This is a genomic window from Micromonospora sp. RV43, from assembly GCF_001029515.1.
GTDB lineage: Bacteria > Actinomycetota > Actinomycetes > Mycobacteriales > Micromonosporaceae > Micromonospora > Micromonospora aurantiaca.
In genome coordinates this window covers 1-41,861 of record NZ_LEKG01000047.1, presented here as the reverse complement: position 1 = coordinate 41,861, position 41,861 = coordinate 1, and the positions used below count along the sequence as shown (strand labels likewise).

The window sequence follows — 41,861 nt, the reverse complement described above, 5'->3', positions numbered from 1 at the left end:
GGCCTGACCCCCACCCCCCCCTTTTTTGCCGGTCGATCATGAAGTTGACGGCGATCTGGATCTCCAGAAGTGCCGTCAACTTCATGATCGACCGGCAAAAAAGGGGGGGGTGGGGGTCAGGCCAGCTCCACCAGCTCCAGCAGGTCGTCGGACCAGGCGTCCTCGTCGCCGTCGGGCAGCAGGATGGCGCGGTCCGGCTTGAGCGCGGTGACCGCGCCCGGGTCGTGCGTGACCAGCACGATCGCACCCGGGTAGCGGGCGATCGCGTCGAGCACCTGCTCGCGGCTGACCGGGTCGAGGTTGTTCGTCGGCTCGTCCAGCAGCAGCACGTTGGCACCGGAGCAGACCAGCGTGGCCAGCGCCAGCCGGGTCTTCTCGCCGCCGGAGAGCACACCGGCCGGCTTGTCCACGTCCTCGCCGGAGAACAGGAACGCGCCGAGGATCTTGCGCAGGTCGGTGTCGGTCTGGTCGGACGCGGCGCTGCGCATGTGCTCCAGGATCGTCCGGTCCACGTCGAGCGTCTCGTGCTCCTGGGCGTAGTAGCCCAGCCGCAGCCCGTGCCCGGGGCGTACCTCGCCGGTGTCCGGCTCCAGCAGCCCGCCGAGCATCCGCAGCAGCGTGGTCTTGCCGGCGCCGTTGAGGCCGAGGATGGCCACCCGGGAACCCCGGTCCACAGCCACGTTCACGTCGGTGAAGATCTCCAGCGACCCGTACGACTTGGACAGGCCGGTCGCGGTCAGCGGCGTCTTGCCGCACGGCGCGGGGCTCGGGAACCGTACCTTCGCGACCTTGTCCGCGACGCGGACCTCGTCCAGGCCGGAGAGCAGGCGCTCGGCGCGCCGGGCCATGTTCTGCGCGGCGACGGTCTTGGTGGCCTTGGCCCGCATCTTGTCCGCCTGCGCCATCAGCGCGCCGGCCTTCTTCTCGGCGTTGGCCCGCTCCCGGCGGCGGCGCCGCTCGTCGGTCTCCCGCGCCTCCAGGTACGCCTTCCAGCCCAGGTTGTACGTGTCGACCACGGACCGGGTGGCGTCCAGGAACCAGACCTTGTTGACCACCGCCTCCAGCAGCGAGGCGTCGTGGGAGATCACGATCAGGCCGCCCTTGTGGTTGGCGAGGAAGCCGCGCAGCCAGGTGATCGAGTCGGCGTCGAGGTGGTTCGTGGGCTCGTCGAGCAGCAGGATGCCGCCGCCGTTCTCGCCGGCGTCGCGGAACAGGATCCGGGCCAGCTCGATGCGGCGGCGCTGACCGCCGGAGAGCGTGCCGATGGTCTGCGCCAGGGCGCGGTCGGGCAGGCCGAGGTTGGCGCAGATCCGGGCCGCCTCGGCCTCGGCCGCGTAGCCGCCGAGCGAGGCGAACTGGTCCTCCAGCGCGCCGTAGCGGCGGACGAGCCGCTCGTCGTCGGCGCCCTCGGCGAGCTTGTCCTCCAGCTCCTTCATCTGCGCCATGAGCACGTCCAGGCCACGGGCGGAGAGCACCCGGTCCCGGCCGGTGACGTCCAGGTCACCGGTACGCGGGTCCTGCGGCAGATAGCCGATGGCGCTGCGCCGGTCGATCTGGCCGCCGTACGGCTGTCCCTCCCCGGCGAGCACCTTGAGCGTGGTGGTCTTGCCGGCGCCGTTGCGGCCGACCAGGCCGATCCGGTCCCCCGGCTGCACCCGCAGGGTGGTGTCGGACAGCAGGATCCGGGAACCGGCGCGCAGTTCCAGGCCGGTGGCAGTGATCATCTCGGAGTACTCGCTCTCGGGTCCGGAAGGGCTGACTCAGGGCACGCGAAAGCGCCGGCGGGTGGTGATTTCCCGTCGGCGCGGGGCCGTTCAGCCTTCGCAGCGCAGCACGGGGGCAAGTGTACCGGGCTCCCCGGGGCCACTCCCCCGGATTACCGTGCAAGATCATCGGGTACGGAAACCGCCGTCCGGACCCGGTCCGGTACCGCAACCACCACATACGGACACATCGGTGATCGGGGTCAACATGGAGCTGAACGAGAACGCGCGGGTCGACACCAGCCAGGTGGACGACCGGCGAGGGTCCGGCGGAGGCGGCGGGATGGGCATTCCGATCCCGATCGGCGGCGGCCGGGGCGGGATCGTGGGCATCATCATCGCCGTGCTCGTCGCCCTGGTGGGCGGCGGGTTCGGCCTCAACGCCGCCACCAACGGCGGCGGTTCCGAGCAGGGCGACAACACCTCGCTGGAGCAGAAGTGCTCGGCGCAGGACGCGCTGAAGCAGCTCGACTGCCGCAACACCCTCTACGTCAACTCGATCCAGGCGTACTGGCGTACCGCCATGCCGGAGGCGTTCGGCGAGCAGTACCGGCCGTCGAAGACGGTGTTCTTCAGCCAGAACGTGAGCACCGCCTGCGGCGCTGCCGACTCGGGCGTGGGCCCGTTCTACTGCCCGGCCGACGACCTGGTCTACATCGACCTCAGCTTCTACAAGCTGCTCGCCGATCATCTCGGCGCGGAGGGCGAGTTCGCCCAGCCGTACGTGCTGGCCCACGAGTACGGCCACCACGTGCAGGACCTGCTCGGCACCGAGGCGCAGATGCGCCGCCAGCAGCAGCGCGACCCGCAGAGCGCGAACGCGCTCTCGGTCAAGCTGGAACTCCAGGCCGACTGCTACGCCGGGGCCTGGGCGAAGAACGCCACCGGCACCGCCGACGACAAGGGGCAGAAGATCTTCACAAGCATCACCGAGCAGGACATCTCGCAGGCCATCGACACCGCCGAGAAGATCGGCGACGACGCGATCCAGCAGCGGTCCGGCCGGCCGGTGAACCCGGACGAGTTCACCCACGGCAGCTCGGAGCAGCGCAAGCAGTGGTTCACCAAGGGCTTCACCACCGGCGACCCGAAGTCCTGCGACACCTTCGGTTCGGGGGCCTGAGCCGCTCCGCGCACCGGACCGCACCGCTGACCCAGGTCAGCGGTGCGGTCCGGTGCCGTTGACCGGGCCGGTCAGGCGGGCAGGGTCACCTGACCCGGGGTGGACCGGTTGACAGTCGTCCCGTCGCCCAGCTGGCCACCGCTGTTGTCGCCCCAGCACCACAGGCCGCCGTCGGTGCGGATCCCGCAGCCGTGGTCGGTGACCGCGAGGCCGCCGGTCCAGGTGGTGGCCGTGCCGACCTGGGCGGGCGCGGACCGGTGCGTGGTGCCGCCGTCGCCCACCTGTCCGGCCGAGTTCTTGCCCCAGCACCACACGCTGCCGTCCGTACGCGACGCGCAGGACGTGTCGCTGCTGGCGGCGATCCGGCTCCACGTGGTGACGGTGCCGATCTGCACCGGCGCGGTACGGTACGTGCCGCTCACGCCGAGCTGCCCGTATCCGTTCTCACCCCAGCACCACAGCGCGCCGGAACGGACCCCGCACGTGTGCGCGTACCCGGCCGCGACGCCGGTCCAGCCGGTCGTGGTGCCGACCTGCGCGGGCGCCGTCTGGGGCGCCAGGTTGCCCAGGCCGAGCTGGCCGTCCGAGCTGGACCCCCAGCACCAGAGCGTGCCGCCGGTCCGGATACCGCAGGTGTGCCCGAAGCCGGCCGAGACGCTCACCCAGTCGGTCGCCGTGCCGACCCGCAACGGGGTGTTGGCGACGTACGGCGAGGCGCCGACGCCCAGCTGCGTGGTCCGGTTGAATCCCCAGCACCAGAGCGTGCCGTCGGTGCGGATCCCGCAGGTGTGCGAGGGGCCGGCGTCGACTCTGGCCCAGGTGGTCGCGGTGCCGACCTGCACCGGGGCGCTGCGGCTGGTGGTGGTGCCGTCGCCGAGCTGGCCCCGGAAGTTCGAGCCCCAGCACCACAGCGTCCCGTCCGTGCGGACCGCGCAGGTGTGCCCGGAGCCGGCGTCGACATTCGTCCAGGTGGCGGTGCCGACCCGCGCCGGGGCGCTGCGGTTCGTGGTGGTCCCGTCGCCGAGCTGGCCGCCGTAGTTCGAGCCCCAGCACCACAGCCCCCCGTCGGTGCTGATCGCGCACGTGTGCGCGCCGCCCGCGGTGACGCTGGTGACTGCGGGCGCGGCGAGCGCGGCGCGCTCGACCGGGCCGGCGGCCGCGTTCGCCGTGCCGGCCGTCAGTGTCGCGGTGAGCACGAGGCTTCCGGCGCTCATCGCCGCCGCCGCGACGAGGAGCCTCGTCGCACGGCGCCACCGGGTCCGCAGCCGGCCGTCCTGATATCCGCTCATGAAGTTGTTCTCTCCCAACGATGTCGGCGTGATGGCGGAGGCGAAGCTGGCCCTGCGGGTCGCCCGGAGACCCGCCGCTTCATGCCACCGACCTTATGCATCGAGTCGATTCGATGCATCATCGACGAGCGGGATTGCGCCGTCTTGAGGCGATCTTTCCTGTTCAGCGGACCAGGATGTGGACCGCCCGGGCGGCAGCGACTGCCGCCACCAGCACCGCGTGCCGGGGCTCCGGCACGTCGAGCAGGCGCGGCGCGCGCAGTGCCGCGAGCGGGGCCAGCCGCCGGTCGGCCAGCACCGTGTCCACCGCGCGCCGGTCGCCGCCGCACACCAGCGCCGCCAGCGTGCCCGCCTCCGGCAACAGCAGGCGTACGGCCAGCTCGGCCGCGTCGCCCAGGGCGGCCTTCGCCTGGTTGTCGCGCCGCCTGGCGAACCGCTGCTGGGACCAGCCGCCCGCCGCGGTACGCCCCTGCACGTACCGGGTGTCAACCTTGGAGACCACCAGGTCGGTGCCGTCGGCGGCGCCGACCGCGACAGCGCCCTTGCGGGCCAGCAACAGGCCGAGCCGGCGGGCCGCCGTGGCGGAGGCGACGAACCCGGGTACGTCCGCCGACGCGCTCGCGCCGGGCGGGGTGTGCAGCTCGGCGGTGGCGCCGTCCGGGGCGGTGAGCAGGAGCCCGTACTCCTGCGCGGTCGTCGTCGGCGGGCCGTGCCGGCCGGTGAAACCCTCGACCCAGCGGGCGACGCGGCCGGGGTCGACCTCGACCCACCGGCCACCCCCGGCGGCGGGTCGGCTGCTCATGGCCCGACGGTACGCCATCCACGGACCCGGGAACGCAACGCGGGAGGACACCGCTGCCGGTGCCCTCCCGCGTCTACCGCGTGGATCAGTGGACGGTGAGGTTGCCGCCCTTCAGCTTGACCTCGGCGGTCGCGCCGCCCGTCCAGTCGGACGACAGGAGCAGGGAGCCGCCCTTCCACAGCGTGACCCCGACGGTGTCGTTCCTACCGGGGGCGCCCCGGTCGGTCACCGTCACGGCCAGGGTCAGGCCGGAGGCCACCAGCTTGCCCTTGTTGTCGTACAGGGCGGCCTGGTAGCGCACCTGGGCGGTCCGGCCCGCCGAGGTGACGCCGAGCGCGTCGACGGTGCCGGCCTTGATCGTGTACGACTTCCCGCCGGAGCGGAACTCGACCTCGGCCCTGCCCGTGGCGGGCTTGTTCGCCTTGCCCGGCTTCGCGTTCAGCTCCACCTCGACTGTGGAGTTCACGTCGGCCGGGTAGGTCCCCGCCGAGCGGGTGGCGGTGAACTCGCCGCCGCCGGTGAGGAACCCGCCGTCGGAGACGGCGACCGTGACCTGGGCGATGGTGCTGCCCGTGTAGTTGCCGCCCACCGTCGCGGTGACGGTGTGCGTGCCCTTCGGCAGGGTGGCCGTGCACGCCGCGGACGCGGTGGTGGTGGCCGTGCCGAGCAGGGCCGGCACGGCGGTGCACAGCGTCACGCCGTCCCTGGTGAAGGTGACTGTGGCGGTACGGATGTCACCGGCTGTGGTGTCCGTGGCGCCGGGCAGCACCGAGCCGTCCCGGAGCACGGCCCGCAGCAGCGCCTGGCCGGACACGCCGCCGGTCGCGGTGTTCACGAGCGTGTCACCGGCCCAGCTGACCGCCGCGTCCTCGGCGGCGACGGTGACGGTGAACGAGGTGCCGCCGGTCAGCCCGGAGCCGTCGGACACGGTCACGGTGACCGGGTAGTCACCCGGGGCCGCCGTGGTGGTGCCGGCGACCGTCCAGGTACGCGTACCCGGGCGGGCGTCGGTCGCCGAGGTGCTCGTGACGGCCAGGGACAGGCCGGCGGGCAGCCCGGTGGCGGCGGCGGTCAGGTCCGCGCCGGTGGTGTCGCCGTCGGTCGCGGTGACGGTGACGGCCGGCGAGAGCGCGTCGCTGTACTGCACGCTCACGCCACCGCCGGGGGCGGTGCTGGTGACGACCGGGGCGGACCGGATGGTGAAGTCGGCGTCGTTGACGTCGAAGAAGACGTTTCCGACCGCCTCGATCTTGATCCGGGCCTTCTCGGTCGCCACGTTCGGCAGCGTCACAGTCGCGGTGCCGGTGTTGGCGGTCTGCTCGGCCAGCACATACGGGAAGGTCTGCCCGCCGTCGGCGGACAGCGAGATCTTCACCTGCGCGGCGTTCACCGGCGCCACGTCGGTGCCGGCGACGTCCCACGTCACGGTCCGGGTCGAGCCGCCGTCCAGGACCGCGGCGGTGTCCTGGGAGGTCACCAGGAACGGACCCGCGTCCGGTGCCAGCACCACGGCGACGTCGGCGCTGCCGATGCCGCCGCCACCCAGCCGCCCGTCCCGGGCGGTGAGCTTGAAGTGCAGGGTCCGGTCACCGGCGATGCCGACCCAGTCGCGGGTGGGCAGGAACTCCGAGTAGCAGTCGACCAGCTCGGCCGGCACGTTCGAGGCGCCACCGGTGGCCGGCGGTGCCGGGGCCGCCGGGCAGGTGCCGGTGGCGGCGTTGGTGTTGCCGGCCAGGATCTGCCTCATGTCGGGGAAGACCCGGGTCGAGTCGGTGGTGACCGAGTTCAGACCCGGCGAGTAGTACTTCAGCGTGTCGGTCGGCGACACGATCGCCGCCTCGCCGAACACCCGGAACAGCGGACCGTTGACCTTCGTGTTGTTCGTCAGCGCGGTGCCGGTCGTGGCGCCCCTGTCGTTCTGCTCCCACAGGTACGTGACAGTGTCCCCGTCGGCGTCGGTGGCGCTGCCGGTCAGCGCGAACGGCGTCCGCACCGGGATGGTGACGGTGTCCGGGACGGTGACCACCGGGGCGTGGTTGGAGGTCTCCTCGACCAGCCAGCCGCCGTTGTCGACGGCGCCGCCCTTGGCCGTCTCGCCGACGAACCCGGAGGCGCCGGAGGCGTTCGTCAGCTCCAGCGACGCCACGTTCGTGGTCGCCAGCGTGCCACCGAAGGTCACCTGGAAGCCGTTGTCGTTGAGCGTGCCGCTGCCACCGAACGCGGCCACCGTGACCGTCGCGCCGGCCGGCCAGCCGGCGATGCCCTCGACGGTGGCCTTGATGCCGGCGGTGGTGTAGTTGACGCCCCGCACGATCGGCGCCGAGTCGGCGCCCGCGTAGCGGACGGTGAACGAGTCACCGTCGGCGTCGAACCCGTACAGCGAGACGTTCTGCACCTCGTTGATCGCCGGGCGGTTCGAGGTGACGTAGTTGGTGATCTCGGTGTAGCTGCGGTGCGACCAGTACGGGTCGCTGTGCGGCTGGAGGTTGTCCTGCTGGCAGATGCCCGCGTACGCCATGATCGACGAACCGCTGCCCGGCTCGTACGAGTTGGCCGCGCTGCGGTTGCCGCCCGAGCAGTTGTACTGCGTGCCGTTGAAGGTGTGGTTGCCGGCGAACTGGTGACCCATCTCGTGCGAGACGTAGTCGACCGCGTAGAAGTCGCCGACCGGCGTCGGCAGGCCGGTGCAGCCCTGAGCCTTGCCGTTGCCGCCGATCACGCCGAGGCTGGCCACACCGCCGCCGTTGACGCCCAGGCCGACGTGGCCCACGTCGTAGTTGCTCGCGCCGACGAGCTGGCCGAGCACGATCCGGTTACGGCTGAGCGTGCCGCCGCCGCAGGAGGTGAGCTGCGCCGGCGTGAAGCAGGCAGCCGCGCCGCACGGGCCGTTCGGCTCGGTGGCCAGCGCCGGGGTGTTCAGGTTGGTCTTGTCGGTGTCGTTGATCAGGACGAGCCGGATCGCGGTCTCGTCCTCGTAGATCTGGGTGACCCGGTTCATCAGCGTCACCTTCGCGGCGGTGACGTTCTCCGCGCCGAAGTAGGTGGCGTAGGACGGGTCGGTCACCAGCGCCACCCGGTAGGTGCGCAGCTTCACCAGCGGCCCGGCCGGCACCTCCGCCTCGGCGATCTCCTCGGCCAGCGCGTGCGCCTCCTGCGTGACGTCACCGGCCTGCGGGATCCGCGCTTCGCAAGGGCGAACCGGCCGGCCTGACGGCCGAGGACACCTGCGGTCGTACGCCGGGCCGGGAATGGATCTTTCCGTCGCCCGGGACTGCCGGTTCGGCCGATCCCCCGGTAACGGATCGCGAACGGCCCCGTCATCGGCCCGACATGTCGGGCCGTCCCCGTCGGTCAGACGCCGAGCACAGTGGCGACCGCGAGAGCCGCGATGATGACGCTGGACAGCAGCGCCGTGACCCGCCGCCCACGGGGACCGGTGAGGGCCCGGCCGATCAGCGTGCCGCCCCCGGCGATCAGCAACTGCCAGCTCGCCGACGCGAGGAAGACCCCGGCGGTGAAGGCGGCAGTGCCCGCCGGGCCGGAGCCGAGCACGTCACCCCGGCCGAGGACGAGCGCCACGAAGTAGACCACAGTGGCCGGGTTGAGCAGGGTCAGCGCGAGAACCGCGGCGAACGCGCGCACCGGCGTGTCCAGCCCACCCCGCGCGCCCGGCTCCTGCGTCGTGCCCGACGGATGCGTGGTGGCCGACGGGCTCGGCGGATGCGTTGTGGCCGGTGGACGCAGCGCGCGCCGGGCGGTGAGGCCGGCGAGAGCCAGCAGCACCCCCGCGGCGACCAGCCGCAGCGGACCCGCGAACGGCGCGAGCCCGCTCGCCACCGCGGCCCCGCCGAGCGCCGCCAGCGCCGCGTAGAGACCGTCGGCGCCGGCCACGCCGAGTGCCGCCGCCGCACCGACCCGGAACGAGGTACGCGCGCTGAGTCCGAGAATGAGGATCGCGATCGCGCCGACCGGAATGGCGACGCCGTAGCCGGCGACCAGGCCGGCCAGGAACGCCCCGGTCACGACGACGGGTGATGGGTCGAGGCGGCCGAGGGCAGGGTGCGCTGTCGACGCGCGGCGGTGGCCGCACGGACAGGAGCCTGCTTCGGGTACGCCTCGATCACCCGCTCATCCTGCACCCGGCTCCCTCACTCCGCGACCGCTTTTCCCGCGCGCCCGCACGCGCACCCCGCGGCTGGGCTGGGCTGGGCTGGGCTGGAGATCTTGGTACGAATCTGCCTCCTCGGGGGCGATCTCATACCAAGATCTCGCCGTTCCCGGCCCGACGCCGGCGGCAGTGCCGTCAGCCCACCTTGATCGACACCACTACGCCGAGGTGGCGGCATCAAAGCGACTCCGACCACACCACTTCGGCGAAACGGTGTCGATCAAGCCGAAAAGGCGGACGTTTCCCACAACGAGGGGGCCGGATCCCGGCATGAGGGAGGCGAGGAGGTCTCGGAAGGAAACGGCCACCCAAGGGGCGATTTCGTACCAAGATCTCGCCGTTCCTCGCCCCGCCGCCGGCGGCGGCAGTGCCGTCAGCCCAGCTTGATCGACACCACTACGCCGAGGTGGCGGCATCAGAGCGACTCCGACCACACCACTTCGGCGAAACGGTGTCGATCAAGCCCGCAGACACTACGGGCGCGGCAACCCCTTGGCAGGGGTGCCGCGCCCGTTGCGGTGACCGGGAGAACGGTCAGACGTTGAAGCCGAGCGAGCGGAGCTGGTCGCGCCCCTCGTCGGTGATCTTGTCGGGGCCCCACGGCGGCAGCCAGACCCAGTTGATCCGGATGTCGTTGACCAGGCCGCCGCCGGGACCGGTGGTCAGCGCCTGCCGCGCCTGGTCCTCGATCACGTCGGTCAGCGGGCAGGCCGCCGAGGTCAGCGTCATGTCCAGGGTGGCGACGTTCTCGTCGTCGACGTGGACGCCGTACACCAGGCCGAGGTCGACCACGTTGATGCCCAGCTCGGGGTCGACGACGTCCTTCATCGCCTCCTCGATGTCACCGATCGCGGCCTTGCCGCCGGTCGGCGCCGCCGCACCCGCGGCCGCGCCGTCAGCGACAGCTCCGTTGACGGCCGCGCCACCGGCAACCGTGCCGTCGGTCGCCACCGCGCCGGTCTCCGAGGTCATGTTCTCGTCGCTCATGCCTTCACCTCCGGGCTCACGCCCACCCCGGCGCGTGCCGCGGCGTCCTTGAACGCCATCCACGACAACAGCGCGCACTTCACCCGGGCCGGGTAGCGCGCGACACCCGCGAACGCCACCCCGTCTCCGAGCACGTCCTCGTCCGGCGTGACCTGGCCCCGCCCGGACATCAACTCCACGAACGCCTCGTGCACCACAGCGGCGTCGCTCGCGGCCTTGCCGCGCAGCAGCTCGTGCAGGATGCTCGCCGACGCCTGGCTGATCGAGCAGCCCATCCCGTCGTACGAGATGTCGGTGAACACGCTGCCGTCTGTCGCCACCCGCACGGTGATCTCGTCGCCGCAGGTCGGGTTGACGTGGTGCGCCTCGCCGACCCGGGCGGCCGGATCCGCCGCCTCCCGCAGGCCACGGCCGTGCGGGTGCTTGTAGTGGTCCAGGATGATCTCCTGGTAGAGGGATTCGAGCTGCATCACTGGAACACCTTCCGCACCCGCTCCAGACCCGCCACCAGGGCGTCGATCTCCGCGGTGGTGGTGTAGAGGTAGAACGACGCCCGCGTCGTGGCCGGCACCCCGAAGCGGGTGCACACCGGCTTGGCGCAGTGGTGGCCCACCCGCACCTGCACACCGAGCGAGTCGAGCACCTGCCCGACGTCGTGCGGGTGCACGTCACCGAGCGCGAACGAGATCGTCCCGCCCCGGCCCACAGGCACCGTCGGGCCGAAGATCCGCAGGTCCGGCACTGTGGCGAGGGCGTCGAGCGCGTACGCCGTCAGTTCCTTCTCGTGCCACTGAACAGCCGGCATGCCGATCGCGGTGAGGTAGTCCACCGCCGCGCCGAGCGCCACCGCCTCGGCGATCGGCGGGGTGCCCGCCTCGAACCGGGCCGGCGGCGCGGCGAACGTCGAGCCCGCCATCGTCACCGTCTCGATCATCGAGCCGCCACCCATCACCGGGGGCATCGCGGCGAGCAGCTCGCCCCGGCCCCAGAGCACGCCGATGCCGGTCGGCCCGCACATCTTGTGCCCGGTGAAGACGATGAAGTCGGCGTCGTAGCCGACCACGTCCATCGGCAGGTGCGGCACCGACTGCGAGCAGTCGAGCAGCAGCAGCGCGCCGACCTCGCGGACCCGCGCGGTGATCCGCGAGGTGGCGTTGACGGTGCCCAGGATGTTCGACATGTGCACCAGCGAGACGATCTTCGTCCGCTCGGTGACCAGGTCGTCCAGGCCGGACTCGTCGAGCCGGCCCTGGTCGGTGACGGGGAACCAGCGCAGCGTCGCGCCGGTACGCTCCGCCAGCAACTGCCACGGGACGATGTTCGAGTGGTGCTCCATCTCGGAGATCACGATCTCGTCGCCGGGGCCGAGCCGGAACCGCGGGTCACCGTCCGCGCGCAGCGAGGCGTTGGAGAACGCGTACGCCACGAGGTTGATCGCCTCGGTGGAGTTCTTGGTGAACACCACCTCGTCAACGCTCGGCGCGTTGATGAACGCGGCGATCTTCGCCCGCGCGCCCTCGTACGCCTCGGTCGCCTCGGTGCCCAGCGTGTGCACCGAGCGCGACACGTTGGCGTTGTGCAGCGCGTAGTGCTCGGCGAGCACGTCGAGCACCTGCCGCGGCTTGTGCGAGGTGTTCGCGCTGTCCAGGTAGACGAGCGGGTGACCGTTGACCTCCCGGTCGAGGATCGGGAAGTCGGCCCGCACCTTCGCCACGTCGAAGCGCGGCACGTCGTCGTACTGCGGCATGCCCGCCGGGATGGCCATCGAGGTCATGTCGAGTCTCAGGCCCGCGCCGCGCCGGCCCCGGCGACGTACCGCTCGTAGCCCTCTTCCTCGAGCTTGTCGGCCAGCTCCCGGCCGCCCTGCTCGACGATCCGGCCGGCCACGAAGACGTGCACGAAGTCCGGCTTGATGTAGCGCAGGATGCGCGTGTAGTGGGTGATCAGCAGCAGGCCGGTGTCGCCGGTGTCGCGCACCCGGTTCACGCCCTCGCTGACCACGCGCAGCGCGTCCACGTCCAGGCCGGAGTCGGTCTCGTCGAGGATCGCCATCTTCGGCTTGAGCAGCTCCAGCTGCACGATCTCGTGCCGCTTCTTCTCACCGCCGGAGAAGCCCTCGTTGACGTTGCGCTGGGCGAACGCCGGGTCCATCTGGAGCTTCTCCATGGCGCCGCGCAGCTCGCCGGCCCAGGTGCGCAGCTTCGGCGCCTCGCCGTCGATGGCGGTCTTGGCGGTACGCAGGAAGTTGGCCACCGACACGCCGGGGACCTCGACCGGGTACTGCATGGCCAGGAAGAGGCCGGCGCGGGCCCGCTCGTCGACGGACATGGACAGCACGTCCTCGCCGTCGAGGGTCACCTCGCCGCCGGTGATCTCGTACTTCGGGTGACCGGCGATCGAGTACGCCAGCGTGGACTTGCCGGAGCCGTTCGGGCCCATGATGGCGTGCGTCTCGCCGGAGCGCACGGTCAGGTCGACCCCGTGCAGGATCGGCTTGAGCTCACCCTCGGGCAGCTTGACCGACACCTTCAGGTCGCGGATCTCCAGGGTGCTCATCAGCGGGTCACTCCATTGCTCGGCAGCGGACGGCCGTCGCCGTCCACGGAAAGGTAGATGTCGCCGTCGCGGACTTCGACGGGATAGACGGGTACGGGTTCGGTCGCGGGCAGCCCGGTGGGCTCACCGGTACGCAGGTCGAAACGGGAGCCGTGCAGCCAGCATTCCAGCGTGCAGCCCTCGACCTCGCCCTCGGACAGCGCCACGGCGGCGTGCGAGCACTCGTCGTGCACCGCGTAGAACACGTCGTCCTCGCCGTGCACGATCGCGACCTGCACGCCGTCCACGTCGGCGCTGATCACGGTGCCCTTCGGCACGTCCTCGGTGGAGCAGATCTTGAGCATCAGGCGCCGGCCTTCGCCAGCCGCGCCTCGATGGCGTCGCCGAGGCGCTCGCGCAGGTCCTCGACCGGGATCTTGTTGATCAGCTCGGCGAAGAAGCCGCGCACCACCAGGCGCCGCGCCTCGGCCTCCGGAATGCCCCGGGCCATCAGGTAGAACAGCTGCTCGTCGTCGAACCGGCCGGTCGCGCTGGCGTGCCCGGCGCCGGCGATCTCGCCGGTCTCGATCTCCAGGTTGGGTACGGAGTCGGCCCGCGCGCCGTCGGTGAGCAGCAGGTTCCGGTTGATCTCGTACGTGTCGGTACCAGTCGCCTCGGCGCGGATCAGCACGTCGCCGACCCAGACCGTGTGCGCGTCGTCGCCCTGCAGCGCACCCCGGTAGCCGACGTTGCTGCGGCAGTCCGGCACGGTGTGGTCGACCAGCTGCCGGTGCTCCAGGTGCTGGCCGGAGTCGGCGAAGTAGACGCCGTACAGCTCGGCCTCGCCGCCGCGCTGGGTGTACTCCACCGACGTGTACTGCCGGACCAGGTCGCCGCCGAGGCTGACCTGCACGTGCAGGATCCGGGCGTCGCGGCCCAGCCGCACCTTGAGGTGCTGCGCCTGCACCGCGTCGTCGGCCCAGTCGGCGACGGTGACCAGGGTCAGCTTCGCCCCGTCGCCCACAGTCACCTCGACGTTGTCGGCCAGCGTGGCCGAGCCGACGTGCTCGATCACCACTGTGGCCTCGGCGAACCGGTCCACCTCGACGAACGTGTGACCGAAGGCGAGCGCCTCGGCGTTCTCGCCGACCACCCGCAGGCGCACCGGCTGCTCCACCACCGCGTCGCGGTCGACGCGCACCAGCAGCGCGCCGTCGGCCCCGCCGTACGCGAGCGCGCTGACCCGGTCGAACGGGGTGAGCACGCTGCCCACCCGGGGGTCGTCCCGGCCGATCCGGTCGACGGTGACGCCCTCGGGCAGGTCACCGTACTCGTGCCGGACCGCGCCGGTCGCGCCCTGCGCCGACGGGGTCAGGCCGCGCAGGCGCTTGAGCGGGGTGAAGCGCCACTCCTCCTCCAGGCCGGTCAGGGCCGGGAAGTCGGCGACGTCGTACGAGCGGAGCGCCTGCGACTTGGTCGTGGGCGGCGCGGAAGCCTGGGTAGTCATCTCTTCCTTGGTCTGTTCTGCGACGAGGTGTCAGTGAGTCGGAGGGCGGGCGGCCGGCGTCAGCCGACCGCGCCCTCCATCTGCAGCTCGATCAGGCGGTTGAGCTCCAGCGCGTACTCCATCGGAAGCTCCTTGGCGATCGGCTCGATGAAGCCGCGCACGATCATCGCCATCGCCTCGTCCTCGCTCAGGCCCCGGCTCATCAGGTAGAAGAGCTGGTCCTCGCTGACCTTGGAGACGGTCGCCTCGTGCCCCATCGACACGTCGTCCTCGCGGATGTCGACGTACGGGTAGGTGTCGGAGCGGGAGATCGTGTCGACCAGGAGCGCGTCGCACTTGACCGTGCTCTTGCTGCTGGTCGAGCCCTCCAGCACCTGCACCAGACCGCGGTACGAGGTGCGGCCGCCGCCCCGGGCGATCGACTTCGACACGATGGTCGAGGAGGTGTGCGGCGCGGCGTGCACCATCTTGGCGCCGGCGTCCTGGTGCTGGCCCTCGCCGGCCATGGCCACCGAGAGCACCTCGCCCTTGGCGTGCTCGCCGGTCATGTAGACCGCCGGGTACTTCATGGTGACCTTGGAGCCGATGTTGCCGTCGACCCACTCCATGGTCGCGCCCTCGTGGCACACGGCGCGCTTGGTGACCAGGTTGTAGACGTTGTTCGACCAGTTCTGGATGGTCGTGTACCGGCACCGGGCGTTCTTCTTGACGATGATCTCCACGACGGCGCTGTGCAGCGAGTCGGAGGAGTAGATGGGCGCGGTGCAACCCTCGACGTAGTGCACGTACGCGCCCTCGTCGACGATGATCAGCGTCCGCTCGAACTGGCCCATGTTCTCCGTGTTGATCCGGAAGTAGGCCTGCAGCGGGATGTCCACGTGCACGCCCTTCGGCACGTAGATGAACGAGCCACCGGACCAGACGGAGGTGTTCAGCGCGGCGAACTTGTTGTCGCCGACCGGGATCACCGTGCCGAAGTACTCCTTGAACAGGTCCTCGTGCTCCTTGAGCGCGGTGTCCGTGTCCAGGAAGACGACACCCTGCTCCTCCAGGTCCTCACGGATCTGGTGGTAGACCACCTCGGACTCGTACTGCGCCGCGACACCGGCGACCAGGCGCTGCTTCTCCGCCTCCGGGATGCCGAGCTTGTCGTAGGTGTTCTTGATGTCCTCGGGCAGGTCCTCCCAGGAGGTGGCCTGCTTCTCGGTGGACCGCACGAAGTACTTGATGTTGTCGAAGTCGATCCCGGTGAGGTCGGCGCCCCAGTTCGGCATCGGCTTGCGGCCGAACAGCCGCAGGCCCTTGAGCCGCAGGTCGAGCATCCAGGCCGGCTCGTTCTTCTTGGCCGAGATGTCCCGCACCACCGCCTCGCTGAGGCCGCGCTGGGCGGACGCCCCGGCGACGTCGGGGTCGGCCCAGCCGTACTCGTAACGGCCGAGGGCCGCGAGCTGCTCCTCCTGGGTCAGGGGCTGGACGATCTGCTCGGTCATCTATCTGTCCTCACAGTGGTGACGGTGGAACCGGACTGGGCGGGAATGTGCGTGGTGCACACGCCGTCGCCGTGCGCGATGGTGGCCAGGCGCTGTACGTGAGTGCCGACCAGACGGGAGATCACTTCGGTCTCGGCCTCGCACAGCTGAGGGAACTCGGCGGCCACGTGCGCCACCGGGCAGTGGTGCTGGCAGAGCTGGCCGCCGGAGGCGATCGTGGACGCGTTGGCAGCGTAACCCTCGGCGGTCAGCGCGCCGGCGAGCGCCTCCGCCCGCGCGAGCGGGGCGTCTCCGGCGTCCTCCATGGCCGACCGGCAGCGGGCCTCCAGCGCGGAGACCTGCTCGGCCGCGAACGCCGCGACCGCCTCGGTGCCGCCGGTGCGGGCGATCCACCGCAGCGCGGCGGTGGCCATGTTGTCGTAGTGGTGGGTGCCGCAGCGACCGCGGCCCGCCTCGGTGAGCGCGAAGACCTTGGCCGGGCGGCCGCGCCCGCGGCTGCCGCGGACGGTCTGGTCGCGGGCGACCACGTCACCGTCGGCGAGCATCGCGTCGAGGTGGCGGCGGATCGCGGCCGGGCTCAGGCCGAGCGCCGAGCCGAGCTGCGCGGCGGTGGTGGGGCCACGCTCCAGCAGCAGCTGGGTGACCCGGTCGCGGGTCGACAGGTCGGCCGGAGCGGTCTCCCGCTCGCCGGGCCGTACGCCGCGACGTGCGCGCGCGCCACCGGCGACCGGACCGGTCACCGGCGTTCGGGAGAGCGCCGCCGCGTTTTTCACAACGGCAACGTTACGTAATTCGCCGAGGGCCTGCAAACCCGGGGTCCGGTGATTCCGACCACCGGGGTGCCGGAGTCACCCGATCGGGATCAACTACGGTGCGTAGGATTCGCTTCGTGAAGCGATCCGTCCGGTTTCCGGTCTCCGCCACGCTGCTGCGCCGCCTCGCGCTCGCCTCGATCATCGCGAACGTCGCGATCGTGGTCACCGGCGGGGCCGTCCGGCTCACCGCCTCCGGCCTCGGCTGCCCCACCTGGCCCCGGTGCACCGAGGACTCCTACACCACGACACCCGAGATGGGCGTGTACGGGGTGATCGAGTTCGGCAACCGGCTGCTCACCTTCGCGGTCGGGATCATCGCGCTCGCCGTGGTGCTGGCCGTGCTGGCGCACCGCCCCCGCCGCCGCGGGACGCTGCCGCTGGCCGTGGGCGTGCTGTTCGGCATCCCGGCCCAGGCGATCATCGGTGGCATCACAGTGCTCACCAACCTCAACCCGTGGGTGGTCGGGCTGCACTTCCTCGCCTCGATGGCGGTGATCGCGGTCGCGTACGCGCTCTGGCGGCGCATCAAGGATCCGGACGGGCCGGTGTCCCCGACCGTGCCGGCGCCGCTGCGTACGCTCGCCTGGATCACCACGGCGGTGAGCGCGTCGGTGCTGGTGATCGGCACCTGGGTGACAGGCAGCGGACCGCACGCCGGCGACCACGGCGCGGCCCGCAACGGCCTGGACCCGGCGGCGATCTCCCAGGTCCACGCCGACGGCGTCTTCCTGCTGATCGGCCTGTCGGTGGCGCTGTACTTCGCGTTCCGGGCGGTCGGCGCGGCGCGGGCGGCCCGGGCCGCCGCGGTGCTGATCGCGGTCGAGCTGGGGCAGGGCGTGATCGGCTTCGTCCAGTACTTCACCCACCTGCCCGCCGTGCTGGTCGGCGCGCACATGCTCGGCTCCTGCCTGGTGCTGCTGGCCACCCTCGGCGTGCTCTGGGCCACCCGGGAGCGGCTGCCGGCCACCCCGGAGGCACCGGCCGCGCCCGCCGCGCAACGGGTGGGCGCCGCCGCCTGAGCGCGGGCGTTACCGCGCGGCGGGAGCGGGAAAGCGGCACGGGCCACCGACCGCCGCCCGAGGGGAGCTCCCCGTGTCGCGCAAGAGCCTCTCCACCACCACCCCGCAACGGCTGACCCCGGTCGCCGGCGCGCCGCTGTGGTGCGACGCCCGCGAGCACGGCCTCACCGGCGACGGGGTCACCAACGACCAGCCCGCCCTGGCGGCGCTGGTGGACCGCCTCGGCGCCGGGTACGACGCCGACGGCCGGGCCCGGGTGATCTACTGCCCGCCCGGCCTGTACTCGATCCGCGACGCCGGCACCGTCTGGCGCAGCGGCGTCTCGCTGATCGGCGCCGGACCGGCAGCTACCCGCTTCCTGCTCAGCAACGAGGGCAACCGCAGCGCACCGGTCCCGCTCGCCTTCTGGACCACCGTGCAGCACGGCGCGGACCGGGACCGGCACATCGCCGACTGCTCGTTCGCCGACTTCGAGATCGACGGCTCCGGCGTGGCCCAGACGTCCTACGACTACCTGGCCAAAGGGCTGGGCCTGCAGTACGTGGTGCGCGGCGTGTTCCGCAACCTCTACATCCACCACACCGGGGCGACCGGCCTGGGCTGTGACTTCCTCCAGGACAGCCTGATCGACGGCGTGGTCGTGGTGGGATGCGGCCGGCTGGACAACGGCGACCAGATGGGCGGCGCGGGGATCGGCGTCGGCATCGGCGGCTGGGGCGACGTGGAGCGCCTCACCATCGCCAACTGCACCACCATCGGCAACGGCACCAACGGCATCTTCCTGGAGCTGCAGAAGGACTACTGGACCCCGCCGCGCGGCATCCGGATCGTCGGCTGCCACAGCCAGGCCAACCGGTTCGGCATCTCCGACTGGGGAGCGGACGGGCTGATCGTCTCCGCCTGCACCATGACCAACAACCTGGAGGCCGGCTTCGACGTGTCGGGCAACGGCACCGCCGGGGTCGCCGGGCGCGGCGGCCTGGTCACCGGCTGCGTGATCGACTACAACGTCGGCGACGGCATCAGCATGGGCAACACCCCCGGCCCGTACGCGGTGCAGGCCAACCGGATCAGCCGTAACGGCGGCTTCGGCTACCACGAGCACGACCTGGGCCACGGCTACCGGGGCGCGGCGGCCGACGTGGTGATCCAGGACAACGACATCCGGGAGAACGCGCTGGACGGCATCCGGATCGACCGGCCGATGCTCGACACGTCGATCGTCGGGAACCGGATCCGGGACAACGGCCGCCGCTCCGCCCCGGCCTGCTCCGGCTCCGGCGAGGCGGTGCGGTACGGCCCGCGCGAGGTCGCCGACGGCAACGCCGACTGGCCGGCCGGCGGGCACCGGGGCAAGGTGGTCCGGGTCGGCTCGCGGGACGCGGTGGTGTCCGACAACAGCGCCACCGGGCTCTCCCTGGCCGAGGTACGCCCGGACGGTTCCACCGGCTGGAACGCGGACACACCGGGGCCCGGCACGGCGTACGAGCTGCCCGACTCGCCACCGGCGTGCGGCGGCATCACGATCGCCGCGCCGTTCGACTCGGCCACCGTGCGCGGCAACCGGATCTGGCACCGGGACGCCGACACCCAGGCGTACGGCATCTGGGTCACCGAGGCGGGCAGCTGCGTCTCCTGTGCGTTCGAGGACAACGACCTGGCCGGCACCGAGGCCGCGCTGCGGCTGGACACGCCGCCGATCGGTGGTCGCTGGGCACGTAACCACAGCGACCGCGACTGAACGCGCTGTCGCCGTGTGCGGGCGGTCAGGCGGACGCCTCGGCGGCGAACGCCAGCGCGACGAGCGTTCCGTTGCTGACGGCATGGGCGAGGATCGGCACCCAGAGGTTGCGGTGGCGGTGCAGCAGCCAGGCGAACAGCAGCCCGGCGAAGAGCGCGCTGACGGTGTTGAAGACCCGGGGCAGGTGTACGACGGCGAAGAAGGCCGCCGACAGCACCACGGCGGCCACGGCGGGCAGCCGCGCGGCCAGCCCCTGGTAGAAGACACCCCGGTAGAGGATCTCCTCGTAGAGCGGGGAGACGACGGCGCCGAAGGCGAACGCGAAGGCGAACTGCGCGAGCAGGCTTCCGGCGGGGTAGCCGCCCTCACCACCGCCGCCCTCGACGAGCGCCGCGGGCAGCGCCACCACGAGCACGAGGGTGAGCGCGGCCTTGGCCAGGCCCCAGCCCACCGCGGCGCCCACCTGGCGGCCCGCCGGGCGGACGAGCCGCAGCGGCCGGGCGATCTCGCCGAAGCGGTGGCGCACCACCGCGAGGCCGACAGCGAGCTGGGTGCCGTTGATCAGGGCCCAGGCGATGGTGGACGCCGCCGTCTCCGGCATGCCCAGCCGCGCCGGTCCCCGGGCCAGGAAGTCCGCCACCGCCGAGTTGGCCAGGCCGACGCCGACGGCGAGCACGAGCGCCATGTCGAGGTAGCTGAACCGGCGGGTGTCGCGTGCGGTGTCGGTGAGGGGTGCGGTCATGCCGGGCAACGTTAGGCGGCCGACCTATATCGGTCAAATGACCGACCATCTATGATCACCTCGTGCCCAAGGTTGTGGACCACGAGGAGCGGCGACGTCATCTCGGCGCGGCGGCCTGCGTCGTACTGGCGCGGGCGGGGTCGGCCGGGATGACGGTGCGGGCCGTCGCCGCCGAGGCCGGCATGCCGCTGGCGACCGCGCAGCACTACCTGCCGGCTCGGGAACTGATGGTCCGGGCGGCAATGGACCACCTGGCCGGACGCGTGGTGGCGCGGGCCCGGACGATCCCCGCCGACCCGGTCACGCCGGAGGTGATCCGGCAGGCGGTGCGCCAACTCGTCCCGCTGGACGCCGAACGCGCCTTCGAGGCCCGCGTCTGGCTGGTCCTCACCGCCGAGGCGCTCGTCGACGAGCAGGTCGCGGCGATCCTGGCGGAGAGCGAGGCGCAGATGCGGGCCAACGTGGAGCGGCTGCTCACGCTCGGCCGGGCCGCGGGTGGCATCGCCGGGCACGTGGACGCGCGGGCCGAGGCCGCCGCGCTGGCGACGCTGCTGGACGGCCTCACCGTACGGATCCTGACCACCGGCCTGGATCCCGCGAACGCACGCGCGGAGATCGACGCCCACCTGGCCCGGCTCACGGCGGCCGTCGCCTGAACCGGTCGGCATCCGCGACCCGGCTCGGCCAGGCGCCGAAGGTCAGCGGCGGCGGGCCAGGTGGGTGAGCACCGCGTCGGCGAGCCGGTCCGGGGCGCCGTCGGCGTACCCGACGAACAGACTCGGCTCGGTCAGCTCCAGCTCGACCAGCACGGGCTCGCCGTCCGGGCCGGGGATCAGGTCGACCCGGGCGTAGAGCAGGCGGTCCGGGCCGCCGGGCACCACCGTCAGCACCTTCTCGGCCACCGCGCGCTGCTCCGCCGTGGCGACGCGGGCGTCGATCCGCTCCTCCTTGTAGAGCGCGGCCTCGCCCAGGTCCGGCCCGGTCAGCATCGGCCCCTTGCGGATCGCGTGGCTGAACGCCAGGCCGCCGGGCCCGGCCAGGAACAGCAGCGCGGTCTCCCCGGCGGTGTCCACCGCGCCGAGGTACGGCTGGACCATCGTGACCCGCCCGGCGTCGGAGAGCCGCCGCACGTGGGCCGGCGCCAGCTCGCGGTGCTCCCTGTCGGTCAGGTCGTAGCGGCCGGTGTCCTGGCTGCCCGCGCTGACCGCCGGCTTGATCACGTACTCGCCCCCGGACGGCGGCGTCCACGCCTGCCCCGGCTCGACCCACTCGGTCGGCACGGTGGGCACTCCGGCGGCGGACAGCTCGGACAGGTAGCGCTTGTCGGTGTTCCAGGCGACCACGTCGGCCGGGTTGACCAGGGCCGGCACGGTACGCGCCCAGGCCACGAACTCGTCCCGGCGCAGGGCGTAGTCCCACGGGGAGCGGAGCACGACCAGGTCGTACCCGGACCAGTCGACTGCGGGGTCGTCCCAGACGGCGATCTCGGCGGAGACGCCGCGGGCGGCGAGCGGGCCGAGCGCGAGCCGGTCGTCCGGGTCGAGGTCGGGCAGCTCGGCGCAGGTGACGAAAGCGACCCGGGGTCTCCCCCGGGCCGACTGGTGGTGGTTGGTCATTCGGTATATGTCAACGGGCCATCGTGCGCCGGGCCATCGACCGCCACAGGTCGTTGCTCGGACGCATCTGGTCCATCAGTTCACGCTCCCAGGCGTTCTCGACGTCGACCCCGGCCTTGGCGCAGGCCTGCCGCGCGACGTCCGTGCCGTCGGCGAACTGGTCCGCCCATACCCCGTCGGAACCCACGAGGACGATCCGTGCGCCGCGCTTGCCGACGTACTCGATGACCGCCTTCGCGCCGCCGTGTCCGGCGGCGAACGACTTGATGCCCGCGACCAGGCCGTTGGGGGCCTGCTCGGCGGTCTTGTCAGCCGTCAGCGTCGTATCGGAACCATCTGCCATGACGCGAAGCCTAAGCAGAGTTCCACCCGGATGTGCGAGAACCATGAACTGAATGTGATGCCAATTACCCATCGGTTTAAGAAGAACCACAGGTAATTTGCCCGCATATGTCGCTTATATCTGGGCGAAGCGGACGGGCGGGATCGTCACAATCTGTCCGGGTTGAACACGTCCGGGGAAGCCCGAAAAAAATTTCTGATGAACCGCCGGACGGGCGGGTCAGAGCAGCGCGTCGAGCGCGACGGCCGCGAAGAGGATCGTGAGGTACGTGGTGGACCAGTGGAACAGCCGCATCGGCTTGACCGCCTCGCCGCGCGTCGCGCGCCGGCACAGCTTGTGCGCCTCGACGAGGAAGATCCCGCCGACCACGAGCGCGGTGACGCCGTAGATCGGGCTCATCCCGAGCGGCCACACCGCCAGCGAGGAGAGCACCGTCAGCCAGGAGAAGCCGATGATCTCCGCGTTCACCCGCCGGACCGAGGCCACCACCGGCAGCATCGGCACACCGGCGCGGGCGTAGTCGGCCTTGTACTTGATGGCCAGCGCGTAGAAGTGCGGCATCTGCCAGAAGAAGACGACAGCGAACAGGCCCCACGCGGCCGGTGCCAGCGTGCCGGTGACAGCGGCCCAGCCGATCAGCACCGGAGCGGCGCCGCAGATGCCGCCCCAGAACGTGTTGGCGGCCGTGGTCCGCTTCAGCCACAGCGTGTAGACCAGGTCGTAGTAGGCGATCGCGGCGACCGTCAGCACCGTCGCCAGCCAGTTCGTCGCCACCGCCATCAGCGCCACCGACACGGCCGCCAGCACCAGGCCGAAGACCAGCGCGCTGCGCGGCGACACGGTGTGCGCGGGCAGCGGGCGGCGCTTGGTGCGCCGCATGAGCTGGTCGATGTCGCGGTCGATGTAGCAGTTGATGACGCTCGCCGCACCGGCCGCGAGCGACCCGCCGACCAGCACCACGGCGACCAGCCACAGCGACGGCATCCCGCCGTGGGCCAGCATCATCGCCGGCACTGTGGTGACCAGAAGCAGCTCGACGATCCGCGGCTTGGTCAGCGTCACGTACGCCGCCACCACGGCGCGTACGTCCCGCCGGCCGCTCGCCGGCGCCTCCGCCACCGCGCCCACCGGCGACTGCCCGGCAGGGTTGCTGACGGGGCGCTCGGTGATCATGCTCACGGATTGCCACCTTCCGGCATCGGCGGGGGAGGTCGTTCGGCCCGGACCGCTGCGGGTCCACACACCGCCCCACACACTACGCGGCGTCGTTTTCGCTGCCCCGTGGACCCGGCAACGGTGCGAGCCGTCACACCTGGGGTTGAACGACCGAACGTCCGCGATCCGTACAGAACAGCATGCTGAGATCCCCGGGCGGACGTTTAGCACCGCTCGATAGGGTCATCAGTGAGGGTTCCGCCCATCTGCCGAGGAGCACAACCATCGTGGCTGCCAACCGACCCGAGCTTCCCGCTCTCAACTGGTCCGACCTCGACCGCAGGGCCGTCGACACGGTCCGCGTGCTGGCCATGGACGCCGTGGAGAAATCCGGCAACGGCCACCCGGGGACGGCGATGAGCCTCGCCCCGGTGGCGTACCTGCTCTTCAACCGGGTCATGCGGCACAACCCCGCCGACCCGAACTGGGCCGGACGCGACCGGTTCGTGCTGTCGGCCGGGCACTCCAGCCTGACTCTCTACATCCAGCTCTTCCTCTCCGGCTACCCGCTGGCGCTGGACGACCTCAAGGCGCTGCGCCAGTGGGGCTCGCTCACCCCGGGCCACCCGGAGCACGGCCACACCCCGGGCGTGGAGACCACCACCGGTCCGCTCGGTCAGGGCCTCGGCAACGCGGTCGGCATGGCGATGGCGGCCCGCCGCGAGCGCGGCCTGTTCGACCCCGAGCCGGACCGCGCCGACTCGCCGTTCCGGCACGACATCTGGTGCATCGCCTCCGACGGTGACATCGAGGAGGGCATCACCCACGAGGCCAGCGCGCTCGCCGGTCACCAGCAGCTCGGCAACCTCTGCGTGATCTACGACGACAACGAGATCTCGATCGAGGACGACACCCGCATCGCCAAGAGCGAGGACGTGGCGGCCCGCTACGAGGCGTACGGCTGGCACGTGCAGACCGTCGACTGGCGCCGCGGCGACGCCGACCAGGGTGACTACCACGAGGACGTGGAGGCGCTGTACGAGGCGCTGCTGGCCGCCAAGGCGGAGACCGGCCGGCCGTCGTTCATCGCGTTGCGCACGATCATCGGCTGGCCCGCGCCGAACAAGAAGAACACCGGCAAGATCCACGGCTCGGCGCTCGGCGCGGACGAGGTGAAGGCCACCAAGGAGATCCTCGGCTTCGACCCGCAGCGCACCTTCGAGGTCGACGAGGAGGTGCTCAAGCACGCCCGTCAGGTGCTGGAGCGCGGCGCGCAGGAGCAGGCCGAGTGGACCACCGGGTTCGACGCCTGGGCGCAGGCCAACCCGGAGCGCAAGGCGCTGTGGGACCGGATGGCCACCCGTACGCTGCCGACCGGCTGGACCGACGCGCTGCCGACCTTCCCGGCGGACGCCAAGGGCGTCGCCACCCGGGCCGCCTCCGGCAAGATCCTGGAGGCCCTGGCGCCGGTGCTGCCGGAGCTGTGGGGCGGCTCGGCCGACCTGGCCGAGAGCAACAACACCACGATGAAGGGCGAGCCGTCGTTCGTCCCGGCCGCGCACGCCACCAAGGACTTCCCGGGTGACGAGTACGGCCGCACGCTGCACTTCGGCATCCGCGAGCACGCCATGGGCGCGATCCTCAACGGCATCGCCCTGCACGGCGGCACCCGCCCGTACGGCGGCACGTTCCTGGTGTTCAGCGACTACATGCGCCCGGCGGTGCGGCTGGCCGCACTGATGAAGCTGCCGGTGACGTACGTCTGGACGCACGACTCGATCGGCCTCGGCGAGGACGGCCCGACGCACCAGCCGATCGAGCACCTGACCGCGCTGCGGGCCATCCCCGGCCTGGACGTGGTCCGCCCGGCCGACGCCAACGAGACGGTCTGGGCGTGGCGGCAGGCGCTGGAGCACACCGACCGGCCGACCGCGCTGGCGCTCAGCCGCCAGGCGCTGCCGACGTTCGACCGCACCGACCTGGCCGGCGCCGAGGGCGTCGCCAAGGGCGGGTACGTGCTGGCCGAGGCGTCGAACGGCAAGCCGCAGGTGATCCTCGTCGGCACCGGCTCGGAGGTGCAGCTCTGTCTCACCGCGCGGGAGCGGCTGGAGGCCGACGGCACCCCCACCCGGGTCGTCTCCATGCCCTGCCAGGAGTGGTTCTTCGCCCAGGACGAGGCGTACCGGGAGTCGGTGCTGCCTCGCGGGGTAAAGGCACGGGTGAGCGTGGAGGCGGGTATCGCCATGTCGTGGCGCGCGATCGTCGGCGACAGCGGCGAGTGCGTGAGCATCGAGCACTACGGCGCCAGCGCGCCGCACACCGTGCTCTTCGAGCAGTTCGGGTTCACCCCCGACCGGATCGTGGCCGCCGCGCACGCGGCGCTGACCCGGGTGGGCGACATCACCGGTTTCACGACCGGCAACTGAGGGGAGCGTGGACGGCATGACGGACAGGCTGAAGGAGCTCCAGGGCGCCGGTGTGGCGATCTGGCTCGACGATCTCTCCCGGGTACGGCTGACCTCCGGCGGGCTGGACAAGCTGCGCCGGGAGAGCCACGTAGCCGGGGTGACCACCAACCCGACGATCTTCGCGAAGGCGTTGAGCGACGCCGACGAGTACGACTGGCAGCTTCGTGACCTCGCCGTACGCGGCGTGGACGTCGAGGAGGCGGTCCGCATGCTCACCACGTACGACGTGCGGTGGGCCTGCGACGTGATGCGCCCGTCGTACGACGTCAGCGGCGGCGTGGACGGCCGGGTGTCGATCGAGGTGGACCCGCGCTCGGCGCACGACGCGGCGAAGACCGTCGCCGAGGCCAAGGCGCTGTGGTGGCTGGTCGACCGGCCGAACCTGTTCATCAAGATCCCGGCCACCGAGGAGGGCCTGCCCGCGATCACCGCGACCCTGGCCGAGGGGATCAGCGTCAACGTCACGCTGATCTTCGGCCTGGACCGGTACTCGCAGGTGATGGACGCCTTCCTGGCGGGCCTGGAGCAGGCGCAGGCCAACGGGCACGACCTGTCGAAGATCGGCTCGGTCGCCTCGTTCTTCGTCTCCCGGGTCGACACCGAGGTGGACAAGCGGCTGGAGAAGATCGGCTCGGACCAGGCCAAGGCGCTGCGCGGCAAGGCCGCGGTCGCCAACGCCCGGCTGGCGTACGAGCGCTACGGCGAGGTGTTCTCCTCGGCGCGCTGGCAGAAGCTGGCCGACGCGGGCGCCCACCCGCAGCGCCCGCTGTGGGCCTCCACCTCGACGAAGAACCCGGACTACCGGGACGTCATCTACGTCGAGGAGCTGATCGCGCCCGGCACCGTCAACACCATGCCGGAGCCGGTCATCCACGCCTACGCCGAGCACGGCGAGACGAAGGCGGACACCGTCACCGTCGCCTACGACGACGCCCGCCAGGTCTTCGACGACCTGCTGGCGGTGGGCGTGGACCTGTCCGACGTGATCGCCACGCTGGAGCGCGAGGGCGTGGAGAAGTTCGAGGCGAGCTGGGTGGAGCTGCTGGAGGGGGTCAAGAAGTCCCTCGCCGAGGCGGCCAAGGGCTCGGGCAGCCCGCACCGGGCCGCCGGGAAGAACGCGCAGGCGGCGCAGCAGGCCGGCGGCAACGCGTGACCGACGGCGTCCGACGCGTCCCGGGGCCCGGCCCCGGGACGCGTCGCGCCGTACCGTGGACCGGGTGAGGTGGTCTGCCTTGAGCGAGCCGAGGTGGCGCGGTGAGTGACCTGCTGGCCGGGCGGGCGGACATGGCCGCCGGCCTGGCCGTGCGCGGCGCGGAGGCTCTCGGCGCGTCCACGCGCGCCACGCTCGTCTCCCACGACGTCCCGGCCCGGCTCGCCGCCGCGGACCCGGCCCTCTGGGGGCCCGCCGCAGAGCCGGCGGCCCTCGACCGGCTGGGCTGGCTGCACGCTCACCGGCGCAGCCGGGACCTGCTCCCCCAGCTCGCCGAACTGGCCGCCGAGCTGGGCGACCTGGACCGCGTGGTGCTGGCCGGCGCACACGACGACACGCTCGCCGCGGAGGTGCTGGCCGAGTGCCTGGGCCGGCCGCTGACGGTGCTCGACACCGCCGACCCGGGACCGATCCGGGCCGCGCTCGCCGATCGTCCGGCGCGTACCCTCCTGGTGCTCGCCGCCCGGCACGGCCTCGACCCGGCCACCGACGCCCACCTGCGCGCCTACCGGCAGGCGTGGGCGGACGAGGGCCCCGACGCCGCCCGGCACGTCGTGGTGGTCACCGAACCCGGCTCGGAACTCGCGGCGCGCGCCGACGAGCTGGGCGCGATGGTGATCCCGGCCGAGCCCGGCGTGTCCGGGCTGTGGGCCGCGCTCACCGCGTCCGGCCTGGTCCCGGCGGCGCTGGCCGGCGCCCCGGTGGCCGAGGTGCTGGACGAGGCCGAGGCGCTCACCGGCGCGCTCGACCGGGACCGGGACAATCCGGCCCTGGCGCTCGGCGCGGCACTGGGCGCGGCGCCCGGCGCCGGCCGGGACACGATCGCGCTGGTTCCCGACGGCACCGGCCTCGACGGTCTGGGCCGCTGGGCCGGCGCGCTGCTCGCCGACGCGACAGGTGGACGGCTGCTGCCCGTGGTCGCGGAGTCCCCCGACTCCCCCGGCGCCACCGGGCCGGGCGTGCTGACGGTCGGTCTCGGCGGCGCCCTCGGCGCCGGTGTCGGACCGGGCGTGTCCGCCGACGTCGCGGTCAACGGACCACTCGGCGCGCACCTGCTCACCTGGGCCTACGCGGCGGCGACCGCCGCGGTGACGCTGCGGACCGACCCGTTCGCGGCGCCCGCCGCCGCAGTGGCCGGCGACGCGCCGGAGAACGGGCCGCCGTCGTCGGTCGAGGGCGCGATCGAGGTGTACGCCCCGAGCGGCGCCCCGGCCGACCTGACCGGCGCGCTGCGCTGGCTGCTCGACGGGCTGGGTGAACGGGAGCACCTCGTGGTGACCGCGTACCTCGACCGGCACGCCGACGCGGCGGTCGCCGGGCTGCGCCCGCTGCTGGCGCGGGCCGCCGGACGGCCGGTCACCTTCGGCTGGGGACCGCGCCGGCCGCAACACACCGACATCCACGGCCGGCACCTCCAGATCACCGGTGCGGTCACCGATGATCTGGAGGTGCCCGGTCGTCCGTACACCTTCGCGCAGCTCCAGGCGGCCCAGGCCGCCGGCGACCGGCGGGCCCTGGCCGGCCGGGAGCGACCGGTGCTGCGACTGCACCTGACCGAGCGGGCGACGGGCGTCGCCCAGCTCCTGGAAACGGCCGGACGGACACGCACGTGACGATCAACGACCTGGAATCAGCGGACCGAGACGCAGGAGGAGGTGGCCCGGTGAACCCGCTGCGCGATCCGCAGGACCGGCGGCTGCCCCGGATCCCCGAGCCGTGTGCCCTGGTGATCTTCGGGGTGACGGGTGACCTGGCCCGCAAGAAGCTGCTGCCGGCGGTCTACGACCTGGCCAACCGAGGGCTCCTGCCGCCCGGCTTCGTGGTCCTGGGCTTCGCCCGCCGCGACTGGGGCGACGGCGACTTCGAGTCGGTGGCGCACGACGCGGCCAAGAAGCACGCCCGCACACCGTGGCGGGAGGAGGTGTGGGCCCGGCTGGCCGGCAACATCAAGTTCGTCGGCGGCTCGTTCGACGACGACGCCGCGTTCGACCATCTCGCCGCCACGCTCGACGAGCTGCGCGGCTCGCACGGCATCCCCGGCAACGCGGCCTTCTACTTCTCCATCCCCCCGGCGGCCTTCCCGGTGGTGCTCAAGCAGCTCGCCCGCACCGGCATGGCGGACAACGCCAAGTCCGGCGGCTGGCGGCGGGTCGTGGTGGAGAAGCCGTTCGGCAACGACCTGCCCTCGGCCAAGGCGCTCAACGACCTGGTCGACGACGTCTTCACCCGCCAGGACGTGTTCCGGATCGACCACTACCTGGGCAAGGAGACGGTCCAGAACATCCTGGCGCTGCGCTTCGCGAACAACCTGTTCGAGCCGCTGTGGAACTCCAAGTACGTCGACTCGGTGCAGATCACCATGGCCGAGGACGTCGGCATCGGCACCCGCGCCGCCTTCTACGACTCGGTCGGCACCGCCCGCGACGTGCTCCAGAACCACCTGCTCCAGTTGCTCGCCCTGGTCGCGATGGAGGAACCGACGAGCTTCGACGCCGACGAGATCCGGGCCGAGAAGCTCAAGGTGCTCAAGGCGATCACCGTGCCGCGGGACGTCTCCGAGGACACCGTGCGCGGCCAGTACCTACCCGGATGGGTGGGCGGCGAGCGCGCCAAGGGCTACCTGGAGGAGGAGGGCGTCCCGGAGGGCTCCACCACCGAGACGTACGTGGCGGTGAAGCTGGGCATCCAGAACCGCCGCTGGGCCGGGGTGCCGTTCTACATCCGGGCCGGCAAGCGGCTGCCCCGGCGGGTCACCGAGGTGGCCATCATGTTCAAGAAGGCGCCGCACCTGCCGTTCAACGCCGCCGACATGGAGTCCCTCGGCCCCAACCAGCTCGTCATCCGGGTACAGCCGGACGAGGGCGTGGTGCTGAAGTTCGGCTCCAAGGTGCCGGGCACCACGATGGAGGTCCGCGACATCGCGATGGACTTCCAGTACGGCGAGGCGTTCACCGAGTCCAGCCCCGAGGCGTACGAGCGGCTGGTGCTGGACGTGCTGATCGGCGACCGGACGCTGTTCCCGGACGCCGCCGAGGTGGAGCAGAGCTGGCAGGTCGTCGACCCGCTGGAGCACGCCTGGGAGGGCACGACCCCGGAGCCGTACCGGGCCGGTGAGTGGGGGCCCCGGGCCGCCGACGAGATGCTGGCCCGCGAGGGCCGGGCTTGGAGAAGAGCATGATCGGGCTGTGGGACACCACCGGCAACGAGGTGGTCAAGGCGCTGGCCGCGGAACGGCGCAGCGCGGGCGGGGTGGCCAGTGGCATGGCGCTCACGCTGATCGTGGTGGTGGACGAGAAGCGGGTACGCGAGGCCGAGGCGGCGGCCACCATCGCCGCGGCGGCGCACCCGTGCCGGCTGCTCGTGGTGGTCCGCTCCGACGTGGAACGCGACCGCAACCGGCTGGACGCGGAGATCGTCGTGGGTGGCCGGCTCGGGCCGTGCGAGGCGGTGGTGACCCGGATGTACGGGCGGCTCGCGCTGCACGCCGAGTCGGTGGTGATGCCGCTGCTGGTGCCGGACGTACCGGTGGTGACGTGGTGGCACGGCGAGCCGCCGGAGGAGATCTCCACCGACTTCCTCGGCGTGGTCGCGGACCGGCGGATCACCGACGCGGCGCAGGCGGCCGACCCGATCGCCGAGCTGCGGCAGCGGGCCCACGACTACGCCCCGGGCGACACCGACCTGGCGTGGACCCGGATCACCCCGTGGCGCACGCTCGTGGCGGGCGCGTTCGACACCACCCAGGCCCGGGTCACCGAGGCGAGCGTGGTGGCGCCCCCGTCGGACCCGACGGCGGCGCTGATGCGCGGCTGGCTCAAGGCCCGGCTCGGCATCGACCCGGTCCTGACCGCCACCGAGGAGTTCCCGCGGATGCGCCAGGTGCAGCTGCGCTGCGCCAACGGCGACGAGCTGACGCTCACCCGGGACGACAGCGTCGCGGTGTTCCGGCGTACCGGGCAGGAGGACCGCACGCTGCCGCTGGTGCGCCGGCCGCTCGGCGACGAGCTGGCCGAGGAGCTGCGCCGCCTCGACGCCGACCAGGTGTACGCGGAGGCGCTCGGCGCTGCGGCCGGGATCACCGGCCTCGACCAGCGTCCGGCCCAGCGGGTGCACGTGTGGAAGGATCCGGCGACCGCCCAGCGGGCCGAGGCCGGCGTGACCGCGCACGCGGGCGCGACCGCGAACGAGTGACCGCCCGGACCGGGTGGTCGGACGCACAGGTGACCGCCGGTGGGCGGTCGGAACACGAGGGCTCGACGGATGACTGAGGCGAGTGTCGCCGTACACGCCGACCCCGACCTGCTGGCGCAGGCGGTGGCGGCCCGGTTGGTGGTGAAGCTGCTCGACGCGCAGGCCGAGCGCGGCCAGGCGTCGGTGGTGCTGACCGGCGGGCGGATCGCCGCGGCGGTGTACCGGGCGGTCGGGCAGCTGCCCGCCCGGGACGCCGTCGACTGGTCCCGGGTCGACGTGTGGTGGGGCGACGAGCGGTTCCTGCCCGGCGGCGACCCGGAGCGTAACGAGACGCAGGCACGGGCGGCGCTGCTGGACACGGTGCCGCTCGACCCGGCCCGGGTGCACCCGATGCCGGCGTCGGACGGCCCGGCCGGTGACGACCCGGAGGCGGCTGCCGCCGGGTACGCGCGGGAGCTGGCCGCCGCGGCCCGGCCCGGGAACGCGGTGGTGCCGCACTTCGACGTGCTGATGCTCGGCGTCGGCGAGGACGGGCACGTCGCGTCGGTGTTCCCGGAGCACCCGGTGCACCACGACAACCGGCCGGTCAGCGCCGTGCGGGGCAGCCCGAAGCCGCCGCCGGTGCGGACCACGCTGACGCTGCCGACGATCAACACGGCCGAGGAGGTCTGGCTGATCGCCGCCGGAGCGGACAAGGCCGGGGCGGTGGGCATGGCGCTGGCCGGGGCCGGGCCGGTGCAGCTGCCTGCCGCCGGGGTGCGGGGCGTCTCCCGTACCCTCTGGCTCCTCGACCGGGCCGCGGCGGCCAGCGTGCCGCCCCGCCTGCGCAGCCTGCGCTGAGCATGTAAGGAAGGGCCCCTTCTTAACGTCTCCGGTAGAGAAGGGGCCCCTCCTTAACACCTCGGGTCAGGCGCGGCCGCGGCGACGCCGCAGCGCGTCGAGGGCCTCGGCGAGCAGCGCCTCCCCCTCCTCCGGCGTACGCCGCTCCTGCACGTACGCCAGGTGGGTCTTGTACGGCTCGGCGCGCTGGCGGCCCGGCGGGTCGCCCGGGTCGGGGCCGGCCGGCTCGCCGCAGCGGGGGCACTCCCAGGCGGCGGGCGTCTCCGCCTCGGCGGCGATCAGGAACTCGACGCGGTGCCCGTGGCGGCACCAGTAGACGACCGGCCGGCGCGGCGCGGGCTCGACCCGCTGGTCGAACCGCTCGGGGGCGGACCCGATCCGGGTGCCGCGGATGACGTTGTTGCTGGGCACGGTTGCTCGCTCCCTGTCGTCGGAGGGGACCGCCGCCGGAGGGGGTGGGCGACGGGCGACGTGCGGAGAAACAAAACTGCGCGCGGTCCGTGACGGACCGCGCGCAGATTGTACGCTTCTCAGCGTCGGCTCAGGTGCCGCTGGCCATCTGCAGCCGCAGCCAGAGCCCAAGCCCGACGATGCACGCGAACCAGACGATTCCCACCAGAACGGTGTAGCGGTCGAGGTTCTTCTCGGCCACCGACGAACCGGCCAGGCTGGAGCTGACGCCGCCGCCGAACATGCTCGACAACCCGCCGCCCTTGCCGCGGTGCAGGAGGATCAGCAGGGTGAGCAGGACGCTCGTGATGACCAGCAACACGATCATCGTGTAGGCGAACCAGATCGGCATGGCGGGGGTCAGTCCTCTCGTTGCGATCACTGCCCGGACCTGTCGGGCACGGCGGCACCGACCGGTGGACGGGCAGCGTCAAGGATAGCGAGCGATCAGCGGGTGATGTGCTCCGGGAACCGGCAGATCTGCGCGAACTCCTCCGCGTCCAGGCTGGCGCCCCCGACCAGAGCCCCGTCCACGTCCGGCTGCGCCATGATCGCGGCGACGTTCGACGCCTTGACCGACCCGCCGTACAGGATCCGGACCTGCTCGGCGGTGCCCTCGTCGTAGGTCTCGGCGATGCGCTTGCGCACCGCGCCGCAGACCTCCTGGGCGTCGTCCGGGGTCGCCGTCTTGCCGGTGCCGATCGCCCAGACCGGCTCGTACGCCACGACGACCTTGGTGACCTGCTCGGCGGTGAGCCCCTTCAGCGCGCCGTCGAGCTGGTCGCAGCAGTGCCGCACCTGACCCGACTGCTCCCGGACCTCCAGGCCCTCACCGATGCAGAGGATCGGGGTGAGCCCGTTCGCCAGCGCCGCCGACACCTTCGCGTTGACGAGCGCGTCGTCCTCGTTGTGGTACTGCCGCCGCTCGGAGTGCCCGACCACCACGTAGCCGCAGCCCAGCTTGGCGAGCATCGGCCCGGCGATGTCACCGGTGTACGCGCCGGACGGGTGCGGCGACAGGTCCTGCGCGCCGTAGCCGATCAGCAGCTTGTCGCCGTCCACGGCGGTCTGCACGGTACGCAGGTCGGTGAAGGGCGGCAGCACCACGCACTCGACGTCGGTGAGCTGCTTCTCGTTCAGGCTCGCGGCAAGCTTCTGCACCAGCAGGTTGGCCTCGAGGTGGTTCAGGTTCATCTTCCAGTTGCCGGCCATCAGCGGCCGGCGGGTCGTGCTCGCCATTCAGTTCTCCAGGGCCGCGATGCCGGGGAGGGTCTTGCCCTCCAGGTATTCCAGGGAGGCGCCACCACCGGTGGAGATGTGCCCGAACGAGGACTCGTCCAGGCCCAGCGCGCGCACCGCCGCGGCCGAGTCGCCGCCGCCGACCACGCTGAACGCGTCGGCCTTGGTGATCGCCTCGGCCACGCCGCGGGTGCCGTTGGCGAACGCCGCCATCTCGAACACGCCCATCGGGCCGTTCCAGAAGACGGTCTTCGCCTGCGACAGCGCGGCGGCGAAACCGGCCACCGTCTCCGGGCCGATGTCCAGGCCCAGCCGGTGACTCGGGATGCCGTCGGCGGGCACGGTGTCGTGCGCGGCGTCCGGCGCGAACGCGTCGGCGACCACCACGTCGACCGGGAGCATGATCTTGCCCGGCGCGCGCTCCATCAGGTTGCGGCAGGTCTCGACCATGTCCTTCTCCAGCAGCGACGTGCCCACCTCGTGGCCCTGGGCCTTGAGGAAGGTGAAGCACATCCCGCCGCCGATGAGCAGCCGGTCCACGGTCGGCAGCAGCGCCTCGATCACTGCGAGCTTGTCCGAGACCTTCGAGCCGCCCAGCACCACCACGTACGGCCGCTCCGGCTCGCCGGTGAGGCGGCTGAGCACCTCGACCTCGCGCAGCACCAGCCGGCCCGCGTAATGCGGCAGCCGGGCCGGTACGTCGTGCACGCTGGCGTGCTTGCGGTGCACCGCGCCGAACGCGTCGTCCACGTAGGCGTCGCCGAACGCCGCGAGCTGGTCGGCGAACGCGCCCCGCTCGGCGTCGTCCTTGCTGGTCTCGCCCTTGTTGAAGCGCAGGTTCTCCAGCAGCGCGACCTGGCCGTCGGCCAGGTCGGCCACGGTGGACCGCGCCGAGTCGCCGACGGTGTCCTCGGCGAAGTGCACCGGGGCACCGAGCAGCTCACCGAGCCGCCCGGCGACCGGGCGGAGGCTGAACTGCGGGTCCGGCGCGCCCTTCGGGCGGCCCAGGTGCGAGCAGACGACCACCTTCGCGCTGGCCTGCACCAGCGCGCTCAGCGTCGGCAGGACGGCCCGGATCCGGCCGTCGTCAGTGATGTCCCCGGTCTGCTTGTCGAGCGGGACGTTCAGGTCGGCGCGCACCAGCACGCGCCGGCCCGACACCCCCTCGGCGAGCAGGTCGTCGAGGTTGCGGATCGTCACAGAGCCAGCCCTCCGTTCGTGACTGCGGGGCTCGCAAGCTCGCTCCTCGCACTCACAGGGACTGACCGACCAGCTTGACCAGGTCGACCAGGCGGTTCGAGTAGCCCCACTCGTTGTCGTACCAGCCGACGACCTTGACCTGGTTGCCGATCACCTTGGTCAGTGGCGCGTCGAAGATGCACGACGCCGGGTCGGTCACGATGTCGGCGGAGACGATCGGGTCCTCGTTGTAGGTGAGGATGCCCCGCAGCGGGCCCTCGGCGGCGGCCTTGAGCGCGGCGTTCACCTCGTCCACAGTGGTCTCCCGGCCGACCTCGACGGTCAGGTCGGTGGCCGAGCCGGTCGGGATCGGCACGCGCAGCGCGTAGCCGTCCAGCTTGCCCTTGAGCTCCGGCAGGACCAGGCCGATGGCCTTCGCGGCACCGGTCGAGGTCGGCACGATGTTGAGCGCGGCGGCGCGGGCCCGGCGCAGGTCCTTGTGCGGCGCGTCCTGCAGGTTCTGGTCCTGCGTGTACGCGTGGATGGTGGTCATCAGACCCTGCTTGATGCCGAACGTGTCCTGCAGGACCTTCGCCATCGGCGCGAGGCAGTTGGTGGTGCAGGAGGCGTTCGAGATGATGTTGTGCTTGGCCGGGTCGTACTGGTCCTGGTTGACGCCCATCACCACGGTGACGTCCTCGTTCTTCGCCGGAGCGGAGATGATGACCTTCTTGGCCCCGCCGTCGAGGTGCGCCTTCGCCTTGGTGCCGTCGGTGAAGAAGCCGGTGGACTCGATGACCACGTCGGCGCCGACCTCGCCCCACGGCAGCTTCGCCGGGTCCTTCTCGGCGTACGCCTTGATGGTCTTGCCGCCCACGGTGATCTCGTCGGCGGTGGCCTTCACCTCGTGCGGGAGGCGGCCCAGGATGCTGTCGTACTTGACAAGGTGGGCGAGCGTCGCGTTGTCGGTCAGGTCGTTGACCGCCACGACCTCGATGTCAGCGCCGGACGCCAGCACTGCCCGGAAGAAGTTGCGGCCGATCCGGCCGAAGCCGTTGATGCCAACCCGGATGGTCACAGGTCCCATCTCCTCGCGTTCTGGTCCGCCGGCGCCAGACCGCTGCCGGCGGAGGTGTGTGCGCCGACCGTTGGAGCCGGCCGTCGACATGTCATCTCGGCCACCCCGCCGCGGTCACGGAGACCTGACCGCCCGAGGCGGTGAGCACGGCGAGGAGCGCCTGTTCCGGCCCCCTTGCCGTACGCAGCGACCATATCCGAGCGCGCGGCGTCGCGCTGCGGCGGGTGGTGATCCCGCTCGCGGTGCACTGCCGCCCGAGTCCTATCAGACCACGAGCATGTCCGGCGTGACTGCCGCTTCCGTATCCGGGATGCCCAGGTCACGGGCACGCTTGTCGGCCAGCGCGAGCAGCCGGCGGATCCGGCCGGCGATGGCGTCCTTGGTCAGCGGCGGCTCGGCGAGCGCGCCCAGTTCCTCCAGCGAGGCCTGACGGTGCTCCAGGCGCAGCCGTCCGGCCGAGGTCAGGTGGTTCGGCGCGTCGTCGGCGAGGATCTCCAGCGCGCGGGTCACCCGGGCGGCGGCGGCCACCGCGGCGCGCGCGGAGCGGCGCAGGTTGGCGTCGTCGAAGTTGGCCAGCCGGTTCGCTGTGGCGCGCACCTCCCGGCGTACCCTCCGCTCCTCCCAGGCCAGCACGCTGGAGTGCGCGCCTATGCGGGTGAGCAGCGCGGCGATCGCGTCACCGTCCTTGACCACCACCCGGTCCACGCCGCGCACCTCGCGGTTCTTGGCGGTGATGCCGATCCGGCGGGCGGCGCCGACGAGCGCCAGCGCCGACTCCGGACCGGGGCAGGTGATCTCCAGCGCGCTGGAGCGGCCCGGCTCGGTGAGCGAGCCGTGCGCCATGAACGCGCCCCGCCACGCCGACACGGCACAGCAGACGTTCGCGGCCACCACGTGCGGCGGCAGGCCGCGCACCGGGCGGCCCCGCACGTCGAGCAGGCCGGTCTGCCGGGCGAGCGCCTCGCCGTCCTTGACCACCCGCACGATGAAGTGGCTGCCCTTGCGCAGCCCGCCGGAGGCGAGCACGTGGATCTCGCTGGAGTAGCCGTACACCTCGGCGATCTCCCGCCGCAGCCGGCGCGCGACCGCGCCGGTGTCCAGCTCCGCCTCGACCACCACGCGGCCCGACACGATGTGCAGGCCGCCGGCGAAACGCAGCAGGGCGGCCATCTCCGCCCGCCGACAGCAGGGCTTGGGCACGTCGACCCGACTCAGCTCGTCCTTGACCGCAGCCGTCATCGCCATAGTGCGCCCCCTCACGGACCGGTTCCGGCGTGTCGCCGGTGATTACGTACGTGTCTAACGATCGGCGCGCAGGACAGGCACCAGCGCGGCGCCCAGGGCGGCTGGATCATGACGGGGCGTGCCGTCCAGGACGGCGACGGGAGCGAGGACCAGCCGGGCACCCAGCGATTCTGCCGCACGTTCGACCGCCGCGGGATCACCCACCGCCGTGGAGTCGGCGAGCACCCGGTCCACCTTCAGCTCGGGCAGATAGCGCCGCAGTGTGTCCAGATGGTCGGGCAGGGAGAGCCCCGAGGTCTCCTTCTCGGCCACCAGGTTGAGCGTCACAAGCCGCCGCGCCGGGCTGGACACGATCGCGTCGGCCAGCCCCGGCACCAGCAGGTGCGGCAGCACGCTCGTGTACCAGCTGCCCGGCCCGAAGATCAGCCAGTCCGCGGCGCGTACCGCTGTCACCGCCTCGGCGCACGCGGCCGGCGCCGACGGGTTGAGCCGCAGCGACTCGACGGTGCCCGGGGTGACCGCGACCTGGTGCTGGCCGCGCACCGTGGACACCTCGTCCGGGTGCTCCGGGTCGGCGCCGCGGACCCGGGCCTCGATGCCCACCGGCTGGCGGGACATCGGCAGCACCCGCCCCACCGCGCCGAGCATCGCCCCGGCGTGGTCGAGCGCGGCCACCGGGTCGCCGAGCAGCTCGGTGAGCCCGTGCAGCAGCAGGTTGCCGACCGCGTGGCCGGCGAGCGAATCGCCGACCGCGACCGGCACCGGCGCGGCCGGCGTCGGCGCCTGCGGCACGGCGGCGGCGAAGCGGTGCTGGAACAACGCCGCGCTGCGCCGGGTGGCCGGATGGTCACCGGCCAGCGCGACGAGCGCCTGCCGCAGGTCGCCCGGCGGCAGGCCGCCGCGCTCGGCGCGCAACCGGCCGCTGGAACCGCCGTCGTCACCGACGGTGACCACCGCGGTGATGTCCAGGTCCAGTTCGGGTACGCAGTGACGCAGCGCCCGCAGCGACGCCGAGAGCCCGTGCCCGCCGCCGAAGGCGACCACCCTGGTCGGGGTCACTCCCGCCCCAGGTCCCGGTGCTGGGCGTTGGCGGCGATGCCGGAGTGGCGCAGCCGGGAGGCCAGCTCCTCGGCGATGGCCACGCTGCGGTGCTTGCCGCCGGTGCAGCCGACCGCCACGGTCAGGTAGCGCTTGCCCTCCCGCTCGAACCCGGCGGTGGTGGCGTTGACCAGGTCGGCGTAGCCGGCCACGAACGCGTCGGCGCCCTCCTGGCCCAGCACGTACGCGCTGACCGCCTCCTCGCGGCCGGTGTGCTCGCGCAGCTCCGGCACCCAGTACGGGTTCGGCAGGAACCGGGCGTCCATCACGAAGTCGGCGTCCGGCGGCAGGCCGTACTTGAAGCCGAACGAGATCACGGTGATCCGCAGCCGGCGGGCGTCCTCGCCGCCGAACAGCTCCTCGACCCGGCGGCGCAACTGGTTCACGTTCAGGTGGCTGGTGTCGATGATCACGTCGGCCTGCTCGCGGGCCTCCTCCAGCAGCGCCCGCTCGACAGCGATGCCGTCGGCCAGCCGCCCGTCGCCCTGCAACGGGTGCGAGCGGCGCACGCTCTCGAACCGCCGGATCAGCACCTCGTCGTCGGCGTCGACGAAGACCACCCGGGGCTGGAAGCCGCGCTCACGCAGCTCCCGGATCGCCCCGGCCAGGTCGGTGGAGAACGCGCGCGAGCGCACGTCCAGCACCATCGCCGTACGCCGGGCCGCGCCACCGGCCTTGAACGCCAGCTCGGCCATGTCCAGCAGCAGCGCCTGCGGCAGGTTGTCGACCACGTAGTAGCCGACGTTCTCCAGCGCCCGCGCCACGGTGCTGCGCCCGCCGCCGGACAGGCCGGTCACCACCACCAGGGAGGTGTCCGACTCGGCCGGCGCCGGTCGCACCGGCGTCGTCTCCGCCTCGGTCGGCCCCAGGTCACCCGCTGTACGCGCCTCGCTCACCCGCTACCCCCAGCCGTGGCGCCGCGGCCCGGTCGGCCGCGCATGGTCAATCAGCGACTCTAACGGCTGCGACCCGGCCCGGGATTCCACGGGGTGACCACCGGAACATGTCGCCGCCCCGGAACGGCTCGCCGGGCGGGCGCTGTCGGGGGACGCTCGTAGACTGCGCGGATGGTCTCCCCCACCGACGAGCGGACCACCTCCGCACCGGCCGGCTCCGCACCGACCGGCGACGCGCTCGACGTGTTGCGGCGGGTCTTCGGGTACGACGCCTTCCGCGGCTTCCAGCAGGAGGTCGTCGAACACGTGGTGGCCGGCGGCGACGCGCTGGTGCTGATGCCCACCGGTGGCGGCAAGTCGCTGTGCTACCAGATCCCCGCGCTGGTGCGCGACGGCGTGGCGGTGGTCGTCTCGCCGCTCATCGCGCTCATGCAGGACCAGGTCGACGCGCTCACAGCGGTCGGCGTCCGGGCCGGGTTCCTCAACTCGACCCAGGATCCCGCGCAGCGGCGCCGGGTCGAGGCGGCCTACCTCGCCGGTGAGCTGGACCTGCTCTATCTCGCCCCGGAAGGGCTCGCCGTGCGGTCCACGCTGGGCCTGCTGGAACGCGGCCGGATCGCCCTGTTCGCGATCGACGAGGCGCACTGCGTGTCGCAGTGGGGGCACGACTTCCGCCCCGACTACCTCAACCTGTCGATGCTGCACGAACGCTGGCCGGACGTACCGCGGATCGCGCTGACCGCCACCGCGACCCGGGCCACGCGCACCGAGATCGCCACCCGGCTGCGGCTCACCGAGGCCCGGCACTTCGTCGCAAGCTTCGACCGGCCCAACATCCAGTACCGGATCGTGCCCAAGCGGGAGCCGCGCAAGCAGTTGCTGAGCCTGCTGCGCGACGAGCACCCCGGCGACGCCGGCATCGTCTACTGCCTGTCCCGGGCCTCGGTGGAGAAGACCGCCGAGTTCCTGGTCGCCAACGGCATCCCCGCGCTGCCGTACCACGCCGGGCTGGACGCCTCGACCCGTGCCGCCAACCAGCAGCGCTTCCTGCGCGAGGACGGCCTGGTCATGGTCGCCACCATCGCGTTCGGGATGGGCATCGACAAGCCCGACGTACGCTTCGTCGCCCACCTCGACCTGCCGAAGTCGGTGGAGGGCTACTACCAGGAGACCGGCCGCGCCGGGCGCGACGGGCTGCCGTCCACGGCCTGGCTGGCGTACGGGCTCCAGGACGTGGTCCAGCAGCGCAAGATGATCGAGACGTCGGAGGGCGACCTGGCGCACCGGCGCAACCTCGCCGCCCACCTGGACGCCATGCTGGCGCTCTGCGAGACGGTCCGCTGCCGCCGCTCCCAACTGCTCGAATACTTCGGCGAGACCGGCGTGGCCGACTGCGGCAACTGCGACACCTGCCTCGAACCGCCGGAGTCCTGGGACGGCACCGTCGCCGCGCAGAAGCTGCTGTCCACCGTCTTCCGGCTCGACCGCGAGCGCAACCAGCGCTTCGGCGCCGGTCACAGCATCGACATCCTGCTCGGCAAGCACACCGACAAGATCGACCAGTACGGCCACGACGCGCTGAGCACGTTCGGCATCGGCACCGAGCTGCGCGAGGCGGAGTGGCGTGGGGTGGTGCGGCAGTTGCTGGCCGAGGGCCTGCTCGCGGTCGAGGGCGACTACGGCACGCTGGCGCTGACCGAGGCCAGCGCGGACGTGCTCGGCCGCCGCCGTACCGTGACGCTGCGCAAGGAGCCCGAGCGCCCGGCGGCCGGCCGGTCCGCCAAGCCGAGGGGCGCGGCCACTGTGGTCGCCGACCTCTCCCCCGCCGCCGCGCCCGTCTTCGAGCGGCTCCGCGCGTGGCGCGCGGCCACCGCCAAGGAACAGGGCGTCCCGGCGTACGTCATCTTCCACGACGCGACCCTGCGGCAGATCGCCGCCGAGCCGCCCGCCTCCCTGGCCGAGCTGTCCCGGTTCAACGGGGTCGGCGAGAACAAGCTCGCCAAGTACGGCGAGGCGATCCTGGCCGTCCTCGCCGAGTCCTGACGCACGCGGAAGGGCCCGACCCCGTGGTGGGGGGTCGGGCCCTTCCGGTGTGCTGTGGCCTCGCTGGAGTTCACGCGGTGGTGCTCTGGTCCGCGAGGTCGTGCTGGCTGCGTTGGCTGCGTTTCTTGCTCTGCAGCCATCGGCGCGGCGGTGTTGTCTTAGCTGGTGCTGTAGCCGCGGGTGGCGATCCAGTCGGCGAGGTTGTCGATGTTCATGCGGTAGGTGGCGGTGGTGGGGTCGGCGCTGTCGGCGATGGTGACGGTGTTGCCGTTGTCGCGGTAGCCGATGACGCTGATGTAGTGGCCGCCTTCGAAGGAGTGGGTGGTGCCGTCGGTGTCGGTGGCGGTGCCGGCGATGTTGGCGACCACGGCCCGGCCGGCGTCGACGGTCTTGACGACGTCGGCGCGCAGGGTGTCGGTCTGCTTGTCGTCGGCCTTGGGGGTGCTGATCTCGACCGACTTGTAGGCGTCCTTGGTGCCGGTCTCCTTGTTCAGTACGGGGGTGATGTCGTTGATGCTGTTGGTGCCGGCCTCGGTGGTGCCCATCTCCTTGGCCATGGTGTGTACGTCGATGTTCTTGCCCTGCACGCTCAGGGCGTTGCGGGCGGCGGCGGGGCCGCAGAAGTAGAAGTTGGGCTGGGCTTCGTAGCGGACGTCGAGTTCCCGCTCGCCGTGGCCCTTGCGGTCCGCGACCACGCTGGTGCTGGTGGTGGGGGCGGCGTGGGCGGCGATCGCGGGGCCGGCGATGCCTCCGGCGGTGGCGGCGATACCGGCAGCGGTCAGAACGGTCTTACGCAGCAGAGTGGTAGCCATGATGGTTGCCTCCCTGA

The 41,861-nt window shown here is 72.2% G+C and carries 37 protein-coding genes; 11 read left to right on the top strand and 26 right to left on the bottom strand.

Annotated elements, in window-relative coordinates:
- Positions 1-116 precede the first annotated feature (116 nt).
- Complete coding sequence (locus ABD52_RS14225) at positions 117-1,724, bottom strand: ABC-F family ATP-binding cassette domain-containing protein (protein WP_013475896.1); 1,608 nt, start codon at positions 1,722-1,724, stop codon at positions 117-119.
- 247 nt (positions 1,725-1,971) lie between these two features.
- Here ABD52_RS14225 and ABD52_RS14220 point away from each other — a divergent pair, with 247 nt between their 5' ends.
- Positions 1,972-2,886 carry a neutral zinc metallopeptidase gene (locus tag ABD52_RS14220; RefSeq protein ID WP_047892122.1) on the top strand — a complete coding sequence of 305 codons (915 nt, stop codon included), beginning with the start codon at positions 1,972-1,974 and terminating at the stop codon, positions 2,884-2,886.
- 71 nt (positions 2,887-2,957) lie between these two features.
- Here the strand turns inward: ABD52_RS14220 and ABD52_RS14215 are convergent, their stop codons facing one another.
- The 12 genes from ABD52_RS14215 to ABD52_RS14160 all read right to left on the bottom strand — a co-directional run bounded on the left by ABD52_RS14215 (position 2,958) and on the right by ABD52_RS14160 (position 16,437).
- Positions 2,958-4,175, bottom strand: a complete 1,218-nt coding sequence (locus ABD52_RS14215; RefSeq protein WP_047892121.1) for an RCC1 repeats protein — start codon at positions 4,173-4,175, stop codon at positions 2,958-2,960.
- Positions 4,176-4,338: 163 nt separating this feature from the next.
- Entirely contained in the window at positions 4,339-4,977 is a 639-nt protein-coding gene (locus ABD52_RS14210; RefSeq protein ID WP_047892120.1) for an acVLRF1 family peptidyl-tRNA hydrolase, read from the bottom strand.
- An 85-nt stretch (positions 4,978-5,062) separates the two neighbouring features.
- Positions 5,063-8,089, bottom strand: a complete 3,027-nt coding sequence (locus ABD52_RS14205; RefSeq protein ID WP_047892119.1) for a M12 family metallo-peptidase — start codon at positions 8,087-8,089, stop codon at positions 5,063-5,065.
- Positions 8,090-8,328: 239 nt separating this feature from the next.
- Positions 8,329-9,000 carry a LysE family transporter gene (locus tag ABD52_RS14200; RefSeq protein ID WP_047892118.1) on the bottom strand — a complete coding sequence of 224 codons (672 nt, stop codon included), beginning with the start codon at positions 8,998-9,000 and terminating at the stop codon, positions 8,329-8,331.
- Positions 9,001-9,679: 679 nt separating this feature from the next.
- A complete protein-coding gene (locus ABD52_RS14195) occupies positions 9,680-10,117 on the bottom strand; it encodes a metal-sulfur cluster assembly factor (protein WP_041784583.1) in 438 nt (145 codons plus the stop codon).
- A gap of 11 nt (positions 10,118-10,128) precedes the next feature.
- Entirely contained in the window at positions 10,129-10,602 is a 474-nt protein-coding gene (gene sufU / locus ABD52_RS14190) for a Fe-S cluster assembly sulfur transfer protein SufU (RefSeq protein WP_013287442.1), read from the bottom strand.
- Positions 10,602-11,906 (bottom strand): cysteine desulfurase, encoded by a 1,305-nt coding sequence (locus ABD52_RS14185; protein WP_013287443.1) that lies wholly within the window; start codon positions 11,904-11,906, stop codon positions 10,602-10,604. Before ABD52_RS14185 ends, sufU begins: the two co-directional genes overlap by 1 nt.
- 8 nt (positions 11,907-11,914) lie before the next feature.
- Entirely contained in the window at positions 11,915-12,688 is a 774-nt protein-coding gene (gene sufC / locus ABD52_RS14180) for a Fe-S cluster assembly ATPase SufC (RefSeq protein WP_013287444.1), read from the bottom strand.
- Positions 12,688-13,032: a non-heme iron oxygenase ferredoxin subunit gene (locus ABD52_RS14175; RefSeq protein ID WP_013287445.1), complete on the bottom strand. Its 345-nt coding sequence runs from the start codon at positions 13,030-13,032 to the stop codon at positions 12,688-12,690. Before ABD52_RS14175 ends, sufC begins: the two co-directional genes overlap by 1 nt.
- Positions 13,032-14,174 carry a Fe-S cluster assembly protein SufD gene (sufD, locus tag ABD52_RS14170; protein ID WP_047892117.1) on the bottom strand — a complete coding sequence of 381 codons (1,143 nt, stop codon included), beginning with the start codon at positions 14,172-14,174 and terminating at the stop codon, positions 13,032-13,034. The genes ABD52_RS14175 and sufD overlap by 1 nt, the downstream gene beginning before the upstream one ends.
- Positions 14,175-14,233: 59 nt before the next feature.
- The gene (sufB, locus tag ABD52_RS14165) at positions 14,234-15,664 is read right to left on the bottom strand and encodes a Fe-S cluster assembly protein SufB (protein ID WP_013287447.1); all 1,431 of its coding nucleotides are present in this window, start codon (positions 15,662-15,664) and stop codon (positions 14,234-14,236) included.
- On the bottom strand, positions 15,661-16,437 hold the full coding sequence (locus tag ABD52_RS14160; protein ID WP_047892116.1) for a metalloregulator ArsR/SmtB family transcription factor: 777 nt from the start codon (positions 16,435-16,437) through the stop codon (positions 15,661-15,663). The genes sufB and ABD52_RS14160 overlap by 4 nt, the downstream gene beginning before the upstream one ends.
- Before the next feature lie 98 nt (positions 16,438-16,535).
- Here ABD52_RS14160 and ABD52_RS14155 point away from each other — a divergent pair, with 98 nt between their 5' ends.
- Together ABD52_RS14155 and ABD52_RS14150 are read left to right on the top strand one after the other, a co-directional pair.
- Positions 16,536-17,498 carry a heme A synthase gene (locus ABD52_RS14155; protein ID WP_200905190.1) on the top strand — a complete coding sequence of 321 codons (963 nt, stop codon included), beginning with the start codon at positions 16,536-16,538 and terminating at the stop codon, positions 17,496-17,498.
- A 73-nt stretch (positions 17,499-17,571) separates the two neighbouring features.
- Positions 17,572-19,239 carry a right-handed parallel beta-helix repeat-containing protein gene (locus ABD52_RS14150; protein WP_047892114.1) on the top strand — a complete coding sequence of 556 codons (1,668 nt, stop codon included), beginning with the start codon at positions 17,572-17,574 and terminating at the stop codon, positions 19,237-19,239.
- A 25-nt stretch (positions 19,240-19,264) separates the two neighbouring features.
- Here the strand turns inward: ABD52_RS14150 and ABD52_RS14145 are convergent, their stop codons facing one another.
- Positions 19,265-19,981, bottom strand: coding sequence for a CPBP family intramembrane glutamic endopeptidase (locus tag ABD52_RS14145; RefSeq protein WP_047892113.1), 717 nt, complete (start codon positions 19,979-19,981; stop codon positions 19,265-19,267).
- Positions 19,982-20,043: 62 nt separating this feature from the next.
- On the opposite strand from ABD52_RS14145, the gene ABD52_RS14140 reads away from it, so the two are divergent.
- A complete protein-coding gene (locus ABD52_RS14140) occupies positions 20,044-20,637 on the top strand; it encodes a TetR/AcrR family transcriptional regulator (protein WP_047892112.1) in 594 nt (197 codons plus the stop codon).
- Positions 20,638-20,679: 42 nt separating this feature from the next.
- On the opposite strand, the gene ABD52_RS14135 is transcribed toward ABD52_RS14140, so the two are convergent.
- From ABD52_RS14135 to ABD52_RS14125, 3 genes are all read right to left on the bottom strand, one after another.
- Positions 20,680-21,597 carry a RimK family alpha-L-glutamate ligase gene (locus ABD52_RS14135; protein WP_047892111.1) on the bottom strand — a complete coding sequence of 306 codons (918 nt, stop codon included), beginning with the start codon at positions 21,595-21,597 and terminating at the stop codon, positions 20,680-20,682.
- A 10-nt stretch (positions 21,598-21,607) separates the two neighbouring features.
- Positions 21,608-21,940 carry a hypothetical protein gene (locus tag ABD52_RS14130; RefSeq protein WP_013287454.1) on the bottom strand — a complete coding sequence of 111 codons (333 nt, stop codon included), beginning with the start codon at positions 21,938-21,940 and terminating at the stop codon, positions 21,608-21,610.
- 219 nt (positions 21,941-22,159) lie between these two features.
- A complete protein-coding gene (locus ABD52_RS14125) occupies positions 22,160-23,119 on the bottom strand; it encodes a heme o synthase (protein WP_013287455.1) in 960 nt (319 codons plus the stop codon).
- A 263-nt stretch (positions 23,120-23,382) separates the two neighbouring features.
- Here ABD52_RS14125 and tkt point away from each other — a divergent pair, with 263 nt between their 5' ends.
- The 6 genes from tkt (at position 23,383) to pgl (ending at position 31,804) form a co-directional block, all read left to right on the top strand.
- Positions 23,383-25,521, top strand: a complete 2,139-nt coding sequence (tkt, locus tag ABD52_RS14120) for a transketolase (protein WP_013475882.1) — start codon at positions 23,383-23,385, stop codon at positions 25,519-25,521.
- A 16-nt stretch (positions 25,522-25,537) separates the two neighbouring features.
- Positions 25,538-26,716, top strand: a complete 1,179-nt coding sequence (gene tal / locus ABD52_RS14115) for a transaldolase (RefSeq protein WP_030274169.1) — start codon at positions 25,538-25,540, stop codon at positions 26,714-26,716.
- A gap of 101 nt (positions 26,717-26,817) precedes the next feature.
- Positions 26,818-28,386: a hypothetical protein gene (locus ABD52_RS14110; RefSeq protein WP_047892110.1), complete on the top strand. Its 1,569-nt coding sequence runs from the start codon at positions 26,818-26,820 to the stop codon at positions 28,384-28,386.
- Between the two features lie 50 nt (positions 28,387-28,436).
- Positions 28,437-29,951: a glucose-6-phosphate dehydrogenase gene (zwf, locus tag ABD52_RS14105; protein ID WP_013287459.1), complete on the top strand. Its 1,515-nt coding sequence runs from the start codon at positions 28,437-28,439 to the stop codon at positions 29,949-29,951.
- On the top strand, positions 29,948-30,964 hold the full coding sequence (locus ABD52_RS14100) for a glucose-6-phosphate dehydrogenase assembly protein OpcA (RefSeq protein ID WP_013287460.1): 1,017 nt from the start codon (positions 29,948-29,950) through the stop codon (positions 30,962-30,964). Before zwf ends, ABD52_RS14100 begins: the two co-directional genes overlap by 4 nt.
- Before the next feature lie 69 nt (positions 30,965-31,033).
- On the top strand, positions 31,034-31,804 hold the full coding sequence (pgl, locus tag ABD52_RS14095) for a 6-phosphogluconolactonase (protein ID WP_047892109.1): 771 nt from the start codon (positions 31,034-31,036) through the stop codon (positions 31,802-31,804).
- Between the two features lie 66 nt (positions 31,805-31,870).
- Here pgl and ABD52_RS14090 read toward each other — a convergent pair whose 3' ends face one another.
- The 8 genes from ABD52_RS14090 to rapZ all read right to left on the bottom strand — a co-directional run bounded on the left by ABD52_RS14090 (position 31,871) and on the right by rapZ (position 38,932).
- On the bottom strand, positions 31,871-32,215 hold the full coding sequence (locus ABD52_RS14090; protein WP_013287462.1) for an RNA polymerase-binding protein RbpA: 345 nt from the start codon (positions 32,213-32,215) through the stop codon (positions 31,871-31,873).
- Positions 32,216-32,345: 130 nt separating this feature from the next.
- Complete coding sequence (secG, locus tag ABD52_RS14085) at positions 32,346-32,606, bottom strand: preprotein translocase subunit SecG (RefSeq protein WP_013287463.1); 261 nt, start codon at positions 32,604-32,606, stop codon at positions 32,346-32,348.
- Positions 32,607-32,701: 95 nt separating this feature from the next.
- The gene (gene tpiA / locus ABD52_RS14080; RefSeq protein ID WP_013287464.1) at positions 32,702-33,493 is read right to left on the bottom strand and encodes a triose-phosphate isomerase; all 792 of its coding nucleotides are present in this window, start codon (positions 33,491-33,493) and stop codon (positions 32,702-32,704) included.
- The gene (pgk, locus tag ABD52_RS14075; protein WP_047892108.1) at positions 33,494-34,693 is read right to left on the bottom strand and encodes a phosphoglycerate kinase; all 1,200 of its coding nucleotides are present in this window, start codon (positions 34,691-34,693) and stop codon (positions 33,494-33,496) included.
- A gap of 52 nt (positions 34,694-34,745) precedes the next feature.
- Positions 34,746-35,750, bottom strand: a complete 1,005-nt coding sequence (gap, locus tag ABD52_RS14070; protein WP_013287466.1) for a type I glyceraldehyde-3-phosphate dehydrogenase — start codon at positions 35,748-35,750, stop codon at positions 34,746-34,748.
- Positions 35,751-36,014: 264 nt separating this feature from the next.
- Positions 36,015-36,995 (bottom strand): DNA-binding protein WhiA, encoded by a 981-nt coding sequence (gene whiA, locus ABD52_RS14065; protein WP_013287467.1) that lies wholly within the window; start codon positions 36,993-36,995, stop codon positions 36,015-36,017.
- A gap of 54 nt (positions 36,996-37,049) precedes the next feature.
- Positions 37,050-38,054 carry a uridine diphosphate-N-acetylglucosamine-binding protein YvcK gene (gene yvcK / locus ABD52_RS14060; protein WP_047892107.1) on the bottom strand — a complete coding sequence of 335 codons (1,005 nt, stop codon included), beginning with the start codon at positions 38,052-38,054 and terminating at the stop codon, positions 37,050-37,052.
- Complete coding sequence (rapZ, locus tag ABD52_RS14055; RefSeq protein WP_013287469.1) at positions 38,051-38,932, bottom strand: RNase adapter RapZ; 882 nt, start codon at positions 38,930-38,932, stop codon at positions 38,051-38,053. Before rapZ ends, yvcK begins: the two co-directional genes overlap by 4 nt.
- 228 nt (positions 38,933-39,160) lie before the next feature.
- Here rapZ and recQ point away from each other — a divergent pair, with 228 nt between their 5' ends.
- Positions 39,161-41,032, top strand: a complete 1,872-nt coding sequence (gene recQ, locus ABD52_RS14050; protein WP_047892106.1) for a DNA helicase RecQ — start codon at positions 39,161-39,163, stop codon at positions 41,030-41,032.
- A gap of 158 nt (positions 41,033-41,190) precedes the next feature.
- Here recQ and ABD52_RS14045 read toward each other — a convergent pair whose 3' ends face one another.
- Positions 41,191-41,844 (bottom strand): C39 family peptidase, encoded by a 654-nt coding sequence (locus ABD52_RS14045; RefSeq protein WP_047892105.1) that lies wholly within the window; start codon positions 41,842-41,844, stop codon positions 41,191-41,193.
- Between the last annotated feature and the right edge of the window lie 17 nt (positions 41,845-41,861).

Bases quoted from the DNA above. Each gene is read 5' to 3' on its own strand.
- ABD52_RS14225 (WP_013475896.1), bottom strand. From the start codon at position 1,724: ATGATCACTGCCACCGGCCTGGAACTGCGCGCCGGTTCCCGGATCCTG.
- ABD52_RS14220 (WP_047892122.1), top strand. From the start codon at position 1,972: ATGGAGCTGAACGAGAACGCGCGGGTCGACACCAGCCAGGTGGACGAC.
- ABD52_RS14215 (WP_047892121.1), bottom strand. From the start codon at position 4,175: ATGAGCGGATATCAGGACGGCCGGCTGCGGACCCGGTGGCGCCGTGCG.
- ABD52_RS14210 (WP_047892120.1), bottom strand. From the start codon at position 4,977: ATGAGCAGCCGACCCGCCGCCGGGGGTGGCCGGTGGGTCGAGGTCGAC.
- ABD52_RS14195 (WP_041784583.1), bottom strand. From the start codon at position 10,117: ATGACCTCGGAGACCGGCGCGGTGGCGACCGACGGCACGGTTGCCGGT.
- sufU (WP_013287442.1), bottom strand. From the start codon at position 10,602: ATGCAGCTCGAATCCCTCTACCAGGAGATCATCCTGGACCACTACAAG.
- ABD52_RS14185 (WP_013287443.1), bottom strand. From the start codon at position 11,906: ATGACCTCGATGGCCATCCCGGCGGGCATGCCGCAGTACGACGACGTG.
- sufC (WP_013287444.1), bottom strand. From the start codon at position 12,688: ATGAGCACCCTGGAGATCCGCGACCTGAAGGTGTCGGTCAAGCTGCCC.
- ABD52_RS14175 (WP_013287445.1), bottom strand. From the start codon at position 13,032: ATGCTCAAGATCTGCTCCACCGAGGACGTGCCGAAGGGCACCGTGATC.
- sufD (WP_047892117.1), bottom strand. From the start codon at position 14,174: ATGACTACCCAGGCTTCCGCGCCGCCCACGACCAAGTCGCAGGCGCTC.
- sufB (WP_013287447.1), bottom strand. From the start codon at position 15,664: ATGACCGAGCAGATCGTCCAGCCCCTGACCCAGGAGGAGCAGCTCGCG.
- ABD52_RS14145 (WP_047892113.1), bottom strand. From the start codon at position 19,981: ATGACCGCACCCCTCACCGACACCGCACGCGACACCCGCCGGTTCAGC.
- ABD52_RS14135 (WP_047892111.1), bottom strand. From the start codon at position 21,597: ATGACCAACCACCACCAGTCGGCCCGGGGGAGACCCCGGGTCGCTTTC.
- ABD52_RS14130 (WP_013287454.1), bottom strand. From the start codon at position 21,940: ATGGCAGATGGTTCCGATACGACGCTGACGGCTGACAAGACCGCCGAG.
- tal (WP_030274169.1), top strand. From the start codon at position 25,538: ATGACGGACAGGCTGAAGGAGCTCCAGGGCGCCGGTGTGGCGATCTGG.
- ABD52_RS14100 (WP_013287460.1), top strand. From the start codon at position 29,948: ATGATCGGGCTGTGGGACACCACCGGCAACGAGGTGGTCAAGGCGCTG.
- pgl (WP_047892109.1), top strand. From the start codon at position 31,034: ATGACTGAGGCGAGTGTCGCCGTACACGCCGACCCCGACCTGCTGGCG.
- secG (WP_013287463.1), bottom strand. From the start codon at position 32,606: ATGCCGATCTGGTTCGCCTACACGATGATCGTGTTGCTGGTCATCACG.
- tpiA (WP_013287464.1), bottom strand. From the start codon at position 33,493: ATGGCGAGCACGACCCGCCGGCCGCTGATGGCCGGCAACTGGAAGATG.
- whiA (WP_013287467.1), bottom strand. From the start codon at position 36,995: ATGGCGATGACGGCTGCGGTCAAGGACGAGCTGAGTCGGGTCGACGTG.
- recQ (WP_047892106.1), top strand. From the start codon at position 39,161: ATGGTCTCCCCCACCGACGAGCGGACCACCTCCGCACCGGCCGGCTCC.
- ABD52_RS14045 (WP_047892105.1), bottom strand. From the start codon at position 41,844: ATGGCTACCACTCTGCTGCGTAAGACCGTTCTGACCGCTGCCGGTATC.